Raw genomic sequence first — 45,946 nt, 5'->3', positions numbered from 1 at the left:
GCGTCGAACAACAAGCCCCGCCAGTATCGGCAATTAATCAACTCCCGGCAGCATCGCCCGCGCCTTTAGCAGAACCGCTGTACTTACAAATGACCGTGCGATCGGGGACGGAAATTCGCCACCCTGGTACGGTCGTGATCTTGGGCGATCTTAACCCAGGTGGAAACGTCATTGCCGATGGAGACATTTTAGTCTGGGGGCGATTGCGGGGAGTTGCCCACGCAGGAGCCAGCGGTAATACTAAATGCCTAATTGTTGCCCTGCAAATGGAACCAACGCAGTTACGAATAGCCGATTCTGTAGCTAGAGCGCCAACAACGATACCAGATCGGTTTTATCCTGAAGTTGCCTACGTTACACCCGAAGGCATCCGCATCACAAAAGCCGCTGATTTTTCTAAGTCCCAGTTTATATCTAAGCCATGACTCGCATCATCGTCACAACATCTGGAAAAGGAGGGGTGGGTAAGACTACCTTCACAGCCAACATTGGCATGGCACTAGCCCGCATGGGGCGCACGGTTGTCCTAGTCGATGCGGATTTCGGGCTGCGTAATTTAGACTTACTACTAGGTCTAGAAAACAGGATAGTCTACACTGCCGTTGAAGTTGTAACTGGAGAATGTCGTTTAGAACAAGCCCTGGTTAAAGATAAACGCGAACCAAAATTGGTATTGCTACCAGCCGCCCAAAATCGTACCAAAGAGGCAGTGACCCCAGAACAGATGAAACAACTGGTGGGGACTTTAACCAAAAACTACGAATATATTGTTATAGACAGCCCAGCCGGAATTGAAACGGGCTTTAAAAATGCGATCGTGGCAGCGCAAGAAGCAATCATTGTCACTACACCAGAAATCGCCGCAGTCCGCGATGCCGATCGCGTAGTCGGTCTATTGGAGGCGAACGGAGTCAAGCAGATTCAGTTAATTGTCAACCGCCTGCGCCCCGCGATGGTGCAAATGAATGATATGATGTCAGTGCAGGACGTGCAGGAACTTTTGGGCATTCCCCTATTAGGCGTAGTCCCAGAAGACGAGCGCGTGATCGTTTCAACTAATAGAGGCGAACCCCTGGTTTTAGCTGAAGACCCTACCCTAGCTGGTAAGGCATTTGATAATATTGCCCGCCGATTAGAAGGCGAAAAAATCGAATTTCTCGATCTCCATCCCGTGCATGAGGGTTTTCTTTCTCGTCTGCGCAAATTGTTGTGGACGAAACTAATTTAAGCCCCAATTTAACAACCTGCAACCTGCATCCAGATGCCATGTTTAGCGATCTTTTAGATAAAATTTTTTCTAATAATCCGAACGATAACAACAGTCGTTCTCAAGTCAAGCAACGGCTGCAATTAGTAATTTCCCACGATCGCAGCGATTTGAGTCCGCAAACAATCGAAAAAATGCGGCGGGAAATATTAGAGGTGGTTGGTCGGTACGTCGAACTGGATGTAGAAGGGATGGAGTTTTCTTTAGAAAACAACCAAAGAGCTACGGCTCTAATTGCTAATTTACCAATTCGGCGAGTGAAAACAGACGAATGAAACGTGGTAATTGGTAATTGGTAGTTGGTAATTGGTAGTTGGTAATTAGTAGTTGACGATTGATAGCTCTTGCTCCTCTACCCCTCTGCTCCCTGCTCCCTACTCCCTGATAACTAATAACTGATAACTGATAACTGATCGGTGGTACTCTGGAAGATGGCAAGTTTATGTCTGTCTGTAAAGATGGCAAACTCGCATCCGTCTGAATGATGGCAAGTTTGTAGATAAACTGTCCGACCGGATCTAAAACATAGCTGAAATCGAACTTAGGCGAGAGAATGGTCACCACCGCAGAAAAAACAGGTATTGGATACATTACACAAATCATTGGTCCTGTTGTAGACGTAAAATTCCCAGAAGGCAAACTGCCAGCGATCTACAACGCTCTGACTATCAAAAGCACCAATGAAGCTGGACAAGAAGTTTCTGTCACCTGTGAAGTGCAGCAACTTATGGGCGATCAACAGGTGCGTACAGTTTCCATGAGTTCCACCGATGGTCTAGTTCGCGGGATGGAAGCGGTTGATACAGGCGCTCCCATTTCCGTACCAGTAGGTAAGGCTACCTTGGGTCGAATTTTCAACGTCTTGGGCGAACCCGTAGATAACAGAGGACCTGTTAACACAGAAGAAAAATTCCCCATCCACCGCGAAGCACCCAAACTCGTAGATTTGGAAACCAAACCTTCCGTGTTTGAAACGGGGATCAAAGTGGTTGACCTACTCACACCCTATCGACGTGGTGGCAAGATCGGTCTGTTCGGTGGTGCTGGTGTCGGCAAAACCGTAATCATGATGGAGTTGATCAATAACATTGCAACTCAACACGGCGGTGTGTCTGTATTCGGTGGCGTGGGCGAACGCACCCGCGAAGGAAACGACCTTTACAATGAAATGATCGAATCTGGGGTAATCAATAAAGATGACCTCAACGAGTCGAAAATCGCTCTGGTTTACGGTCAAATGAACGAACCACCTGGAGCCAGAATGCGGGTGGGACTATCAGCGTTGACAATGGCTGAGTATTTCCGCGATGTCAACAAGCAAGACGTATTGCTGTTTATCGACAACATCTTCCGTTTCGTCCAAGCGGGTTCGGAAGTATCTGCACTACTAGGACGGATGCCTTCAGCGGTAGGATACCAACCCACTCTGGGTACGGACGTAGGCGAACTGCAAGAGCGGATCACTTCGACTACAGAAGGTTCTATTACCTCCATTCAAGCCGTTTACGTTCCAGCGGACGACTTGACCGACCCCGCACCAGCAACGACCTTCGCTCACCTAGACGGTACTACCGTATTGTCTCGTGGTTTGGCGGCTAAGGGAATTTATCCAGCTGTAGATCCACTAGGTTCTACTTCCACCATGTTGCAACCCAATATCGTCGGTGACGATCACTACGGTACAGCTCGCGCCGTTCAAGCGACCCTCCAGCGTTACAAAGAACTGCAAGACATCATCGCCATTCTGGGGTTGGATGAATTGTCGGAAGAAGACAGACTGACAGTCGCACGGGCGCGGAAGATCGAGCGCTTCCTCTCGCAGCCGTTCTTTGTAGCTGAAGTCTTCACTGGTTCTCCTGGTAAGTACGTGAAGCTAGAAGAAACAATTAAAGGCTTCAAGTCAATTCTGTCTGGAGAATTAGACAGCCTGCCAGAACAGGCTTTCTACATGGTAGGCAGCATTGAAGAAGCAGTTGCCAAAGCAGAAAAAATGAAAGGTTAGTGGCTAGTGGCTAGTGGCTGGTGGCTAGAAAAAGACTAACCACTAACCACTGCTCGCTACTCCTGTACGGGCGCACAGCTGTGCTCCCCTACTCACTATTCACTACTCACTACTCACTTTTCTATGACATTGACAGTTCGCGTAATTTCTCCAGACAAGACTGTTTGGGATGCTCCAGCTGAAGAAGTGATTTTACCCAGTACCACTGGACAACTAGGTATTCTCAGCGGACATGCTCCCTTATTAACTGCCCTCGATACTGCCGTGATGCGCGTACGTCCTGACAAAGGGCAAAGTTGGGTGGCGATCGCCCTTATGGGTGGATTTGCCGAAGTCGAGAGCGATGAGGTGACAATTCTTGTCAACGGTGCAGAACGTGGCGACAAAATCGAGATGGAAGCCGCCCGCGCTGCATACAACGAAGCCCAAACTAAGCTCAACCAAGTTCAAGGCGCTTCTCGTCAAGAACAGATCCAAGCTACTCAAGCGTTTAAACGCGCTCGGGCTAGGTTTCAAGCCGCAGGTGGTATGGTTACAGTTTAGCCAATACTCTTTTGGCAATCTTCTCGCAATCGTGAAAAACTCTTTCAGCGTCCATACTGAAAGAGTTTTTGTTTTTTGAGCGATCGCGTGGACTGCTTCAAGATTATTCTGCCTGAGCTGTGGGAAAAGCTCCAGGACGCACAGCCAAATTGAGAGTTCGTCCCTGACGGCGCAATTCTAGGCGTATATCCTTACCAATGGTGCTATTTTCTACTGCCTGTCGGATCGCGTCAGCTTCCGCAACCGATTGACCGTTAAGCTTGTGAATCACGTCGCCAACCCGTAACCCAGCTTTGTCAGCGGGAGATTCAGGTACAACTCTGACGACCAAGACACCTCGATCTTCATTCACATTGAGCCAGCTGTTGGGGTCATTTTCTATCTCTTTTTTGACTTCTGGGGTCAGCGTCAGCATTTGAATGCCCAGAAAAGCGTGTTCTACCTTACCGCGAGCCACTAGCTGGTCGGCAATGCGTTGAGCGGTTTGGATGGGGATAGCAAAGCCTAGTCCTTGAGCGCCGCCAATAATAGCAGTATTCATCCCAATGACTTCACCCTGCTGATTCAACAACGGTCCCCCAGAGTTGCCAGGGTTAATCGCGGCATCGGTTTGAATAAAGCTAACACGCTTATCGGGAATGCCAACATCGCTACTGGAGCGACCTGTAGCACTGACGATCCCTGTAGTAACAGTATTGTCAAGACCGAGGGGGTTGCCGATCGCGATCGCCCATTGACCAGGTTGTAGCTGCTGTGAGTTACCAAACTGAACAGTTGGTAGTTGCTGTGCCTGAATCTGGACTACAGCAACATCTGTAACTGGATCTGCTCCTAACACCTTTCCTTCAAACGAGCGTCCATCCCTGAGCCGCACTGTCACTGTATCTGCACCATCAATTACATGAGCGTTGGTGAGAATCCGTCCGTTGGGACTAATAATAAAGCCAGAGCCAGCCCCGCGTACAGTTCGCCTACCTGGTTGCATTGGCGATTGAGAACCAAAAAAGTCGCGAAAGAAGGGGTCGTTCAAGGTATCGGGTAAGCGATTGGTGACAGTTCTAGCAGCGTCAATTCGCACGACAGCTGGACCCACCCTGTCCACTACAGCAGTCACAAAGTTGGTGTTGGTATTGGGGGGTAAGCTGGCTTGTACAGCTTCAGTTGGGGCAGCAACCGCCGGAGCATAAGGTAGCTGCCACCAAGAGAAATTGCGGGCGATCGCATAAATACCTAAAATGGCAGCGGCAGTTCCTAGTAATAATAAAGCGAAGCGAGTAACTGGCTGTTGAACTAAATTTTTCTTTGTTTGATGGTGAATAGCATGGTTGGATTGAAGATGGGATTTAGTTTGCTCTAAATTCCGATCGACATCGCGTTGTTTGAGGGACATTTTTGTTACCTTTGATAGCGGTTTTCAATTGGGTAAAATACAGCTTCGTAGGGGCGCATAGCCGTGCGCCCCTACCCCGATCGCGCACGCAATCGAAAATTGCTATGAAAATAGATTTTTATGACTAAAGATATGGGTGTGGAGTTGTTTTGGTAGATAGAGTCATACAGCTACTTCAAGAACACATCGCCCGTTTTTTCAATTCTCATCGCTACTCTATCCGCCTTGAAGTCAGTCGATTCATCAAAAGCAATTTCTAGCAGTCCAGGTTGGGACGATACTTGCGGTTGAACCTGAAGCAGTCCTTTATCCTCGCGTCGGAAGGTCACAGCTACAGGTATAGGCAAAGCTTGTAGGATGACATTTTCTCGCCCCACAAGCGTGCGTTGGTCGGTATGTCCGACGATCTGATAGGAAATCGCTGCGTTAGTATGGTTTGTCAGTTTAATATTGACTTTCCCATCCACGGGGACAACCGTAGCACTTGCTGGTTGGCTTTCTGGCAGAGGCGGTGTAATCGGCTGAGAAAGAGGTTGAGTAATACTATCCCGCCTGCGGTTGTAAGGCGGTTCGTTAAAAATACTGGGTTTGTTAGTTGGGGTTGTGGGTGCGGCTGCTACTATCGGTATTGTCCATAGGCTTATCCATATGCCACTAAAAATCGTTCCGATCCAAACTCTATAGTTTCGTAGGTATTGAGTCATATTTCTCTGTTGAAAGCGATCGCAGTTTTTGGCAAATCAAAATTGCCTGTACTTTCAACTTATGAGGAAAAATTAAGAAAATCATGAGAATCGCAGTTGCGATCGCGAAACCAGAACTTTTCGGTTAGTGCTGCAAAGATATTGATAGCGGTTTTCAATTGGATGCAATACACGTTTGGTAGGGGCGCACAGCTGTGCGCCCCTACCAATGTCATCCATACAATCGAGAATTGCTATGAAGTGCAAAAGTGTCCCTGAAGAGCGCAAAGTGTCGCGGATTGTGGGAATCGAGATTTGAATCTTCCGGTCTGCAATGCCTAATGCTAACTCTTAGCATTGAAAAATCTTATAGTTTAAGTTTTGGTTCTCATTGTTTTCTTAATCTCAGTCTGTATTCTAAAAATAGAGGCGGACAACACAAGCGCGATTGCCAAGTTTGCCTAGCTCGAACGATTGATTAACTAAGATTTTAATAAAAGTGGAGTTAAATTGTGATGTTAAGCAAAGTTAGACCTGAGACAACTTCATTTGAGTCGATTGCATATACAGCCGAAGAAACTTCTATCGATTGGATGCAGATTGACTGTTATCCACACGCTACACGGGGAGTTTTGTATGGTCTGCTTTTCGCGATTGTTTTCTGGGGAAGCATAATTGGCATGTTGATGCTAGTTTTCTAAACCAGATCGCTTCAACTTGTTGCATCTGCCGTGTATTCATCTGTCAGCATTAATTGCCAGCGAGAATCTCCTTCCAACTCCAAGACATACTTATGGTATTGCAACAAACTGGCACGGTGTCCGACGCTAACCGTTGTAGTTTTCATCGCTTTGAGTTGTTGGTAAAGGCGTTTTTCGTTCCCCAAATCCAACGCACTTGTCGCTTCATCTAAGATCGCGTAGGTAGGCTGAGCCAGCAACAGCCGCGCAAAAGCAAGTCGCTGTTGCTCTCCTAGAGACAACACGTTTGCCCAGTCTAGTTGGGCATCAAATCCTCCCACTCTCTCTGGTAAATCTGTCAGGTTGACTTGCTCTAATACTTGACGCAACTGCTGCTCGTCGATATGGAGATCGGTGTGAGGATAGAGCAACTGGCTGCGCAGGGAACCTAGCACCATGTAAGGACGTTGGGGTAAAAACAGCATTTCTTTGAGCTGCGGACGGGTGAGATGACCTGTACCTGCATTCCATAACCCCGCGATCGCTCGTAAAATCGAACTTTTACCGCTACCGCTATGTCCGACTAAAACTATTCCTTCTCCTGACTCCAAGCTTAGGGACAAATCTTCAACTAAAGTTCTTTGATAGTTGGGAGTCAATAGGGTGATGCGCTGTAGGGATAGTGAGGCGGCTTCTGTCACGTCGATTGTAGGCAATCCAGGTTGCGGTTGAGATGACGTTTCCAAAGCATCGGTGAGGTCGCTGAGACGATCGACTCCGGCTGCAAAGGCTGTCAAATTTTCAAACTGAGCCACGACAACAGATAAAGCATCAAAAATTTGTCCAAACGCGATCGCAGCTTGGGTAAACGTACCAAATTCTGTATTTCCGGCAAAGTAAATTGGTGCTACCACTAAATAAGGCAATGCCGAAACAAAATAGTTGTAACTTGTCGTAAAAAAACTGAGATTTCGCTGCCAACTGATTAGCAAGTCAAAGTTACGAATTGCTCTGAGAAAGCGCTGTTGCAAACCGATAGATTCTTCGGCTTCTCCTTGATAAAAGGCGATCGATTCTGCATTGTCGCGAACGTGGATCAAACCATAACGAAAATCAGCTTCTTTTTTGAGCTGATTAAAGTTAATACTAATTAGCCTGCGTCCGATCCAAACAGTAATAATTGTGCCGATAATTGCATAAGCTAAAAGTGTAATTGATAGAGATACAGAAATGGACAACAAAACCCCAGTAAAAGAAATTAAAGTAATAACTGATGTTAGAATCAACAATAGAAAAGTTAGACTAGTGCGAGTAAATGCTCTAACGTCTTCGGAAATTCGTTGGTCTGGGTTATCAATTTCTTCATTAAAATTGAGAAGATAATAAGCACGATTTTGCAAATATTTATTCAGAAAACGATTGGTTAACCATTCCCGCCAGTACAGCCCTAATTTATCTCGAAGATAAGCAAATATGACAACAATTGGCGTACCAATAACTAATAAGCCAGCATAAATAGCAATAAACCGCCAAAAAGTTGATGTGTCTCTAGTTTGAGGAAAATTTGATAAGGCTGTGTTGATATTTCTAAAAATAAAACTAATGCTGACATTAATTGCATTAACAGCAAATGACAATACGAGTAATAAAATTAGCAATCCTCTGGCTTTCCACTTCTGTTCGGAAAACCAGTAGGGTTTGGCGATCGCCCAAAATTTGCCCCACAATTGACGATTCAATCGATTCTGTCTGTTTGTTGTCATGCTCGTCATCAAATAAAGGTTAAATGAATCAAAGAAGATAACCTCAAATTATCGAGATAAATTAAGAAATTGATGAGAAACACATTTTCAGTTGTTAGTTATCATTTGTCGCTTGCAGGCAAATTTACCGTGAAAGTCGTTTCTTGTCCAGGGTTACTTTCAACAACGATCGCGCCACCATGTAAACGGACGATTTCAGAAGCGATCGCTAACCCTAACCCAGCGCCATTTTTACTACCATGTGCAGACTCGGCGCGGTAAAATCGCTCAAATAAATGTGGCAAATGTTCGGGAGGAATACTCGCTCCCGTGTTGCTTACAGCCACTTCTACCATTTTCTCCTCGCTGTCTCGCTCTTTGACCCACAGACGTATAATTCCTCCTGCTGGGGTGTATTTAACAGCATTATCTAGCAAATTGAGAAATAGGTTGGTTAAACAATCAGGATCGCCTTGAACTTGTAATTCAGCAGGTAGATGATTCGCGATCGCAATCTGCTGCTGTTCTGCTAGGGGTTGTATTTGCTCTACAATTACCTCTAGTAGACTGCTTAAATCTACCGATAGCAAATTAAATGGAAACTGACCGCGATCGATCCTGGCAAGTAAGAGTAAGCCATTACTCAAGCGAATCAAGCGGTCTACCTCTTGTTCTAAGTCTTGCAGTGTTTTATCGTATTCAGCAACGGTACGCAAGCGAGTGCGGGTGACACCGATGCGTCCCTTAATTACAGCTAAAGGCGTGCGTAACTCATGAGCAGCATTAGCAGTAAATTGCTGTTCCCGCTCAAAGGCTGCTTGCAAGCGGTCTAACATTTGGTCAAATGTGGTTGCTAGTTGTCCCACTTCATCTGCTGCACCCCAGTAGTTGACGCGCCGATTTAGATCGTCTGTAGCTGCGATCGCCTGTGCGGTGCGGTTAATCTTTTTAATCGGACGCAAGGCTCGATTCGAGAGAAATAGCCCTCCCGATGCAGCTAAGAGCAGTACCAAGGGTAAACTGAATAAAACCTCCATTGGGAGTTCTTCGGAAATTTCTTCTAATGTCTCTAGGGACTGTGCTACTTGCAGCCATCCCACTATTTGACCGTTACGCACTACTGGCTGGTCGATCGTCCGCCATTCTACTTCATTGCGCGATCGGGTAGCGAATCCTTTCTCGGTCGGGACTTTTGCTGGCAGTTCTCGGTATCTACCAAAACCGTCTACTACTTTGCCATCTGGAGTAATCAAGCGAATTGCAAACCCCACTTGGCGCAAACGCCGCGATGCATTGCGCTGAATTGGCTTGTTTTGAAATGCTAGGGAATCATCTTCATCAGCTAAATAACCTAAAAACTGAGAAGCAACAATTTGCAGGGCAGTATCTACTTTAGAAATTAGCTTGCGCTCTAGCCGAAAATATAAATAGCCAGTCAAGCCACTGAGAGTCAGTCCTAACAGTAGGACATACCAGACAGTTAACTTCACCCGCAAGGGAATGCGATCGATCCACTTGAGACTAACCATTGCTTTGTTCGGCACTCAGACGATAGCCGACACCGCGCACCGTATGCAGGAGGGGGCGATCGAAACCGTTGTCTATCTTGCGCCGCAAATAGCCAATGTAAACATCGACAACGTTGGAGTCTCCATAGAAGTCAAAATTCCAAATCCGCTCGGTAATTTGGCTACGAGTTAGCACTTGGCGAGGATGGCGCATCAAATATTCTAGTAAGCTAAACTCGCGGGGGCTAAGCTCGATCGACTTTCCAGCGCGGCGGACTTCCCGATTCGCCACATCCATTTCTAAGTCGGCGACTTGCAGTATTGTATCTAGTTGTAAAGGAGGGCGGCGCAATAAGGCACGCAGACGCGCCAGCAGTTCGGGAAAGGCAAAGGGTTTGAATAGATAGTCATCTGCGCCTGCATCTAACCCTTTAACTCTATCTTCCACAGTATCGCGAGCAGTTAAAAGCAACACGGGGGTTTTGATGCGCGATCGCATTTGGCGCAATACTTGTAAACCGTCCAATTGTGGCAGCATGATGTCTAGTACGATAACGTCATACTCGGCTGCGAGGGCATAATCGAGTCCCGCTTGACCGTCGCTGGCTACATCTACAGCATAACCAGCTTCGTTTAATCCCTGCCGAATGAATTGAGCAATACCAGGTTCATCTTCTATCACTAGGACGCGCATGAGCCAAACAATTTTGGATTTTGGATTTACGATTTTGGATTTACCTCTGATACGCTTTTACGCGATCGGTTGTTGCGATCCGGCTCAAAACCAAAAAAGTCATATTTATAAAATTTCATCGCAATTCTCGATTGCCTGCGTGATACAGGTAGGGGCGCACAACTGTGCGCCCCTACAGATGTATATTTTACCCAATTGAAAACTGCTATTAGGTTATATCTACGATCAAGCGCTACCTGTAAAAGTAACTTCAGGAAATTTTGACTGAGCTTCGCCTAGCGGTCGCCGCCTGCCTTCCTCTTGCCAGTAGTTGATTACTTCCGTGGATTTATTGAGTAACTCCACGCGCTCTTGCTCCGTGATCCAGCTTTTTGATTCTAATTCCTTTTTCAATTCCTCCCAAGCATCATTGCGAGGCCAGAAAAAGTATTTGGTTAAGGGGCTTGTGCCTTTGCCCACGACCTGATCGACTGCTAAAGCAACGTTTTCTTCTAACCACAAAACTTTTAAGATAAACTTTGTCAATCCAACCTCCGCTCGTTCCGATTCGGCAAAACTACAAATAGGTGCAATCTATTACTATACCTTAATATCTAAATAAAATGAATCTTGGATCTTACATTCGGTCAACTCAGTACAGAGAGATAAAAAGCCGCTCTCAACCAAACACCGACATTTTAACTTTTGACTTTTGACTTTTTCTACTTGGGAGACAATAACTTGACTCAGCAAACTAGGGCGATCGCAGTGTTTGATATTGATGGTGTCGTGCGCGATGTGAGCGCTTCCTATCGACGGGCGATCGCGGATACTGTAGAGTATTTTACGGCAGGTGCTTATCGTCCCACCCAGGCTGATATTGACCGCTTGAAGTCGGAAGGAATTTGGAATAACGATTGGGAAGCATCCCAGGAGTTAGTTTATCGCCACTTTGAAACAAGGGGAAAGGGGCGATCGCAGCTCGATCTAGACTATCCTACTCTAGTCGCCTATTTTCAATCTCTTTATCAAGGTACAGACCCGCAAAACTGGACGGGTTATATTTGCGATGAAACATTGCTGGTGCAACCTACGTATCTCGAACAATTGAGTGCGGCTGGTATTCCTTGGGGTTTTTTCAGTGGTGCGACTCGCGACGAGGCGAAATACGTCTTAGAACGTCTTGGTGTAGTATCTCCAGCCTTAATTGCAATGGAAGATGCACCAGGTAAACCCGATCCGACAGGATTGCTAGCTGTCGTGCATCAGTTAGAAGTCCAGCATCAGCTACCAGCAACAACCCCAGTTTTGTATGCAGGAGACACGGTAGCGGATATGTATACCGTCATCAAAGCCGCAGCACTTCAACCTCAACGTCAATGGATTGGAGTGGGTATTTTACCCCCTCACGTTCAAGCTACCAGCGATCGCTGCCACAATTATACGGAAACTCTCAAATCTGCGGGTGCGGCGATCGTTTTTGGCAATGTTGAGGAACTCACGCCAGCACAAATTCAGGCATTGCTACCAGTTTGAGTCATGATTTAGTGCAAGAAGGCAGGAGGCAGAAAGCAGAAGGTAGAAGAAAATAATGCTGACTAGGCGTAATAAGACGATCGCATTATTCAACTGTAAAGATTCTTTTGCTATATTGCACTAGTCTGTATTACCTTTGCGTGCGAAGTTTTTGGATATCTTTGAAGAGTGCCGACTTAAATTCGTATCCCAGTAGTTGCTTAAGTTTAGGTGTTGCACGGTCTACAACCTCTTGTTGCAAACCAGAGCGAGCTAATTCTGCTTCTGCTGTACTTAAGAGATCGGGAATCACAACATAACCTTTACCGTTGATGATTTCTTCTACCAGACTTGCAACTGTCATATCAACTTTCTCCCGATCGCATTGTAATTTGGTTAAATGGGATTTACATTTTAACTAACATCAGCAAGGACAGGTTGACCTGTAGATATAGCTTGTTCGATAATGTCGGCAGCGCGAGTCACGCCACCAGATCTTTGAATTGCCTGTTGCAGTTTTATTGCATTTTGTTTGTAAGAATTTTCTGTCAGGACTTTTTGGACTGCTGCGCTTAAATTAGGCACGCTCAAGCGAGACAATGGGACAAATTCCCCTACTCCAGTCCAAGCTATACGCGCTGCTACTCCTGGTTGGTCGTTTGTCACTGGAATTGCTACTAGTGGTACGCCGTTACTTAAAGATTCTAAAGTTGTATTTAACCCTGCATGAGTAATTGTTAAACTCGCTTTTTTCAACAAATCTAACTGAGGTGCATATTTAACAATTAAAGGATTTCCAGGTAAGTTATGTAACGACTCTGGCTCGGCAGAATCCCCTAGAGAAATTACTAATTGAGCGTCCAATCCATGACATGCTTCTGCTATGTAGCGGAACACATACTGCAACCGATTTTGTAGGGTTCCCATCGAAGCATAAATCAAAGGTTTTCCGGTTAACTTTTCAAATGGAAAATCAACAGGTTTTCTGCCACTAGAACTGTGATAAGGTCCGGTAAAGTGAAACCAAGGTGGTAGATTACTACGGGAATATTCTAACTGAGCAGGTTGCTGGCTAATAATTGCTAGTTTTGAGTATAGTTCGTCAGATTTAGAGTAAGGCGGTAACTGCCACTGCTGGCGGTACTCGCTTACTACTTGCCGAATCGGCTGTGTGACGCGGCTCATCACAACATAACCTGCACGATTGCGCAAACGCGCCCATCCTGTAGGATTATATCTCCAGGTGCTGAAACATGGGGGAATGCTGTCTTCGTAGTTCAGTACTAAAGCACTACACACGTTCACATAGGGAAGATCGAGAAATTGCGCTAAAGTCCCTCCTGGCGATGCGGTCACTTGGTCAATTATTAATGCTTCTACACCAGCTTTTTTAATGACTCCTGGGGCATCTCGTAGTAGCCAATTCGCCGATTGTCTCAGTACATTTCCAGTCTGGCGCAGTGCTGTCAATCCATTCAGTTTCCCTAAATCGGCAAATAATCGTGCCATCGTTCCCTGAGGACAATCAGACTCAGCGATCGCTAAAAAATTCAACCCAGCCGATAATACTTTAGGTTGACCGTCAAGTATTCCAATCCAACTTACCTCATGACCCCGCGATTGCAGTTCGCAGCCCAAAGGTAACACTGTATTGAGATGTCCGGTTTCTGCGGGGCAGAGGATGCCAAAATGAGTCATAAGCTACTGCGTAGGTAAGTTACTTAGCATCAGCTGAGTTGTTAAGCAATGCGATCGCATCACCAACAACTCCCTTTGTATTTAACTCCAACCCACAACAGTCTTATTACTTCAATTGTGACAATTTTTTAACAGCCGCCGATTCACTGAGGCTAATTCATGCCTCAAATAGCAAAAGACGCGGAATTTCGCGTCTTTTGCTATGTTAATTTATTTTGATTGGCAGCTATACAGTCGAGAAAATGCCCCGAGCTAATGCTACAAGCATTGTCCCCCTGCTATCTCGCACTAACTTACTGTCCGTCTCCACCAGTAATTTTATTAATGGTATTAGCCGTACCTTCAACTGCATCAGCTACACCCTGGACTGCCTTAGATACAACACTACCCTCCTGCATCTGTTGAGCTTGAGGTGATTTCATCGTACCGTGAAGTTTTGGATCGGGTTGAGGAAGATTTGGTTCTGGTCCTATTGGCTGCGGATTTGCTACATACTCAAACTGACCTTTACCGTCGATTGAAGCACCTTTCGCCCAACGACCTTGAGCGCTTTCTTCTCCCTCAGAGTGATTCCAGAACTGATAAGCGTTCTCTTTCTTCCCATATTCATACGCGATCTTGGGAACAACTGTTTCCTCAAATCCTTCGCTTTTCAGATCTTCAATTGCTGCTAACCACTGGTTTTGATGCATGGTGTCGCGGGCAATATTGAAACTGAGCATGTCTCTTACACCTGGGTCGTCTGTCATTTCGTACAACCGTACAGCCTGTAGAAGACCCTGAGATTCGGCGTGAAGATTAGAGCGAAAGTCTGCCAACAAGTTGCCACTAGCAACGATAAAGCGTCCGTTCCAAGGAAAACCTACGCTATCCGCTGGCATTGCCCCCCCACCCGAAACAGTGGCGTGTTGAGGATTCATTGCTGCTGCCATAATCACATCTCGCGGACGAACGCCACCCATGACCGCACCAACGACTGGATCTTTTGCCCCATCTTCTTGCATATTGACTGGTGCTTTATCCAACAAATGAGCAACCATCGTTGCTAGCATTTCAACGTGACCGATTTCCTCAGTTCCAATGTCTAACAGCATATCGCGGTACTTAGCGGGTCCTCGGCAGTTCCAGCCTTGGAATAGGTACTGCATCATCACGGTCATTTCGCCAAAAGAACCGCCAATTAGTTCTTGCAGCTTTTTTGCATAGGCAGCATCGGGTTTTGCTGGTGGAGTGAAATACTGTAGCTGCTTCTTGTGATAAAACATGAAGATCTCCTGAAAAAATTTTACTGATCGACGCGATCGGTTGTAGTGCGATCTATATTTTGACTGGCGAAATTTTGTTGCTAGAATTTTGTTGCATTACCCTATCTAGGTAACTACTGACTCACTTTTTTTTCCTCAACCTACAGACAGAATGACGGAATTCAACTGAAAGAGATAGGTATTATTATTTAGGTTTAGTTGCTCTATTCTTTTTTGAAAACTAGAATATTTTTAATCGAAAAAAGTTTCCTTGCAGGGTGGGTGCTATCCACTCTAAATTTCAATTTCACATATTAAGTAAGACTGCTATGCTTTAAAGATAGTGTTAAAATTCATCTGCCGATACAGCAATCTGGCGATCGAATAGAATTTACGGCAGCGAACTCAAGAAAATAAACTGAGACTACTGTAAGATACGCTCTATTAAATAATGCAGCCGCTACTATTTGATAGCGGCTGAAAGCTTTATTCCTTACTAACAAATCTTATTCATCTCTTCCGTGAACCTGTGATGGAGGACTAGTAGCTTCGACAGCAGTAAAAGGTTCCAAAATTTTATAAGTATGAGATGCACCTTTAGGTACAACCCAAGAATCTCCAGGTTCTAGTAATACCATTTGACCTTCAAGATGTAACTCTGCCTTACCGCTAATTACATAGCCAACGGTTTCATAGTCTCTTGTCGTGGGAGCTTTAGCTTCTGCTGGTTGTTCGTTTTCCCACAAACGCATCGAAAGAGACTTACCCGAAGCTAAATACTTCTGTCCCTGCTTACCATGAGGGGAACTACTAGAATCTACCTTTTTAACACTGGTATCGCTCATATTTTCATCTCCCATAGAATTTGCGATTGCACTGCCTGCTCTTTTCCATCCCATCTCGATTTCTGCTTTAGCGCATCATCCTTAATTGGTAATTGGTTGTTATAAGTGGCTAGTGGCTGGTGGCTGGAATCTTTTCTAGCTTAAATTTAACAGTTCGATATTTGGCAAAGTCGATCGGTTAGTGGCTAGTGGCTGGAATCTTTTCTAGTCACCAGTCACCAGTCGCTCGTCACTCTCTACTGTCAACTGATATCGTGCGACCTGTGCGTGCTGCTTCGTAAATTGCTAACATCAATCTCACATCCTGTAAGCCTTCTTCACCAGGAGTTTTCGGTTGCCGATCTTGCATGACCGATTCAGAAAGATGATCCATCTCTAAGGCAAATTGATTTTGTTCCTGAATCTGGCGTTCTTCTTGTACCTTCTCCCGTTTTACAGTTAATTGATGCCGATAATAATCTGTAGCAGGGTCGAGTTCGAGCGTACCATTACTACCAAATACCTGAAAGCGTTTGGTACTGGAGTAGCCATAACTAGAAGTACAGTTGGCTAGCACGCCGCTAGGGAAACGCAAAATGAAGTTAACGTTCTCCTCCACTTCCTTGAAGCGAGGATCGTTGGGAGTGCTGTAGGTCATAGCACAGACTTCTGTAGGTTCTTCGCCTGTAATGTAACGCGCAGCCTGTAAGCTGTAGATCCCAATATCAAATAGCGAACCACCACCAGCCAGTTTCTTATTCATCCGCCAGATATCCGCTGGGTCTTTGGGGTCGAGGTTGCGCCCGTGGTCGGCGACGATCGCCTTGAGTTGACCGAGTTGTTTTTTCTGCGCGATCGCGATCGCCTCTAAGTTGAAAGGTTCGTATTGGGCGCGATAGGCTATCATCAACTTGCGGTTTGCTTGATTACAAGCAGCAATCATCGCCTGACACTCTTCTACCGTATTTGCCATCGGCTTTTCACATAAAATATGCTTTCCTGCTTGTGCGCCACGGATAGTATATTCAGCGTGTAAACCGTTGGGTAGAACTATATAGATAATGTCTACTTCTGGATTATTCCGAAGGGAATCGTAATTTTCGTAATTGTAAATATTTTTAGGATTGACATTATATTGCCGCGCATAATTTTCAGCTTTAGCGCGATCGCCACTCACAAGCGCCACTAATTTTGACTGCTTGCACTGCGAAAATGAAGGAATAATTTGTTGCGTAGCAAATTTACCCAACCCGACAACAGCCCAACCGAGTTTCTTTTCGTCGGGTATTGGTGGTTCTTTAGCTGGTTTATAAGCAGGCTGGGCGATCGCAGGTGAATTCCGCGTTACCAACCCCGCCATTCCTACACCCAAAATTCCCATCCCAGAACCAATTATTTGCCTGCGCGTGAGGAGATTTTTGACTGCATTCAACATATATTTTTTTGCCCTGTAATTGTTAGTAGGGGCGCACAGCTGTGCGCCCCTACAGATTGTTATCGCAACAGCACTGGTTTCGCATTAATGCGGGTACGAAACAGACTGTATGGTTTTTCGCGCAAATCTTTCTTCTGATGGAACTGGGGCTGACGGTGAAGTTGATTGGCAATGAAATAGAGGTAGCCGTCATTGGCGACAGACAGCGTATCAGCCCATAAAACGCGAGGATCGTGAACTACAGTTTCATACATCCCATCAGGCGATCGCCGCAAAATTGCATTATGCTCGTAGTTGGTTAGATAAACTCGATTTTGGGCATCCGACTCTAAGCCATCAGATGCACCGCCTTTATCGCCCAAATCTTGTACAGTCGCTGCTACTTCTTTGTCGCTTAATTTCTCATCGACTAAAGCATCAACGCTGACACTATATAGCCTTCTTCCAGCTAAAGTACAGTAAAATAACTGTTTCCCATCGGCACTGATTGCAATTCCATCCGCACCAATTGTAATTGGGCTGGGTGGCTTGTCTGGCGGACGGTTCATCAACGGTTGTCCCTCCACCACTGGGAGAAAATTCGGTTCTGCTTTCGTAGAAGGATGGTCGTTCAGCCGCCGCCAACTTTTACCAGAATCTAAATCGACAACAATAATGGCATTAGCACCGTTACCGGAAGAATCGGTAATAAAAGCCATCCCTGCTTTACCGCGCCGTAAATCGAAGCGGATATCGTTCAAATAGGTAGTCGGTAGCGCTACATCTTGGGGAAACAAGATAGTCTTAAAAATTCGATTTTGTTTCAGATTTATCCCGATTAATTTCGGTCCCCCATAAGAAGTAGGTGCAAACTGAATGCTGCCAGTATCCAAGATCCACAAACGGTCTAAAGGATCGACAACCACACTTTGAACAGAAACGAGTGACTTCGATTGGTCTTTTTGAGGGCGATTGAATTTGGCGTTGGGATAAGCTACGACTTTACCCCTGACTATCTCCGCTACCGTATAATCTACTTTGTCTCCCCAGCGAGGGAAGTTAACAAAAATTCTCCCCCTTTGAGACACTGTTACTCCGGTCGGCATAGCACCGTTAAACGAAGCTACCGATTCAATCTTGCCCACAGTCTTTTCCTGCGGTAAGGCATAAGCCGGAGGAACAAAAGCAAGAAACAATAAACTCGATAAAAGCAGACAGAAGAATTTTTGTCGCAAGCTGTGCCAAAACATAGTTTTTTCTTTGGTAGTTACTGGTTGGTAATTGGCAAGTCGCAACTACCAATTACTCATGACCAATTACCTATTACCAATTTCAAGGCTTCAACACAACTTTGATACAATTATCTTTTTTATGCTTGAAGATGTCGTAGGCGTGGGGTGCTTGTTCTAAGGGAAGAGTATGAGTGATGATGAACGTCGGATCTATATCACCGTTTTGAATGTGTTCTAGTAGTGGTTTTAAGTACCGATGGACGTGGGTTTGTCCCATCTTGAATGTCAAACCTTTGTTCATTGCCGCACCCATTGGGATTTTATCGAGGAAACCACCATACGCCCCTGCGATCGAGACATGACCTGCTTTCCCGCAAGCAACGATCGCATTACGTAAGGCTGTAGGTCGGTCTGTTTCCAATCGCACGACTTGTTTTGCTTTATCGAACAGGTTCATAAAATCAGTACCGTGCGCCTCTAGTCCTACGGCATCAATTACCGCATCGGGGCCGCGCCCGCCAGTCATTTCTTTTAACGCTTCCCCGACATCCACTTTTTCGTAGTTAAGTACGTCGGCTTTGCCCTGTTCCTTAGCCATTTGCAAGCGTTCGGGGATGCGATCGATCGCGATGACTTTTTCCGCACCCAGCAGATACGCACTCTTAATCGCGAACTGTCCTACCGGACCACAACCCCAGACAGCAACGATATTACCAGGCTTAATATGACAATTCTCTGCTGCCATGTAGCCAGTGGGAAAGATATCGGTTAAGAATAATACTTGCTCGTCTGTCAGCCCATCAGGAATCTTAAATAACCCGACATCGGCAAATGGGACTCGCGCGTACTCCGCTTGTCCGCCAGCATAACCGCCGAAGATATGAGAGTAGCCAAATAGACCAGCTGGTGAATGTCCCATCAGTTTCTCTGCCATCCAACCGTTGGGGTTAGAATTATCGCACAACGACCACAGATCGCGATTGCAGAAAAAGCAGTTTCCGCAAGAAATTGTAAAAGGAACGACGACGCGATCGCCTACTTTTACATTCTTAACCGCACTCCCAACCTCAACCACTTCTCCCATAAATTCGTGACCGAGGATATCCCCTTTCTCCATAGTGGGGATAAAGCCATTATAAAGGTGCAAATCCGAACCGCAGATTGCTGTTGACGTAATTTTGACAATTGCATCGCGGGGATTTGCAATTTTAGGATCGGGGACTGTATCTACCTTGACATTCTTTTCCCCGTGCCAGCAAACTGCTTTCATAATTAATTAGTGAGTAGGAAGTAGTTTTTTGTTTGTCCTTTGTCATTCGTCGTAAGTCAATTGGTAATACGTTTCTTACTTACAACTTACGACTTACGACTTAATTCATATTTTGCTGATAAGAACCTTGCTCTTTTCCAGTGACGGGCTTAACTGTTTTTTCCACGTTTTTTTGAGCGGAATTCAAAACTTCTTTCGTACCAGGATCGAGTGGCTCATCTAAATTGAGCTTTTCTCGAACATTTTCAGCAGTTTCTTTGAGGCTTTCCTTAGCCTTTTCAAGCGGATTTCCTCGATTCATTTCAGTTCCAGGCTGCTTTGCTTGATATGCTCTAGCTTCAGGTGTTACTGTTTCAGCTCTAGCAGACAAATTACTGTTATAGCCAAATTGCAGTATGGAAACAGTCAGCCCTACCAAAAAAACAATTGTTACCTGACGAAAAAGGGAAATTAATTTCTTCATTGTCATCCTCTACTTTTACTTTTCAAGTGTTAATTATAATTACCAATTACCCATTACCAATTACCCATCTACGGTTTCAGTACAACTTTGATACAGTTGTCTTTCTTTTGTTGGAAAATGTCGTAGCCGTGGGCAGCTTGTTCTAGCGGTAATTGATGCGTGACCACGCGGGAGGGATCGAATTTCTCTTCCAGAATCATCTTGAGCAACAAATGCATATATTTTTGTCCGTGCATTTGTCCCATTCTGAAAGTTAAAGCTTTATTGAAAGCTGCACCAAAAGGCATCTTATCTACAAAGCCACCGTAGACACCCATAATTGAAAGAGTTCCACCTTTACGACAAGATAGAATCATTTGTCGCAAAACATGCGGACGGTCGGTTTCTAGCTTTAATTTCTGCTTAGTCTGGTCGTAAAAGTCTTCAAAGCCAACTCCGTGCGCTTCCAAGCCTACAGCATCAATACAAGCGTCGGGACCCATACCCCCCGTCATTTCTCTCAAAGCTTCGCCTGCATCTACTTCTTCATAGTTAATTACTTCTGCTTTAGCGAAATTTTTGGCTAATTCCAAGCGTTCGGGGAAGCGATCGATCGCAATCACTTTTTCTGCACCCATCATGTAGGCGCTAATCATGGCAAATTGCCCGACTGCACCGCAGCCCCACACTGCTACTGTATCCCCAGGTTGAATGTCACATAACTCAGCTCCCATGTAACCTGTAGGAATGGCATCAGAGATAAATAGTAACTTTTCGTCTGGTATGTCCTTAGGGACTTTGACCACATCTACATCGGCAAATGGGACGCGGACATACTCTGCTTGCGCCCCAGCATATCCACCGAAAGCATGGGAGTATCCGTAAATCGCTGAGGTGATATTGCCAAACAACTTCTCTTCAACCCAACCGTTAGGGTTAGAGTTATCGCACAGCGACCACATATCGTGCTGGCAATAGTAGCAACCACCACAACCGATTGTAGAAGGAACGACGACGCGATCGCCGACTTTTAAGTTGTTAATTCCTCTACCAACTTCGACCACTTCCCCCATAAATTCGTGACCGATAATGTCACCTGGTTGCACGGTAGGAATGTAGCCGCCGTAAATGTGCAAGTCAGAACCGCAAATTGCAGTAGAGGTAATCTTTAAAATCACATCGCGAGGATTAAGAATTTTCGGATCGGGTACGGATTCCACCCGCACATCATTTGCGCCGTGCCAGCAAACTGCTTTCATACTCACTTTTAGTTGTTGGTTGTTGGTTGATAGCTGATGGTTGATGGTTGACTATCAACCGCCTTTTGGTTGTCCTTCTGTGGTAGCAATTTCACCTGCTTCCATGAGCATTTTGAAGCGGCGCAGGTCGTCACCAATTTGTTGTTCCGGTTCCTCACCAAAGAGTTTGGCGATCGCCGATGCTAAGACTCCGCCTGGTGGCGCGTATTCAATGACTACTTTTACTTCTGTACCGCGATTTCCTGGTGCTGGCTTAAATCTGACAAAACCAGAATTGTCTACATCTGCCCCTTCTACCGAAGTCCAGGAAATAAATTCGTTTTCGCGGTCTTCGATGATTTCTGCATCCCATTCAACACTTGCATTTAAAGGTGCATTTGCTACCCAATGCGATCGCTTATTATCTTGCACCGTCACAGATTTAAGGTGCTTCATGAATGTCGGCAAATATTCAAAATTATGCCAGTAACGATACAGCTCATCAGCAGGCTTATTTATCGTTACCGTCTTTTCTACCTTAATTGCTTGGTTTAAACCCAATGCTTGTTGCATATCACCCTTTTCCGTTGCTGCTTTATATGCCAATCCACCACCTGCGATCGCCAACAAAGCACCCCGTAGCGATCGCTGTTGTAACCCCATCAGCACCATCGCACCACCACCAATCAGTGATGCCCAGCGCCCAATCTCGTTACTATCTCCCTGTCCTTGCTGATTCTCTACCGTCGAAGCCACCTTCTCTGTCTCCCTTTTCTGAATAGATATCCCCTCTTAAAAGTGGAGATTGCCGGGATCTCTTAGCCCCCCTTTTTAAGGGGGGTTGGGGGGATCTTCCTACATAGTTACCGCCGCCCCAGTCGTCGGCTTCCCAGGCTGTGTCGTTCCTACACGCAAGCGATAGAGTTCTGCCATATGGCGTTCGTACAGGGCTCCATCTTGCTCGATCTGCTTAAATAAGGCTGTTGATACGGGATCTGTAAATTGAACAAACAGATTGTGCGCATCTACCACACCTGTCTGAATATCTCCCAAAGCCCGTCGCATTAAATCGCGATCGTCGCTACCTTGTAAAGCAGTTTTCACTTTGGCATACTTATCAGCCACATTTGCCGTCAGTGATGGTTTCTCGCCTAAAGCTGACAGTCGTGCTTCTAGCCGCTCGATGTGTTGCTGCTTATTAGCAACAATCTCTAGCAACAATGCCTTAAATTGAGGGTCAGATGCTTTCTCTATATACTGCCCAAACGCCTCTTGAGCGTACTTTTCACCAGCTAAAGCAGTATTTAGCCCTTTGACAATTTCTCCTTTAGTAGAACCACCCCAAGCATCAGCTAGTTTCCACCATTCGGCATTGACATCTCGCACATCTGGTAAAGCAACTTCTTTGCCACCGTAACCTAGACGGCTGAGGATAGCTGTGGTGAAGATTGCCAAGTCTCCGGGCTGACGGGAAGTGATTAAATTACCATCAATTACCAGTGGCTCATCAACATAATTTGCACCCGCATTGATCATGTCCTTGCGCACGGCAATAAATCCTGTAGCTTGCTTGCCTTTCAGCAAATCGCCCTCAATTAAAACTTGTGGTCCATGACAGACAGCAGCAACTAATTTTCCTTGTTGCATTGCTTCTTGGACAAAGCGCACGGTGTTGGGGTTGACACGCATTTTGTCGGGAGCCATCCCACCCGGAATAACCACGGCATCAAAGTCTGATGCCATTGCTTCAGTTGTCGTGCCGTCTGCCGATTGCGAAACTTTACCTTGCTTACCTTTATATGTTTCGTTGGTTCGAGAACCGAGAACTACAGTTTCAATTCCCGCCATTTTCAAGGCTTGATAAGGAATTTTGAATTCCGCATCTTCCACACCATTCTCAATCAGAATGGCGACTCTTTTTTTACCGAGATTACCGTTAGCTTGTGTCATAATATTCCTCCTACTTTGTAGGTTTTATTGAGAATTGAAAATAGCGATCGCTACTAAGCAGCAGATGCTCCTAGATTCGAGCCTGTGGCAAATAAGTCGATATAATCCTCAGAAAAATTCGCTTTGAAATCGGTAAATTCTCCAGGTGTCACTGCATTCTGCAACACTGCAAATACAGCCCGAACGTGGTTAGCTGCGACAGTTGGCTCTACTTGTTCTTTGGCACTGACGCGCTTTATAAACTCTTCCATTGAGAAAGGCTGACCGTCTTCACCCTCTCTTCCACGCAAATATTCGCCTAATTGTTGCGGTAATTGCGAAGCTAAATCTTTGGCTTCATTACCGACAATCCTTTCTCTAATAGTTTCTAAAGTTGCTTGTGTCGCCCGTTGTGCATCTTCACGGGAATCCATCTGTGCTACTGTCTGAACGTGTTTGATGAACTCGTCGTACTTCACTCTGTATGTCCTTAAACTCAGCGATACTTCTTTGCTCCAGTACCAAGCCTATGCAGCCGTACCCCAAATCCTCTTCCTCCAAAGGGTATGGATTATGTTCTTTTCTGGGGATATAACTCTGGGAATAGGTGCAATTTGATATAAAACGCTATCTTGGAGTGGAGCTATCAGTGACTAGCGAATAGTTGCCAACAACCATTAACCAACAACTGAATGACTCTGAACTTATGGGCGATCGCAACGATAAAAATATTCAAGACTTATCCGAAGAAATTACTGAATCTTTTGGTACTGGCGTTCACGATGACCCAAGGACGAACACTGGTAGAGAAGCAGGAGAATACACTAATACTAGTCCAGAATTGACTGGCGGAGATGTCGATGCATCGTGGCAAACAGCAGCAGAAGAAGGAGATGAGGCTGTAGGTGGTACTGTTGCTACTCCCGACCAAGATGTAACTGAAGAGATTGAAGCAGCTGTTGGTCTGGAAATGGACGATCGCAGTTTTTTACGCACTCAAGATATTCTAGAAGACCGCGACGATCGCCGTTGGGAATTAGATCCCAAATCTTCTGATGACTACCAAGAACGGCACGATTGAAGTAACATTCGCTTCAATTGCTACTTCAGCAAATGCTTTGTCAGCAAGGCGCTTGTTGCCACGCTCATGCAAAGAATTAGGGTGGGCAATGCCCACCAGAATATACAAGTTTTTTTCTAGCTGGTTAGCATTGAAACCTAGAACCCGCCGCTGTAGCGCTCCTCTGCCCAAGGTTCGCCTCGACGATGATAGCCGTTCCGTTCCCAGAAGCCTAATTCATCTTGTTCTAAAAACTCTAGACCATTGATCCACTTGGCGCTTTTCCAAGCATAAAGGTGAGGTACGACTAACCGCATCGGTCCACCATGTTCGGCAGGAAGAGGTTCGTCAAATACAGTGTGGGCAAAAAAGTTTTCTTCCCGCAGAAAGTCTTCTAAAGGAATATTTGTCGTGTAGCCGCCATAGCAATGTTCCATCACATAAGCAGCTTTAGGATCGATTTCAATCAGTTGCATGAAGTCTGTCACCTTCACGCCAGTCCATTTGACATCCAATTTAGACCAGCGAGTGACGCAATGAAAATCCGCAGTAAAATCATGCTGCGGTAGCGCCATAAAATCTTCCCAAGTCAGAGTCTTCGGTTGTGCCAGACCCCAAACCTTAAATTGCCATTGTTCTCGATTAACCCGAGGAGTATCGCCATAGGTTAGTACGGGAAACCCCTTGGTTAAGTATTGACCAGGAGGGACGCGATCGCTTTGTTCTGCTCCTGGTTTCTGAAAAAATTTTCCTACCATGCGGTGTAGACGTATAGGTTATTGTTGCATTCAAAGGTTAAAAACCTTTACTTAGATCTTTAGCGCAACTCACCGATCTCTAACAACACTTCTAGGCAGATCCACGAGCGATAGATGCCTAAGCGCACCACAACCTATGATTCCGTATCTTCTTCCTCTTCTTCAGGATTGGGATAGACAAACTTAGAGCGTCCGCTGAGAATAGACTTACCTAACGACAGGGCTTTTTGTGCTTCTATTGCAGCTTTTCCTCTCCAAGTAGCTCGGCGCTTATCTCTTTTAGACTTAGATGTTTTCTTCTTTGGAACAGCCATGACGACACAGACTTAATTTTTCACAACCTTTCCATTGTAAGCCAAATATTTATTGAGTGGTAATGGGTAATGGGTAGTTGGTAGTTGGTAGTTGCTCCCTCTACCTCTCTGCTCCCTGCTCTCTGCTCTCTGCTCCCTGATAGCTGACCTCAAGGTTGTGTCGTCGGCGTAGTGGTTCCAAAAGGTGAAGTCGTGGGAGTAGAACTCGTTCCTGGTACGGGTGAGGTTGATGGGGTCAGGGGTTGACTGGGTGTGATTCCCGAAGGAATAGCAGGTGCTGCTGGAGTCAAACCCGTGTCAGAAGATGAAGCAGGAGTTGTTGTAGACGGACTGGTTGATGTATCTGGTGATGAATCGGGAAATGCAGTTGGTTGGTTTGTCGGCGTGTTTGATGAATTGGGGGTTATGGAATTGGGAGTTGTGTCTGGCAACGACTGAGGGACTAAGCCCGTACCTGGTTGTGTTTGACCGTCAGGTGTATTAGTTGAGTTTGTCGTACCTGGCTGACTAAAAGGAGTGGTGTTAGTAGGCTGTTCCGATGTAGATGGAATCAAGCGTCCTGGCTGGGAGAACGTTCCTTGTCCGCTACCTCTTGTGTTGCTAGAATTCGAGTTGGTTGGCGTTCTCGATGAGGAGGGAGTTGGATTCGGAAACGATCTTCGAGGTGCGCTATCGGCATCGTTTGTTGCTACATCACGCTCGTCAAATCGAAGTAGCGATCGCGCTTGGTCGAAATATTTAATTCCTTGCCGGGGATCGGGGTCAATTCCTTCAGTGCGATTTGCTGTCAGCGAGAGTATAGGTGCAATTTGCCCACGATCGCGGATAACTACCGTAACGGTGATATCTGTAGCTTGTCGATTGGTTGCTAAATTCTGTGTTGCTGCTGTTCTAGCCGCTGTTATAGCCCGACTGCGTAATGCTTCGTAGGTTTCGTCGGGGCGACGGTCGAGTGTCACGTCAGCATTGACTGTTTGGGTGCGGGCAATTTGTGGTACTTGATGCTCTATTACCAGCCAGAAACTGCTTGCTAGCCCCAGGGAACTGAATGAAACAACAGCAATTTTAGTCGCTTTGGCTGCTAGATCCAACCATTGGTGAAAGAAGTATCTCCCCATAGTCGCTTAACACTTATAATTTGGTAATTATATTGAGCGCCGATAGCCGCGATCTCCTTCTTTTTAGGTTGTTGCAGCTCAGCCTCAGTATAACTCCATGTCAAGCGATCGTCACATCAGTCGTAGTGCGTGAATTTCATGGCGACTTGCGAAAGAGCGATTTATGACTTGATAGTTGCTCCCTGCTCGCTTTCTTCACTGATAACTGTTAACTGATAACTGTTAACAGTAAGGGGTTACGTCTTCACCACATTCGTCGGCTAGGTAGCATAAGGCGCGGAAACGCAAGCCTACAACTTCTTCATATAGCGGGTTGAGCTTGCACATTGGTGGAATGTGGAACAGCTTGCGACCGAATAGAACGACATCCCGTTCAAACGGACACTGGGAAGGAATAAGTTGACATAAACGATGTGCTAACTGAGGATTGCGAACTTCGACGCTATCCAGCCAGCGGCGCAGAGGTAACAACAAGTCTAATTTGCGCTGTTTGGGTTGCTGTAACGGACTAGCTGCAATGGGTATTTCTGGAGACTGTTGAGTTTGGTCGATCCAGATCCAACTGGCTAGGGCAATATCTTGGGATGTATATGGGGAAGCATTCATGATTCACTCCTCGTACTGTATGAAGCAACTTGAGCTTGCTATAGAACACATACAATGTCTCAACGATCTTTACCGGAATAATGTTTCCTAAATCAATTAAAAATTTTTGAAGGATTTTCTCTCAATTCAGGAACCTATTTATCACTACCCCACGTTAACTAACGATTTGGCAGAACTGGTAGGTTACTAGAGAGATTTTTCTGAAATTTGACCTATATAAAACTTTAGTGAAGTTTAGCGAATTTGACTGGAAGTGCATGTAGAACAAACATTCAAGCGATGCACGAATCACATCTACATCAATTTCGTATTCAAAAATACAAATTTATTCTTTGTAGTTTCAAACACAATTTTTGTTCTACCTCTCTAATAGGAATCGCTTTGATTCTGCCTAAAATTCCTGCGTGATGTATGAGCAACAATACGGAAATTTTTAAAATAATAAAGAAATAATTAAAAGCAGCTTCCGTATATTTACCGATGTTTGACGATTTGTCAAGCTAATTTCGTTAGATTTTCTTTATAGTTGATGGAGAGTTGATAGTTGATAGTTGATGGTTGTTAGTCACTCTATAAGTGATGTGACATGTCATAGCAATTCTCGATTGTGTGGATGACATTGGTAGGGGCGCACAACTGTGCGCCCCTACCAGACGTATATTGCATCCAATTGAAAAGCGCTATCAGACTTCTACACCAATCGCTGACAACATAAAATCCCCCGTAATCGCCTTTTGAAGGCGCATCGGAGGGATTTTACGTATTGAGCCATTTAGATAGAAACCCTATCTGTCACTGACAACCGGTTACTGGTTGCTGGTCGCTATTCACGAGGCGACTGGTGCAGCAGCAGTGCGTCGCCGTCTTCTACCGTCAGCTGCCTTGACAGGTTCTTCAGGGATAGGCATGAGTAGAGTGACAGTGGGTTGACATTGTAACTCGCGCCGAATTGCCCGTTGTAAGTCTTTTTCTAGCTGTACCTGCAATCCCGTCCAATCAATATCAACTTCTTGTCCGTCAAAGGAGCGACCGAAATCCGTCCAGCGATCGCTTAATATTTGCTCGATCTGTTCTTGTACCCACTTTTGCAGCAAATCGCGGTTAATCGTGGTGACTACGCCTCGCAAGTGAATATCCGGCTTGGTCATTAGCTTCCCATTCCAATCGATCGCGACGGCAATAGTAACAATGCCATCTGCTGCCATTTGCTGGCGTTCTTGCAAGACTTTACCGCTGACAATACCAGAACCAGAGGTATCTACCAGTTCGATCCCCGCTGGCACTTTCCCGACTACCTTAATTTCCTCTGTTGATAGTCCTACTACGTCACCATTTTGGATGATGACCATATTCTCAGCCGGAATCCCCATGCTTTGTGCTGTTTGAGAGTGCTTCACTAGCATCCGATGTTCGCCATGCACGGGTAAGAAAAACTTGGGACGAGTTAAGGCAATCATCAGTTTTTGGTCTTCTTGGCAACCATGTCCAGAAACGTGAATGCCCTGTTCCCGACCGTAGATGACTTTAGCACCTTGCATCATCAAGCGATCGATCGTGTTGACTACGGCGATCGTATTACCTGGGATCGGGTTAGCGGAAAATACGACTGTATCTCCCTCGCGGATTTTGAGATGGGGATGTGCGCCGCGAGAAATTCTTGTCATGGCTGACATCGGTTCGCCTTGAGAACCAGTAGTTAGAATCAAAACATTTTCGTCAGGAAGTTGGCGAATGGCGTGTAGCGGCTGCAACAAGTTATCTGGACATTTGATGTAGCCTAGATTTCGAGCATGAGCAATTACGTTTAACATCGATCGCCCGACGACTGAGACGACACGATTGTGTTTTTGCGCCAATTCCAGAATCATGTTGATCCGGTGTACGGAGGAAGCAAAGGTGGTGACGAGGACTCTGCCCTTAGCTTGCATAAAAATACGGTCTAAGTTGGGATAGACCGATCGTTCTGAAGGCGTATGTCCTGGGACTTCGGAATTAGTGGAGTCGCTAATTAAGCACAATACACCTTTTTCTCCATGTTCTGCCAGCCGTTGGATGTCGTAATGTTCGCCATCAACTGGAGTATGGTCGAATTTAAAATCCCCCGTGTGGATAATTACGCCGAGGGGGGTGTGAATGGCGACGGTGAAGCTATCAGCGATTGAGTGGGTGTTGCGGATAAATTCAACAATAAAAGAGGAACCAATACGGACGAGTTCGCGGGGACGTACCGATCTTAACTCCGTGCGATCGCGGACTCCTGCTTCTTCTAGTTTCCCCTCTAGCATTGCCATCGCCAAGCGGGGACCGTAAATAACCGGAATATCAAATTGCTTTAAATGAAAGGCGATGCCACCAATATGATCTTCATGACCGTGGGTGACGATCATGCCCTTAATCTTATGCCGATTTTCGCGTAAGTACGTAACATCTGGTAGAACGATGTTTACGCCATGCATTTCATCTGTAGGAAATGCCAACCCTGCATCGAGGAGAAAAATTTCATCGTTGTATTCAAAAACGCAAGTGTTTTTGCCAATTTCGTGCAAACCGCCAAGGGGAATAATTTTGACGGCGGCTGTCGTTCCGTTGTTACTCATTTGTATCCTTAATTTACAGTTGTTTTTTTAGATTCACGTTTGTTGTTTGAGTTAGATAAAACAAAGTCAGGTGGTTTTGCGATAGATAAGAGTTGTCAATAGGGGCAATTATTTTCAATCCGAGCGATCGCGATAACGACTTGGAAGTATCTTGCACGAATTATTCAGTTGTCTGAAAGCTCTATACCTATATCAGGTTTAACTCTGCTAGTACTAGCTTGAGTTTCTGTGCTAATCCATTTTGGTCGTCTTCTAACGGTAGACGAGTTGAACCTACATCCCAGCCTTGAAGTCTGAGGGCTGCTTTTACGGGAATGGGATTTGTTGACAGGAACAGACTTTTGAATAGAGGGAGTAGTTGGAGGTGAATTTGAGTTGCCGTTTGAACTTGTCCTGCGGCAAAGGCTTGAATCATTTGTTGTAGCTGCTTGCCAACTAAATGACTTGCCACGCTAATGACACCATATCCACCGATCGCCAATAAAGGTAATGTGAGGGAATCGTCACCAGAGTAGATTTTAAATTCTGGCGGTGTCATGCGACTAATTTCACTAGCTTGGTCGAGGCTACCCGTCGCTTCTTTAATTCCGACAATGTTATCTATTGCTGACAACCGAGCCACTGTTTGCGGCAAGAGATTTTGACCCGTGCGACCGGGAATATTATATAACACCATTGGCAGATCGGGACATGCTTGTGCGATCGCCTGAAAATGGCTAAATAACCCTGCTTGTGGAGGCTTATTATAGTAGGGGACTACTTGTAAAGAACCATGTACTCCTATTTTAGCTGCTTTTTGGGTAGCCGCGATCGCTTCTTGAGTAGAATTAGAACCCGTTCCCGCAATGACTAGCGCCTTACCTGCAACAGCTTTAATTACGACTTGGAATAGCTGGTACTCCTCGTCCCAACTCAAAGTGGGAGACTCTCCTGTCGTACCACAAACCACCAAAGTGTCACTTCCTTGTGTCACCAAATGCGCTGCTAGTTGCTCCGCAACTGCATAATTTACGCTACCGTCTGCTTGAAATGGCGTGACCATTGCGGTCACCACTCTGCCAAAATCTACCACGCTTGACTCCTAATTTTTAGCTGTCGGCATTCTTTGCCAAAGCGCTCAGCTGTAAGAACTGTAAAAAATCTGCTTGCACTCAACCTGCCTACACTGCTGCTACTTCGGAGGGCTGAAGTAAGTTTTTGGCTACCAATAATTCGGCAATTTGCACGGCATTCAATGCCGCACCTTTACGGATTTGGTCGCCACACAGCCATAGTTCTAAGCCTCGGGGATGGGAAATGTCTTGGCGAATGCGACCTACGAGTACTTCATCGCGACCGGAGGCATCAATGGGCATGGGAAAATAGTTAGCAGCGAAGTCTTCGACTACACGCACGCCAGGAGCTTGTGACAAAATTTCCTTTGCTTCGGCGACGCTTAAAGACTGCTCGAATTCTAGATTAATCGCTTCTGAATGCGCTCTGAGTACGGGAACCCGCACGCAGGTTGCCGTAATTTGCAACTGAGGTTCGGCAAAAATCTTGCGGGTTTCGTTCACCATTTTCATTTCTTCCTCACAGTACCCTTGGTCATTGAGCGGAGTGTTGTGAGGGAAGAGATTAAACGCCAGAGGGTAAGGAAAGACCTCAGTTATGGGGGTGTTGCCTGCTAAAATCGCTTGAGCTTGAGCTTTAACTTCTTCCATTGCCCTAGCACCAGCACCGCTAGCTGATTGATAGGTCGCGGCAACAATCCGTTTTACTGGACTGACTTGATGGAGGGGATAAACAGCAACGTTCATCAAAATAGTGGTGCAGTTGGGATTGGCAATAATCCCTTTATGGGTAGCTGCTGCTTGGGGATTTACTTCTGGAACGACGAGGGGAACGTCTGGGTGCATCCGAAAGGCGCTGGAGTTGTCGATAAAAACAGCCCCTGCTGCTACGGCTTTGGTAGCGTATGCCTTAGAAGTGGAACCACCAGCTGAAGCTAGGACAATATCTATGTTGTCGAAGGAGCGATCGCTTACTGGCTCTACCGGAATATTTTCTCCTGCAAATGTCACGATCGTACCAGCACTACGAGGCGATGCGAGTAGCCGCAATTGGGCGACAGGAAAGTGGCGTTCTTCTAGTAAACTTAGTAATTCTGTCCCAACAGCTCCCGTTGCCCCCAAGATGGCAACTGAATAGGATTTGCTCAAAATTTCTGCCTCCTAATATTGCAATAAACTGAAACGAGTTTTTTTAAAAGTTTGGGGTTATACTTTAAAGTTTTAAAAAATTCAAATTCGCCTTGGCGATCGCGACCCATTAGCGTTTGGATTCAATGATGATGAACTGAATAATTGTGTTGTTAGAACGAAAAAGATAAAAAGTCTATCTATAGATTTAAGGATTCACTATTCTGCCTCTTGTCTGCCGTTTTCTATCTCCCTACTTAAGTAATTTTAACAATTCAGTTAACCTTCGGCTTTCGCCGATCGCTGGCGACTTGGGGCGGATGGTCGCAAAAAGTTCCAATGATTTTAACAATTATCATCACATATAAGCTGGCATATTATCAGAAAATTGAGGAGAATGCATTCAGTTCATAACAGGTGTTCCAGCAGTATAGTCTATAGATGACTAGTTACGTCTAGCAACTAGACCTCAAAGCAGTTATTTGTCCGAGCAAGTCGAGAGCCAAGCAAACAGAAAAGCTAAAACGCTTTAGAAGTCGTCCTCCCTCAAGGCAAGCAATGTCGGTCACAGCCGCTAATTTATGGCATTAGGCGATCGGAGTAGGACTAGTGCTAGTGTGGTACTTCAGCAGGTAAAAAACAATCAGTTACATATCCTCTATCAAAATGAAAGTCACCCAGGAAAAGCTTCCCGCCAGTCAAATTGGTCTGGAAATAGAAATTCCCGCCGACAAGTCTCAACAGAGTTACGAGCAGGTAATTCAAAACTTCACCCGCGCCGCCAACATTCCTGGGTTCCGTAAAGGTAAAGTGCCGCGCCAAATCTTATTGCAACGGCTAGGGACAACGCGGATCAAGGCAGCAGCGTTAGAAGAGTTAATTCAAAGTGGCATTACGGAAGCCATTAAGCAAGCAGAAATAGAAGCGATCGGTCAACCTCAGTTGCGTTCCTCTTTTGAGGATTTAATTGGTGCGTTCGAGCCAGGAAAACCCTTGACATTCTCCGCTGCGGTGGATGTACTGCCGGAAATTGAGCTGAAGCAGTACAGCGGCTTACAAGTTAAGGCAGAAGAAGTCAAGTATGACCCAGAAAAGGTAGAAAAAGTTTTAGAAGAAAATCGTCAGGAACGAGCTACCTTAATTCCTGTAGAAGGGCGGGCGGCGCAAATGGGAGATGTAGTCATTATAGACTTCAAGGGCTATCTCGTACCGGAGGCAGAAGGCGAAGAACCACAGGAGATCGAAGGAGCCTCAGCCACGGATTTTGAAACAGAGCTATCACCAGGAAGATTTATTGAAGGCTTTGTAGATGGCATTGTCGGTATGAGTCCAGGGGAAACAAAGGAAATATCGGCGCAGTTTCCCGAAGGATATCCTCAGCAAGAAATAGCAGGCAAGCCAGCAAAGTTTACGGTAACCGTGAAAGAGTTAAAAGAGAAAGAGTTGCCGGAGCTGAATGACGATTTTGCTCAAGAAATTAGTGAATTTGAGACTTTAGCAGAACTGCGCTCGACGCTAGAAACTCGGTTTCGCGAAGAAGCAGAAAAGAAAACTAAGACAAATAAGCAACAGGCATTGTTGGACGATCTGATCGAGCATCTAGAAGCCGATTTACCGGAGACGATGATCGAGCAAGAAGTCGATTCGGTGTTGACGCAAACGGCGATGCAGCTCCAAAGACAAGGAATTGATGTCAAGAAACTGTTTACTAAAGATACAGTGCCGCAGCTAAGACAGCGATCGCGTCCAGAAGCGATCGATCGATTGAAGCGATCGCTAGCTCTACAGGAAGTCGCGAAAAAAGAATCGATTGAAGTCGAGCCAGCTGCCGTGGAAGCACGGGTCAAAGAGCTAATGGCTGAATACTCCGGTCAAGATATCGATCGAGACAGGCTCAAAGAAGTCGTCCAAGAAGAACTGCTAACAGACAAGATTTTTGTTTGGCTAGAAGAACATTCCGCGATCGAACTCGTACCAGAAGGCTCTTTACAGGACGATGAAGAGGATGAAATTGATGATGCGGAAATTATAGAAGAATCGACCCAGCCAGAAGCGTCAGAAGCGACTATAACAGTAGAAGCAACTGAAGCTGAGTGATTGGGGAGTCGGGAGTCGGGAAGCGGGTGGAGGCGGAGGTATCCTCCGCATCGGAGCCGCGTAGTCGGGAGTGGAATGTAAGAAAATTTTGACTTTTGACTTTTGATTTTTAACTTTTCCCTTACCCCTTACCCCTTACTCCTAACCCCTAGTTCATGAGGCATAATAGTCAACAGATAGCAAAGCCACTGGTGAAAAGTGCGATCGCCTTCAGCGCCAGTTAAATCCACTGCATCTGGCTCTACTTCTGGAACAATTATCTATGCTTGTATCTCAGTCCTCATACTATCCACTCATTAGCAGCCACAAACATCTAGAGCTAAACTCTATGATGGCTCCTAGCAACATCGTGCCAATGGTAGTGGAGCAATCAGGCATGGGAGAACGTGCCTTTGATATTTACTCTAGATTGCTCAGAGAGCGGATTGTTTTTTTGGGCACTCCAGTCGATGATGCTGTTGCTGATTCGATCGTGGCTCAGTTGTTATTCTTAGAAGCTGAAGACCCAGAAAAAGATATCCATCTTTACATTAATTCTCCAGGCGGCTCTGTTACGGCTGGTATGGCGATTTATGACACAATGCAGCAGATTCGCTCTGATGTTGCTACTATTTGTTTTGGATTAGCAGCTAGTATGGGAGCGTTTTTGCTCGCAGCCGGAGCAGCCGGAAAACGGATGTCTCTACCCAGCGCGCGAATCATGATCCATCAACCCCTCGGTGGCGCTCAAGGACAAGCAGTTGACATTGAGATCCAAGCCAAAGAGATCCTCTACCACAAGCGGCGATTAAATGAAATCCTCGCCTACCACACAGGTAAACCCTTGGAGAGAATCGAAGCCGATACGGAACGCGACTTTTTCATGTCGGCAGCAGAGGCAAAAGATTACGGGTTGATCGACCAAACGATCTCTAAGCAAAATCTCCCCAAAGCGGGCGAAGCAGTCACATCAGTGAAGTAAGAGGCTTCTTATGTCTAAGTACGACTCCCATTTAAAGTGTTCATTTTGCGGCAAATCGCAAGAGCAGGTACGGAAATTGATTGCCGGACCGGGAGTCTACATCTGCGATGAATGTGTAGATTTGTGCAATGAAATTCTGGATGAGGAGTTATTAGACTCAACTGCTGCTGCACCCCAACAGCCTCGTCCAGAACCACCACCAAAGCGGCGCAGTCGAACTGGGGGGATCTCGCTCAACCAAATTCCCAAACCCCGCGAGATTAAAGCACATCTCGACGAACACGTTATCGGTCAAGATGAGGCGAAAAAAGTTTTATCGGTAGCAGTTTACAACCACTACAAACGCCTGAGCTTAGTGCAGTCGAAAAATAGTAGCGGCAAAGCTGGTGCAGAAGATATCGTAGAGTTACAAAAATCTAATATTTTGTTAATTGGTCCGACTGGTTGCGGCAAAACTCTACTGGCGCAAACTTTAGCGCAGATTCTTGACGTACCCTTTGCGGTTGCCGATGCCACAACGCTTACAGAGGCGGGTTACGTTGGCGAGGATGTAGAAAACATCTTACTCAGATTATTGCAAGTTGCTGATTTAGATGTAGAGGAAGCCCAAAGAGGCATTATCTACATCGACGAGATCGATAAAATTGCCCGCAAGAGTGAGAACCCCTCAATTACCAGGGACGTTTCGGGAGAGGGCGTACAACAAGCGCTGCTAAAAATGCTGGAAGGCACGGTGGCAAACGTTCCACCCCAAGGGGGGAGAAAACATCCTTACCAGGACTGCATCCAAATCGATACTAGCAACATTCTATTTATCTGCGGTGGGGCTTTTGTCGGGTTAGAAAAAGTTGTAGAGCAGAGAATTGGCAAAAAGTCAATAGGTTTCATTCAGCCAGGAGAAGGGCTATCGCGAGAAAAGCGGACGGCAGATATTCTCGTCCACTTAGAGCCAGACGATCTGGTAAAATTTGGCATGATTCCCGAATTTATCGGGCGCGTGCCAATGGTAGCTGTGGTCGAACCATTGGATGAAGAAGCGTTAGTGGCAATTCTGACTCAGCCTAAGAGCGCGTTAGTCAAGCAGTATCAAAAACTGCTGAAGATGGATAACGTCCAACTAGAGTTCAAACCTGAAGCCCTGCGGGCGATCGCTCAAGAAGCCTATCGTCGCAAGACTGGGGCGCGGGCGCTGCGAGGAATTGTAGAAGAACTCATGTTGGAGTTGATGTACGAGTTGCCATCGCGCAAAGATCTAACTCGTTGTGCGGTGACGCGGGAAATGGTAGAGAAACGCTCTACCGCCGAACTGCTGCTGCATCCGTCTTCCTTGCCCAAACCGGAATCGGCTTGATGGTCGTTGGTCAACCGTCATTTGTCATTTGCCTCAAGTTGCTAACAAATGACAAATGACAAATGACAAAGGACAAAAATTATAGATGCCTTATATTTCAGTTCGTGGCGTTGAGCATTACTACGAGTGGATTCGGACACCGGAAGCCAAACAAGATAAGCCTGTAATGGTATTTCTGCATGGCTGGGCTGGTTCAGCTCGTTATTGGCGCAGTACGGCACAAGCACTTTCAGAACAGTTCGATTGCTTGTTATATGACATGCGGGGATTTGGGCGATCGCGCGGGAAACCTGCCCTATCTGCTGCTAACGTTGATGTAGCTGAGGCAGAGTCACCGCAAGCACAAGCTGAGGCGATCGCTGAGTTAAGCTACGAGCTAGAAGAGTACGCCGAAGATCTTGCAGGATTGCTGGATCGGCTGAAATTACCTCGGGTATACCTTAACGCTCATTCGATGGGAGCGTCGGTAGCAACATTTTTTCTCAATCGCTATCCAGCACGGGTAGAAAAAGCGATTCTTACTTGTAGCGGCATCTTTGAGTATGACGAGAAGGCTTTTGCTGCCTTTCATAAATTTGGCGGTTACGTTGTCAAGTTTCGTCCCCAGTGGTTGAAGAAAATACCATTTGTCGATCGCATGTTTATGGCGCGGTTTCTGCATCGTTCGATTCCTGCTACCGAACGCCAAGCTTTTCTAGAAGATTTTTTGGTAGCGGATTACGAAGCAGCTTTGGGAACGATTTTTACTTCCGTCAGCAAGACAGCAGCAGAAGTGATGCCCCAGGAGTTTACCCGTCTGAAAGTGCCGACGTTATTAATTTCTGGGGAGTATGACAAGATTATTCCAGCGGCGATGGGGAAACAGGCAGCTGCATTGAGCGATCGCGTGGAGTTTGTGACGATCCCCAATACGGCTCACTTTCCCATGCTGGAAGATCCTCAGAGTTACCTTCAGCAAGTACGGGAATTTTTGGCGCTTCCTGTGTCTGTGTAAAACAGGCAGAAGGCAGGACGGGTAGGGGCGCACAGCTGTGCGCCCCTACCTTTATCCTAAAAAAGGATCGCCGTAAGTTTCGCTGAAGCAAACGCGATCGCTTTTGAAACGCCCGCCGTATTGTTTGAAGGGTTCGGCGGCGTAGCCGAGGGCGACTAAACAGCAAACATCGACATGGGGTGGAATATGAAAGGCTTCCTTGACTTGTGCTGTAGAAAAGCCTTCCATCGGGCAACTATCAACACCAAAGCTTTTAGCAACTAACATTAGATGGGCGACAGCTAGCATGGTGTGGGGGTTTGTCCACGCTTCCATCGACTCGAAACTAGGATGGTTTTCAAAGAAAGGTGGAATTTGCGATCGCATGTAATTTGCGTAGTCATCGTTCATCGCCCCCACTTCAGAACCCAAGGCGATGACGGCTTCAATATTTTCCATTTCCGCACTGGCGCGATCGCCACAGCAAATTAGTACGACTGGGGCTTCCCCTACTTGACGCTGATTGAAGGCACAAGCTTTCAGTTTGTCGCGATTTTGTTGTTCTCGCACGACGATAAATCGCCAAGGCTGGAGATTAAAGCCAGAGGGAGCGCGTAATCCTATCTGAAAAATTGCTTCTAGAATTGCTTCGGGAATTGGATTGGAACGAAACGCTCTAGCTGCACGGCGCTGCTCGATAGCTTCTTTCAAACCAGTGGAAGGATGAATGTCTACAGTCATTTTATTTACTAAATGCTGAGTATTAATCTAATATTTTAAGTATAAATGATTTAAGTTTAAACAGTTATTGCCGCTCGGGGATAGCAACTAACAACCATCAACCATCAACCATTTCTTAATCAATCCCTAACTCGCGTTTGAGAGAATCAATTGAGTCAGTGGCAATATAATTTTCGCAACAAACAAGTTGGGGTGGGCGAATAATGTTTTCTCTCGCAGCTTGAACGGCGGCTCTAACAGCAGCATAACTGGCGCGATCGCTAATAATTAAGTGGGCGCTTTTGACAATGCCATTAAGCTTATAGCTATCTCCTGGCTGAGCTGTCCGTACTAACAATTCGCTCCCTCGCAGGCTATAAATAATCACTTCCGCACCTCTTAACAAACCAGAGCTGAGGCTGACAATCCCCACACAATTACCTTTAGGTAATTTTTTCAAAGTTTGAATTTCTTGACTGTAATCGTAGACATCTACAGGGATGACGCGCACTCCTTTAGGTGAGGCGATCGCTTCTGCAACACCAATAAAATAGCGGCTCGTCACCACCGTACCAGAAGGTGTTTGTTCTAGAATTGCTGCTAATTCCTCAATCGGAACTAGCTGAACACTTACACCTAATGCTTTTTGCAATTCATCCACCATCAGCTTACCCACGCCGATATCATCACTTGGAACCGTCACCAAGACTTGAGCGCTACTGCGCAATCGCCAATCAATTTCAGCGATAAATACTTCCCGTGCTTCGTTGAGCGAACAGCCTAACTTGAGTAATTCCTCTAAACTGCGTCGGACAATCTTTTCTGCTGCGGGATACTTTTCTATCACGGGGGAAGACGAGCGGGGGCTGCTATTATGAGCTTGAGCGCGGACGTAGATGCCCGAACCTGCCAAACTTTCGACTAAACCATCTTCCTCCAGCTGACGATAAACTTTACTAATAGTGTTGCGATGCAAACCAGTCTGGATTGCTAATGCTCTCGTACTGGGTAAACGCTGTCCAGGTGGAAACTGCCTAGAGGCGATCGCATAAAGAATTTGATTGTAAAGTTGAGTAGAAGCAGGAATATCGCTATCTGGCTGAATGTGAAATTGAACCATTTTTTTTAGTTATTGGTTATTGGTTGTTGGTAATGGGTAATGGGTAATGGGTAATTGGTAGTTGGTAAGTGATGAATTCTCTCTGGTCACTGATAACTGATAACTGATAACTGACAACTGAATCTATACCATCATGACAGATAAAGAAATTCAGACAAATCACGTCAAAATTTCAACTGGAGATTTGGATATTGATGCTTATCTAGCAGCACCAACAGTAGATGGGACGTATCCTGGGATTGTGGTGTTGCAGGAAGTATTTGGGGTCAACTCTCACATACGGGATGTGACGGAGAGAATCGCTAAACTGGGATACGTGGCGATCGCTCCCGCGTTATTTCAACGCCTCGCACCAGGTTTTGAGACTGGTTATACTCCAGAAGAATTGGAGGTGGGGAGAAAATATGCTTGGGAGCAAACCAAAGCGTCAGAACTGTTGAGCGATATTCAAGCCGCGATCGCCTACTTGAAAGCTTTACCCCAAGTTAAACCAGATGCGATCGGTTGCATCGGCTTTTGTTTTGGGGGTCACGTCGCATATCTAGCTGCCACTTTACCAGATATTAAAGCGACTGCGGCTTTTTATGGTGCTGGCATTCCTACCCGTACTCCTGATGGTGGTTCTCCTACCCTAACTCGCACCTCCGAGATTTCCGGCACAATTTATGCTTTTTTTGGCTTGGAGGATGGGAGTATTCCTACCGAGCATATAAACCAAATTGAAGCCGAGCTGACGAAATACCACATATCTCATAAAATCTTTCGCTATCATGGAGCAGGTCACGGCTTCTTCTGCGATCGCCGCGCAAGCTATAATCCAGAAGCCAGCATTGATGCCTGGGAGCAAGTGAAACAACTGTTTGAAACTTTGTGAGGAGTCAGAAGTCAGGAGTTAGGAGTCAGAAGAATACAAATCTTAATTACTCCCTTGTCTCCCTTGTCCCCCTTGTCTCCCTTGTCCTCCCACTCTCGACTCCCTTTTTGTATTCCTATGAAATCTGATTCGACCCCATCTGTATCTAGCTCATCGTTCTCGATGGAGGATTTTGCTAAAGCACTGGAACAACATGACTATCAGTTCCAGAAAGGGCAAACAGTACGCGGTAAAGTTTTTCAATACGACAGCAACGGCGCTTATGTCGATATTGGTGGTAAATCCGCTGCTTTCCTCCCAGCAGATCAAGCTTCCCTACAACAGGTTACGGATTTGTCTACCGTACTACCTTTGCAAGAGGAACTAGAGTTTCTGATTATCCGCGACCAAGATGCAGATGGACAGGTCACTTTATCGCGTCGTCAGTTAGAAATTCAGCACATTTGGGAGCGCATCGAGCAGATGCAAGAGAATCGCCAGACAGTGCAGGTACGAGTGACAGGAGCAAATAAGGGTGGCGTGACAGTTGACGTGCTGGGTTTGAGGGGATTTATTCCGCGATCGCATTTAGTTGAAAAAGAAAACATGGAATTGCTCAAGGGTCAAACCTTGACAGCTAGTTTTCTGGAAGTCGATTACGACAATAAAAAACTCGTCCTTTCCAATCGCTTAGCGACTCGCGCCAGTAGCTTCAGCCAATTGGAAATTGGTCAACTTGCTACGGGTAAAGTTTCCAGCATTCAACCTTTTGGCGTGTTTGTCGATCTTAATGGAGTCAGCGGTTTACTCCATATCAAACAGGTAAGCCAAAATTATACCGCCTCTTTACCCGCCTTGTTTAAAATTGGGCAGGAAATTAAAGCGGTGATTATCGATTTGGATGAAGGTAGAGGCAGAATTTCCCTTTCCACAAAAGTCTTAGAAAACTATCCAGGGGAAATCCAAGAGAAGATGGACGAAGTGATGACAAATGCTGAAGCAAGGGCAAATAAGGCGAGGAAATTAGTCAGCGAAGAATGACATAAATGTAGAGAGGTTACATGTAACCTCTCTACATTTACAAATTATGAATAAACTCCTGCCATCTGCCGCCCAATTAAAGCATCTCCAGATTGAACATCAAACCAGTGCAGGTGTTGAGGTGGTAGGGTAAGAGCAATTTCTTCCTCTTCGTTCCAGCGACGGTCTGTGGGTAGCAACGCCCGCACAATCTGCGTTGGGGCGCTGTGACTTTCGACCCGCGTATTGACCAAATAGTTCATTCCCAAGTTTTCTACTACATTGACTCGTCCTCGGACAAAGCTAGTATCGCCAGGTCGAGCAATGCCAACGTTTTCAGGACGGATACCCAAAATAATTTCTGGTGGTACGGTGGGCAAGTCAGGTAGGGGAATTTGGAAATCTCCCAGCATTGCCGATCTACCTTTACAGGGTAGGGTAAGCAAATTCATTTGGGGACTGCCAACAAATCCTGCTACAAATCGATTTGCCGGATGATTGTAAATGCGATCGGGCGAGTCGAGTTGCTGTAAGTACCCATCATTGAGCAAAGCTACCTTAGAAGAAAGCGTCATTGCTTCAGTTTGGTCGTGGGTGACGTAGACTACAGGGGCTTTTTGGGCTGCAAATATGCGCTTGAGATCGGCGCGGACTCGTTCCCGCAATAACGCATCGAGGTTACTTAGGGGTTCGTCTAACAAGAATACCTGAGCTTGACGTACCAGCGCCCGACCGACAGCTACCCGTTGTCTTTGTCCGCCAGATAGCTGTCCTGGTTTGCGGTTCATTAACTCATCCAGTCCCAATAGTCTGCTAACTTCCGCTACCCGTTGTTCGATGTCGGCGCGAGAAACTTTTTTCAGCTTCAGTCCAGAAGCGAGGTTTTCGCTTACCGTCATGTGCGGGTAGAGAGCATAGCTTTGAAACACCATCGCCATATTGCGATCGCCTGGTCGTTTGGAGGTGATATCTTCCCCACCCAAAAAGATGCGTCCGCGAGTTGGGGCATCTAACCCTGCAATCATCCGCAACACTGTAGACTTACCACAGCCACTAGGACCGAGTAACGTCAAAAATTCTCCATCATCCACAGTCAAACTCACATCTTTAACTGGGACAACTTTAGGAGCATAAGTTTTATTTAAATTTCTAAGTTCGAGTTTAGCCATTTTTTAAAGTGAATAATGAGTAGTGGCGAGTGTTTAATTTTGACTTTTGACTTTTGACTTTTGACTTTTAATCATCCCTTAACAGCGCCAGCAGTCAGACCTTGAACGATCTTGCGCTGGAAGAAGAGTACGAGGAGAATTAAAGGTAGAGTGCCTAAAATGGTTGCAGCAGCGATGGGTCCGTAAGGAATTTCAAATACCGAAGCCCCACTCAATTGAGCGGTTGCTACGGGTATGGTTTTCATGGATTCTCGCGAAATAAATGTTAGAGCAAAAATGAACTCATTCCAAGCAGCAATAAAAGTCAGAATTCCTGTCGTCACTAAAGCGGGAAGAGTCATGGGTAATAGAATCTTCCATAGTAATTGAAATGTGTTGTATCCATCTACTCGCGCTGAATCTTCCAAATCTTTAGGTAGTTGTTGGAAAAAACTGCGCATTACCAAAATTGTTAGGGGTAAATTAATCGCCGTGTATGGAATTATTAGCGCTAAAAAGTTGTTGGCTAAATTGGTTACTTGAACGATTTCCAACAGTCCTAGAAATAGTAATACCGTGGGAAATAAGGTAACGATTAGGACGATCGCGAGAATAACTTCCTTACCCACTAATCGCAACCGTGCCAAAACATAAGCTGCTGGTGCGCCAAAAGCTAGACACAGTAGGGTAGAGGTAATAGAAACAAAGGCACTATTTAAAATGTAAAGTCCAAATGGACGACGGGTAAATAGAGATGCGTAATGCTCGAAGGTGAAGCGAGTGGGAAAGTAAACTGTAGGAACGGCTGAGATGTCTTCGTTAACTTTTACGGAAGTTAATACCTGCCACAGCACGGGGGCGAGAAAGAATATGACAACTAAAGCTACTGCAATTGGTAGCCAAATGGCTCGCCAATTTATCCCGGCTTTGGCTTGCGATCGCGATTGTGCAATTGCCATAATTAACGTACTCCTGCGGCATTAGCCCGCGCTCTGGTTAAGAGTAAGGATGCGATCGCTACAGCAATGACTAAAATCAAAAATGTCACGACAATCAACGCCGAACCGTAGCCGAAATCTAAATAACGCATCACTGTACTGTAGATATAAATTGAAACCGTTTCTGTTGCCCCACCAGGACCACCGCCAGTCATAACTTGAATTAAGTCGAAGATAGCGAAAGCTTGAGCAAAACGGAACAACAAAGAAACAATTATTTGCGGCATTAACAAGGGGACAGTAATCTTCCAAAAACTCTGCCACGGAGTCGCACCATCTAAAGAATGCGCTTCGTACAAGTCGCCAGGAATCGACTGCAACCCAGCCAGCAACAGTAAAGCAATAAATGGTGTTGTCTTCCACACGTCGGCTAAAATGACCGCAATCATTGCCAGCGTCGGATTTCCCAGCCAACTAATCCCTGTTTCAATTAATCCCAGGCGGCGTAATATATCGTTAACTACACCATACTGGTCGTTAAAAATCCACGCCCACGCAACCCCCATAACTGCTGTTGGCAAAGCCCAAGGAATTAAGGTAATTGTCCGCACAATTCCCCGTCCTTTAAAGGCTTGGTTAAGTACCAAAGCGACACCAATACCTAAAATTAATTCTGACAACACAGAAGCGGTTGTAAAAACGGTGGTATTCCACAAGCTTTGCCAAAATCGCCCGTCGCTAACCATCCGCCCGTAATTACTCAAACCAGAAAACACTAGTTCTAACTCAGTTCCCAAGTTTTGAGTAAAGACGCTCAGCCAAAACGCTCGTAAAATTGGATAGGCATACACTACCAACATGACAATTAATGCTGGTAAGAGTAAGATCCATCCAGTTTTCTGTTCTCTTTTTTGTACGACATCGAGTTTCATAGTTTTGTCATTGGTCATTGGTCATTTGTCATACCCTTCGGGAAGGGCTTCGCCCTACGTCATTTGTCATTAGTACTTATTATTTTTGACTTTTGACTTTTAACTTTTGACTTTTTCTAGGCTTGATTTCGACCTAATAAAGTGCGGGTTTCGTTAGCAGCCGCTTCCATTGCTTGTTCGGGACTCATACGGTTAGAAAGGGCAGCACTGAGGTAACGTTGCAAAATATCAGAAGCTTGCGCGTATTGGGGAATTGCCGGACGCAGAACTGCTTTTTCGGCAATTTCTAACAACTCTGGAAAGTAAGGATATTTTGCCACAACGTCTGGGTCGGTAAATAATTCCTTCCGGCTGGGTACGTATCCCGACCCTAAGATAAATCGCTTTTGCGCTTCCCGACTCATGAAGTATTGCAGGGCTTTCCAAGCCTCTTCTTTATGAGTCGAGTTACTCGAAATACCAAAACCCCAGCCTCCTAAACAAGCACCGCTTGTTTCTCCAGGGGCGTGAACCATTGGTTTAATAGCTACTCGATTTCTGAGTTGAGAACCTTCTTCATTTACTAAAGGTAAGACATAAGGCCAGTTTCTTAAAAAGGCAACTTGACCGCTTTGAAATAGGCGGCGAGTGTCTTCTTCTATGTATGTTGTTACCCCTGGTGGAGAAATACCTTTTTCAATCGTACTGCGGAGAAACTGGACTGCTTGAATTGCCTCTGGTTTGTCTAGCCCAACTTCCTGTGTATCTGAATTTACCCAGAATCCACCGTAACCTTCAAGAACTTCAACGAACATTGCTGACAGCCCTTCATATTGCCGTCCTTGCCAGACATAACCCCAATCGACTTTATCTTGTTTTTGTAAAGTTTGGGATGTTTGAATTAAATCTTGAAAGGTTTCTGGCGGTTTTAATCCTGCTGCTTTGAGCAAATCTTCGCGGTAATAAAATATACCAACGTCAGAGCGGATTGGGATACGATAAAATCCGTCTCTGTATCTCCCTGCTTCTATATCTTGGACTGTAAATGCTTTTAATTCCTCTGGACTTACCCGATTTTGCAAGTCTAACAACCACCCAGCCGCCGCAAATTTTGGTGTCCAAACAATATCTAAAAGTACTAAGTCGTAAGGAGATTCACCTAAGAGAAAAGCTGAAGAGTAAAGATCTTCAACTAAATTAGCCGCATTCGGTCCTTCAATGACGTTGATGCGAATTCCTGGATTTTCTTTCTCAAAGTCTTGAAACATTCCTGCTCGCAGATCTTTGACATCGGGTGCAAGAATTAAGGTATTCAAGACAACTGGTTGCTGTGCGATCGCTATCCATGCTGTCAGGATAATACTAAGGGACAGCACGAAGAGCAGCATCCATCGATACCACTTTTTCAGTTTTTGATGGAGAGTATGCAGTTTATTTTTTGACTGACGATCCATTGTGATGTTAAGAGTTCGATCGATGTGAATTGAAATGTTATTGAATTGAAAATTGATCGTTGGGTTAATTAAAATCGCGATCGCCGATCGCATCCGCTTTTAGACTGAGTATATTCAAGCACTCAATCTAGTAGAAATTTTGCTATTGGTGTTGAAGTAAATCAACAACTATGTTGTACTAAACCAACATGAAACGATTTTACCAGTTTATTCTTGCTTAGATTGAGTCTGACTTCAATCCCGTTCTAACTCGCAATTTTTTAGTTAAAATTACTTATGGTATTAGCGGTAATGATGCCGTAATTTATAAAATAATCTAATTATAATTAAGACTACACCTCTCCTAAGATATATGCAGGCGATCGCAATAAACTGTCTCAGGGCGTATGCTTCTTACTCGAATAAAGTGATAGTCTTCCCGCTGATGAGTATTTACTTTTCACTTCAACCCTATTTAGAGTTAAATTCTGTAA

General features: G+C 45.5%; 47 protein-coding genes. 14 read left to right on the top strand and 33 right to left on the bottom strand.

All coding sequences use genetic code 11. The features are described from left to right. The 3 genes from C7Y66_RS12675 to minE form a co-directional block, all read left to right on the top strand. Positions 1–425: septum site-determining protein MinC (locus C7Y66_RS12675; RefSeq protein ID WP_304529356.1), on the top strand; the 425-nt coding region annotated here is incomplete at its 5' end. After that, positions 422–1,228, top strand: a complete 807-nt coding sequence (minD, locus tag C7Y66_RS12670; protein WP_106545844.1) for a septum site-determining protein MinD — start codon at positions 422–424, stop codon at positions 1,226–1,228. The genes C7Y66_RS12675 and minD, both read left to right, overlap by 4 nt. A gap of 38 nt (positions 1,229–1,266) precedes the next feature. Further along, positions 1,267–1,542 carry a cell division topological specificity factor MinE gene (gene minE / locus C7Y66_RS12665; protein ID WP_041462942.1) on the top strand — a complete coding sequence of 92 codons (276 nt, stop codon included), beginning with the start codon at positions 1,267–1,269 and terminating at the stop codon, positions 1,540–1,542. Here minE and C7Y66_RS30515 read toward each other — a convergent pair. After that, a complete protein-coding gene (locus C7Y66_RS30515; RefSeq protein ID WP_146149780.1) occupies positions 1,505–1,828 on the bottom strand; it encodes a hypothetical protein in 324 nt (107 codons plus the stop codon). The genes minE and C7Y66_RS30515 overlap by 38 nt on opposite strands. Between C7Y66_RS30515 and atpD the strand changes: the two genes are divergently transcribed. Together atpD and atpC are read left to right on the top strand one after the other, a co-directional pair. Next, positions 1,821–3,269, top strand: coding sequence for a F0F1 ATP synthase subunit beta (gene atpD, locus C7Y66_RS12660; RefSeq protein WP_015153841.1), 1,449 nt, complete (start codon positions 1,821–1,823; stop codon positions 3,267–3,269). The two genes, C7Y66_RS30515 and atpD, sit on opposite strands and share 8 nt — an antisense overlap. A 123-nt stretch (positions 3,270–3,392) precedes the next feature. Continuing rightward, positions 3,393–3,812 (top strand): ATP synthase F1 subunit epsilon, encoded by a 420-nt coding sequence (atpC, locus tag C7Y66_RS12655; protein ID WP_106545843.1) that lies wholly within the window; start codon positions 3,393–3,395, stop codon positions 3,810–3,812. Positions 3,813–3,915: 103 nt separating this feature from the next. Here the strand turns inward: atpC and C7Y66_RS12650 are convergent, their stop codons facing one another. The 6 genes from C7Y66_RS12650 to C7Y66_RS12625 form a co-directional block, all read right to left on the bottom strand. Then, entirely contained in the window at positions 3,916–5,202 is a 1,287-nt protein-coding gene (locus tag C7Y66_RS12650; RefSeq protein ID WP_106545842.1) for an HhoA/HhoB/HtrA family serine endopeptidase, read from the bottom strand. A gap of 170 nt (positions 5,203–5,372) precedes the next feature. Further along, positions 5,373–5,906 (bottom strand): hypothetical protein, encoded by a 534-nt coding sequence (locus C7Y66_RS12645; protein WP_106545841.1) that lies wholly within the window; start codon positions 5,904–5,906, stop codon positions 5,373–5,375. An 81-nt stretch (positions 5,907–5,987) separates the two neighbouring features. Next, positions 5,988–6,152 (bottom strand): hypothetical protein, encoded by a 165-nt coding sequence (locus C7Y66_RS31050; RefSeq protein ID WP_158265912.1) that lies wholly within the window; start codon positions 6,150–6,152, stop codon positions 5,988–5,990. A gap of 445 nt (positions 6,153–6,597) precedes the next feature. After that, the gene (locus C7Y66_RS12635; RefSeq protein ID WP_106545848.1) at positions 6,598–8,328 is read right to left on the bottom strand and encodes an ABC transporter ATP-binding protein/permease; all 1,731 of its coding nucleotides are present in this window, start codon (positions 8,326–8,328) and stop codon (positions 6,598–6,600) included. 101 nt (positions 8,329–8,429) lie between these two features. Further along, positions 8,430–9,836 (bottom strand): ATP-binding protein, encoded by a 1,407-nt coding sequence (locus tag C7Y66_RS12630; RefSeq protein WP_106545839.1) that lies wholly within the window; start codon positions 9,834–9,836, stop codon positions 8,430–8,432. Next, positions 9,829–10,509, bottom strand: a complete 681-nt coding sequence (locus C7Y66_RS12625; RefSeq protein WP_106545838.1) for a response regulator transcription factor — start codon at positions 10,507–10,509, stop codon at positions 9,829–9,831. The genes C7Y66_RS12630 and C7Y66_RS12625 overlap by 8 nt, the downstream gene beginning before the upstream one ends. Here C7Y66_RS12625 and C7Y66_RS12620 point away from each other — a divergent pair. After that, positions 10,508–10,708, top strand: coding sequence for a hypothetical protein (locus C7Y66_RS12620; protein WP_106545837.1), 201 nt, complete (start codon positions 10,508–10,510; stop codon positions 10,706–10,708). The genes C7Y66_RS12625 and C7Y66_RS12620 overlap by 2 nt on opposite strands. Before the next feature lie 26 nt (positions 10,709–10,734). On the opposite strand, the gene C7Y66_RS12615 is transcribed toward C7Y66_RS12620, so the two are convergent. Next, positions 10,735–11,073, bottom strand: coding sequence for a 30S ribosomal protein PSRP-3 (locus C7Y66_RS12615; protein ID WP_071925429.1), 339 nt, complete (start codon positions 11,071–11,073; stop codon positions 10,735–10,737). Positions 11,074–11,229: 156 nt separating this feature from the next. On the opposite strand from C7Y66_RS12615, the gene C7Y66_RS12610 reads away from it, so the two are divergent. Further along, positions 11,230–12,024: a TIGR01548 family HAD-type hydrolase gene (locus C7Y66_RS12610; RefSeq protein ID WP_106545847.1), complete on the top strand. Its 795-nt coding sequence runs from the start codon at positions 11,230–11,232 to the stop codon at positions 12,022–12,024. Between the two features lie 130 nt (positions 12,025–12,154). Here the strand turns inward: C7Y66_RS12610 and C7Y66_RS12605 are convergent, their stop codons facing one another. The 12 genes from C7Y66_RS12605 to C7Y66_RS12550 all read right to left on the bottom strand — a co-directional run bounded on the left by C7Y66_RS12605 (position 12,155) and on the right by C7Y66_RS12550 (position 23,773). Then, the gene (locus C7Y66_RS12605) at positions 12,155–12,367 is read right to left on the bottom strand and encodes a hypothetical protein (RefSeq protein WP_106545836.1); all 213 of its coding nucleotides are present in this window, start codon (positions 12,365–12,367) and stop codon (positions 12,155–12,157) included. A gap of 50 nt (positions 12,368–12,417) precedes the next feature. Continuing rightward, positions 12,418–13,701, bottom strand: coding sequence for a glycosyltransferase (locus C7Y66_RS12600; protein WP_106545835.1), 1,284 nt, complete (start codon positions 13,699–13,701; stop codon positions 12,418–12,420). Between the two features lie 293 nt (positions 13,702–13,994). Beyond that, positions 13,995–14,966, bottom strand: coding sequence for a manganese catalase family protein (locus C7Y66_RS12595; protein ID WP_015153848.1), 972 nt, complete (start codon positions 14,964–14,966; stop codon positions 13,995–13,997). Between the two features lie 485 nt (positions 14,967–15,451). Continuing rightward, positions 15,452–15,790: a cupin domain-containing protein gene (locus C7Y66_RS12590; protein WP_106545846.1), complete on the bottom strand. Its 339-nt coding sequence runs from the start codon at positions 15,788–15,790 to the stop codon at positions 15,452–15,454. A 229-nt stretch (positions 15,791–16,019) separates the two neighbouring features. Then, the gene (locus C7Y66_RS12585) at positions 16,020–17,204 is read right to left on the bottom strand and encodes a Gfo/Idh/MocA family protein (protein ID WP_106545834.1); all 1,185 of its coding nucleotides are present in this window, start codon (positions 17,202–17,204) and stop codon (positions 16,020–16,022) included. A 59-nt stretch (positions 17,205–17,263) separates the two neighbouring features. Next, entirely contained in the window at positions 17,264–18,433 is a 1,170-nt protein-coding gene (locus tag C7Y66_RS12580) for an L-dopachrome tautomerase-related protein (RefSeq protein ID WP_106545833.1), read from the bottom strand. Between the two features lie 82 nt (positions 18,434–18,515). Next, positions 18,516–19,685, bottom strand: coding sequence for a zinc-dependent alcohol dehydrogenase (locus tag C7Y66_RS12575; protein ID WP_106545832.1), 1,170 nt, complete (start codon positions 19,683–19,685; stop codon positions 18,516–18,518). A gap of 100 nt (positions 19,686–19,785) precedes the next feature. Beyond that, entirely contained in the window at positions 19,786–20,148 is a 363-nt protein-coding gene (locus C7Y66_RS12570) for a hypothetical protein (protein WP_106545831.1), read from the bottom strand. A gap of 68 nt (positions 20,149–20,216) precedes the next feature. Continuing rightward, on the bottom strand, positions 20,217–21,386 hold the full coding sequence (locus C7Y66_RS12565; RefSeq protein WP_015153854.1) for a zinc-dependent alcohol dehydrogenase: 1,170 nt from the start codon (positions 21,384–21,386) through the stop codon (positions 20,217–20,219). 54 nt (positions 21,387–21,440) lie between these two features. Continuing rightward, positions 21,441–22,121 (bottom strand): SRPBCC family protein, encoded by a 681-nt coding sequence (locus C7Y66_RS12560; RefSeq protein WP_106545830.1) that lies wholly within the window; start codon positions 22,119–22,121, stop codon positions 21,441–21,443. Between the two features lie 99 nt (positions 22,122–22,220). After that, entirely contained in the window at positions 22,221–23,315 is a 1,095-nt protein-coding gene (locus C7Y66_RS12555) for a DJ-1/PfpI/YhbO family deglycase/protease (protein WP_106545829.1), read from the bottom strand. Positions 23,316–23,368: 53 nt separating this feature from the next. Continuing rightward, positions 23,369–23,773: a DUF2267 domain-containing protein gene (locus C7Y66_RS12550; protein ID WP_106545828.1), complete on the bottom strand. Its 405-nt coding sequence runs from the start codon at positions 23,771–23,773 to the stop codon at positions 23,369–23,371. Positions 23,774–24,000: 227 nt separating this feature from the next. On the opposite strand from C7Y66_RS12550, the gene C7Y66_RS12545 reads away from it, so the two are divergent. Continuing rightward, positions 24,001–24,375: a DUF6335 family protein gene (locus C7Y66_RS12545; RefSeq protein WP_106545827.1), complete on the top strand. Its 375-nt coding sequence runs from the start codon at positions 24,001–24,003 to the stop codon at positions 24,373–24,375. A 137-nt stretch (positions 24,376–24,512) separates the two neighbouring features. Here the strand turns inward: C7Y66_RS12545 and C7Y66_RS12540 are convergent, their stop codons facing one another. From C7Y66_RS12540 to C7Y66_RS12510, 7 genes are all read right to left on the bottom strand, one after another. Further along, entirely contained in the window at positions 24,513–25,112 is a 600-nt protein-coding gene (locus C7Y66_RS12540; RefSeq protein ID WP_015153859.1) for a sulfite oxidase-like oxidoreductase, read from the bottom strand. A gap of 134 nt (positions 25,113–25,246) precedes the next feature. Then, a complete protein-coding gene (gene rpmF / locus C7Y66_RS12535) occupies positions 25,247–25,426 on the bottom strand; it encodes a 50S ribosomal protein L32 (protein ID WP_015153860.1) in 180 nt (59 codons plus the stop codon). Between the two features lie 149 nt (positions 25,427–25,575). Then, positions 25,576–26,544, bottom strand: a complete 969-nt coding sequence (locus C7Y66_RS12530) for a hypothetical protein (protein ID WP_106545826.1) — start codon at positions 26,542–26,544, stop codon at positions 25,576–25,578. Between the two features lie 222 nt (positions 26,545–26,766). Further along, a complete protein-coding gene (locus C7Y66_RS12525; protein ID WP_106167527.1) occupies positions 26,767–27,150 on the bottom strand; it encodes a Mo-dependent nitrogenase C-terminal domain-containing protein in 384 nt (127 codons plus the stop codon). 827 nt (positions 27,151–27,977) lie between these two features. After that, entirely contained in the window at positions 27,978–29,747 is a 1,770-nt protein-coding gene (locus tag C7Y66_RS12520; RefSeq protein ID WP_106545825.1) for a ribonuclease J, read from the bottom strand. A 187-nt stretch (positions 29,748–29,934) separates the two neighbouring features. Then, positions 29,935–30,819, bottom strand: a complete 885-nt coding sequence (dapA, locus tag C7Y66_RS12515) for a 4-hydroxy-tetrahydrodipicolinate synthase (protein ID WP_106545824.1) — start codon at positions 30,817–30,819, stop codon at positions 29,935–29,937. 88 nt (positions 30,820–30,907) lie between these two features. Then, on the bottom strand, positions 30,908–31,948 hold the full coding sequence (locus C7Y66_RS12510) for an aspartate-semialdehyde dehydrogenase (RefSeq protein ID WP_106545823.1): 1,041 nt from the start codon (positions 31,946–31,948) through the stop codon (positions 30,908–30,910). A gap of 645 nt (positions 31,949–32,593) precedes the next feature. Here C7Y66_RS12510 and tig point away from each other — a divergent pair. The 4 genes from tig (at position 32,594) to C7Y66_RS12490 (ending at position 37,330) form a co-directional block, all read left to right on the top strand. Further along, positions 32,594–34,024, top strand: coding sequence for a trigger factor (gene tig / locus C7Y66_RS12505; protein ID WP_015153866.1), 1,431 nt, complete (start codon positions 32,594–32,596; stop codon positions 34,022–34,024). Between the two features lie 262 nt (positions 34,025–34,286). Beyond that, positions 34,287–34,985: an ATP-dependent Clp endopeptidase proteolytic subunit ClpP gene (gene clpP, locus C7Y66_RS12500; RefSeq protein ID WP_041462410.1), complete on the top strand. Its 699-nt coding sequence runs from the start codon at positions 34,287–34,289 to the stop codon at positions 34,983–34,985. A gap of 10 nt (positions 34,986–34,995) precedes the next feature. Further along, a complete protein-coding gene (gene clpX / locus C7Y66_RS12495; protein WP_015153868.1) occupies positions 34,996–36,336 on the top strand; it encodes an ATP-dependent protease ATP-binding subunit ClpX in 1,341 nt (446 codons plus the stop codon). A gap of 85 nt (positions 36,337–36,421) precedes the next feature. Continuing rightward, positions 36,422–37,330, top strand: a complete 909-nt coding sequence (locus C7Y66_RS12490; protein ID WP_106545822.1) for an alpha/beta fold hydrolase — start codon at positions 36,422–36,424, stop codon at positions 37,328–37,330. Positions 37,331–37,381: 51 nt separating this feature from the next. Here C7Y66_RS12490 and C7Y66_RS12485 read toward each other — a convergent pair whose 3' ends face one another. Both C7Y66_RS12485 and C7Y66_RS12480 read right to left on the bottom strand, forming a co-directional pair. Next, positions 37,382–38,050, bottom strand: a complete 669-nt coding sequence (locus C7Y66_RS12485) for a nitroreductase family protein (RefSeq protein WP_106545821.1) — start codon at positions 38,048–38,050, stop codon at positions 37,382–37,384. A 115-nt stretch (positions 38,051–38,165) separates the two neighbouring features. Next, entirely contained in the window at positions 38,166–39,149 is a 984-nt protein-coding gene (locus tag C7Y66_RS12480) for a GntR family transcriptional regulator (RefSeq protein WP_106545820.1), read from the bottom strand. 133 nt (positions 39,150–39,282) lie between these two features. Between C7Y66_RS12480 and C7Y66_RS12475 the strand changes: the two genes are divergently transcribed. Together C7Y66_RS12475 and C7Y66_RS12470 are read left to right on the top strand one after the other, a co-directional pair. Then, on the top strand, positions 39,283–40,023 hold the full coding sequence (locus C7Y66_RS12475) for a dienelactone hydrolase family protein (protein ID WP_106545819.1): 741 nt from the start codon (positions 39,283–39,285) through the stop codon (positions 40,021–40,023). 117 nt (positions 40,024–40,140) lie between these two features. Next, on the top strand, positions 40,141–41,043 hold the full coding sequence (locus C7Y66_RS12470) for a S1 RNA-binding domain-containing protein (RefSeq protein WP_106545818.1): 903 nt from the start codon (positions 40,141–40,143) through the stop codon (positions 41,041–41,043). A gap of 44 nt (positions 41,044–41,087) precedes the next feature. Here C7Y66_RS12470 and C7Y66_RS12465 read toward each other — a convergent pair whose 3' ends face one another. The 4 genes from C7Y66_RS12465 to C7Y66_RS12450 all read right to left on the bottom strand — a co-directional run bounded on the left by C7Y66_RS12465 (position 41,088) and on the right by C7Y66_RS12450 (position 45,473). Next, positions 41,088–42,191 (bottom strand): ABC transporter ATP-binding protein, encoded by a 1,104-nt coding sequence (locus C7Y66_RS12465; RefSeq protein ID WP_106545817.1) that lies wholly within the window; start codon positions 42,189–42,191, stop codon positions 41,088–41,090. 71 nt (positions 42,192–42,262) lie between these two features. Beyond that, a complete protein-coding gene (locus C7Y66_RS12460) occupies positions 42,263–43,129 on the bottom strand; it encodes a carbohydrate ABC transporter permease (protein ID WP_015153875.1) in 867 nt (288 codons plus the stop codon). Between the two features lie 2 nt (positions 43,130–43,131). Beyond that, complete coding sequence (locus tag C7Y66_RS12455; protein WP_106545816.1) at positions 43,132–44,058, bottom strand: carbohydrate ABC transporter permease; 927 nt, start codon at positions 44,056–44,058, stop codon at positions 43,132–43,134. Positions 44,059–44,156: 98 nt separating this feature from the next. Next, a complete protein-coding gene (locus C7Y66_RS12450) occupies positions 44,157–45,473 on the bottom strand; it encodes an ABC transporter substrate-binding protein (RefSeq protein WP_233222652.1) in 1,317 nt (438 codons plus the stop codon). Between the last annotated feature and the right edge of the window lie 473 nt (positions 45,474–45,946).

The organism is Chroococcidiopsis sp. CCALA 051, from assembly GCF_003015105.1.
Classification (GTDB): Bacteria; Cyanobacteriota; Cyanobacteriia; order Cyanobacteriales; family Chroococcidiopsidaceae; genus Chroococcidiopsis; species Chroococcidiopsis thermalis.
The sequence above is the reverse complement of the archived record's forward strand: the minus strand, read 5'-3'. Positions and strand labels throughout refer to the sequence as shown.

Excerpts from the sequence above, each read along its gene's own strand:
- tig (WP_015153866.1), top strand. The coding sequence starts at position 32,594 with ATGAAAGTCACCCAGGAAAAGCTTCCCGCCAGTCAAATTGGTCTGGAA.
- C7Y66_RS12480 (WP_106545820.1), bottom strand. The coding sequence starts at position 39,149 with ATGGTTCAATTTCACATTCAGCCAGATAGCGATATTCCTGCTTCTACT.
- minD (WP_106545844.1), top strand. The coding sequence starts at position 422 with ATGACTCGCATCATCGTCACAACATCTGGAAAAGGAGGGGTGGGTAAG.
- C7Y66_RS12590 (WP_106545846.1), bottom strand. The coding sequence starts at position 15,790 with ATGAGCGATACCAGTGTTAAAAAGGTAGATTCTAGTAGTTCCCCTCAT.
- C7Y66_RS12630 (WP_106545839.1), bottom strand. The coding sequence starts at position 9,836 with ATGGTTAGTCTCAAGTGGATCGATCGCATTCCCTTGCGGGTGAAGTTA.
- atpC (WP_106545843.1), top strand. The coding sequence starts at position 3,393 with ATGACATTGACAGTTCGCGTAATTTCTCCAGACAAGACTGTTTGGGAT.
- C7Y66_RS12465 (WP_106545817.1), bottom strand. The coding sequence starts at position 42,191 with ATGGCTAAACTCGAACTTAGAAATTTAAATAAAACTTATGCTCCTAAA.
- atpD (WP_015153841.1), top strand. The coding sequence starts at position 1,821 with ATGGTCACCACCGCAGAAAAAACAGGTATTGGATACATTACACAAATC.
- C7Y66_RS12605 (WP_106545836.1), bottom strand. The coding sequence starts at position 12,367 with ATGACAGTTGCAAGTCTGGTAGAAGAAATCATCAACGGTAAAGGTTAT.
- C7Y66_RS12595 (WP_015153848.1), bottom strand. The coding sequence starts at position 14,966 with ATGTTTTATCACAAGAAGCAGCTACAGTATTTCACTCCACCAGCAAAA.
- C7Y66_RS12585 (WP_106545834.1), bottom strand. The coding sequence starts at position 17,204 with ATGTTGAATGCAGTCAAAAATCTCCTCACGCGCAGGCAAATAATTGGT.
- C7Y66_RS12555 (WP_106545829.1), bottom strand. The coding sequence starts at position 23,315 with ATGACACAAGCTAACGGTAATCTCGGTAAAAAAAGAGTCGCCATTCTG.
- C7Y66_RS12525 (WP_106167527.1), bottom strand. The coding sequence starts at position 27,150 with ATGAATGCTTCCCCATATACATCCCAAGATATTGCCCTAGCCAGTTGG.
- C7Y66_RS12520 (WP_106545825.1), bottom strand. The coding sequence starts at position 29,747 with ATGAGTAACAACGGAACGACAGCCGCCGTCAAAATTATTCCCCTTGGC.
- clpX (WP_015153868.1), top strand. The coding sequence starts at position 34,996 with ATGTCTAAGTACGACTCCCATTTAAAGTGTTCATTTTGCGGCAAATCG.
- C7Y66_RS12570 (WP_106545831.1), bottom strand. The coding sequence starts at position 20,148 with ATGAAGAAATTAATTTCCCTTTTTCGTCAGGTAACAATTGTTTTTTTG.
- C7Y66_RS12575 (WP_106545832.1), bottom strand. The coding sequence starts at position 19,685 with ATGAAAGCAGTTTGCTGGCACGGGGAAAAGAATGTCAAGGTAGATACA.
- minE (WP_041462942.1), top strand. The coding sequence starts at position 1,267 with ATGTTTAGCGATCTTTTAGATAAAATTTTTTCTAATAATCCGAACGAT.
- clpP (WP_041462410.1), top strand. The coding sequence starts at position 34,287 with ATGCTTGTATCTCAGTCCTCATACTATCCACTCATTAGCAGCCACAAA.
- C7Y66_RS12620 (WP_106545837.1), top strand. The coding sequence starts at position 10,508 with ATGAGCCAAACAATTTTGGATTTTGGATTTACGATTTTGGATTTACCT.
- C7Y66_RS12460 (WP_015153875.1), bottom strand. The coding sequence starts at position 43,129 with ATGGCAATTGCACAATCGCGATCGCAAGCCAAAGCCGGGATAAATTGG.
- C7Y66_RS12455 (WP_106545816.1), bottom strand. The coding sequence starts at position 44,058 with ATGACCAATGACAAAACTATGAAACTCGATGTCGTACAAAAAAGAGAA.
- C7Y66_RS12565 (WP_015153854.1), bottom strand. The coding sequence starts at position 21,386 with ATGAAAGCAGTTTGCTGGCACGGCGCAAATGATGTGCGGGTGGAATCC.
- C7Y66_RS12580 (WP_106545833.1), bottom strand. The coding sequence starts at position 18,433 with ATGTTTTGGCACAGCTTGCGACAAAAATTCTTCTGTCTGCTTTTATCG.
- C7Y66_RS12530 (WP_106545826.1), bottom strand. The coding sequence starts at position 26,544 with ATGGGGAGATACTTCTTTCACCAATGGTTGGATCTAGCAGCCAAAGCG.
- C7Y66_RS12485 (WP_106545821.1), bottom strand. The coding sequence starts at position 38,050 with ATGACTGTAGACATTCATCCTTCCACTGGTTTGAAAGAAGCTATCGAG.
- C7Y66_RS12600 (WP_106545835.1), bottom strand. The coding sequence starts at position 13,701 with ATGACTCATTTTGGCATCCTCTGCCCCGCAGAAACCGGACATCTCAAT.
- C7Y66_RS12470 (WP_106545818.1), top strand. The coding sequence starts at position 40,141 with ATGAAATCTGATTCGACCCCATCTGTATCTAGCTCATCGTTCTCGATG.
- C7Y66_RS12475 (WP_106545819.1), top strand. The coding sequence starts at position 39,283 with ATGACAGATAAAGAAATTCAGACAAATCACGTCAAAATTTCAACTGGA.
- C7Y66_RS12645 (WP_106545841.1), bottom strand. The coding sequence starts at position 5,906 with ATGACTCAATACCTACGAAACTATAGAGTTTGGATCGGAACGATTTTT.
- C7Y66_RS12490 (WP_106545822.1), top strand. The coding sequence starts at position 36,422 with ATGCCTTATATTTCAGTTCGTGGCGTTGAGCATTACTACGAGTGGATT.
- rpmF (WP_015153860.1), bottom strand. The coding sequence starts at position 25,426 with ATGGCTGTTCCAAAGAAGAAAACATCTAAGTCTAAAAGAGATAAGCGC.
- C7Y66_RS12540 (WP_015153859.1), bottom strand. The coding sequence starts at position 25,112 with ATGGTAGGAAAATTTTTTCAGAAACCAGGAGCAGAACAAAGCGATCGC.
- C7Y66_RS12650 (WP_106545842.1), bottom strand. The coding sequence starts at position 5,202 with ATGTCCCTCAAACAACGCGATGTCGATCGGAATTTAGAGCAAACTAAA.
- C7Y66_RS12450 (WP_233222652.1), bottom strand. The coding sequence starts at position 45,473 with ATGGATCGTCAGTCAAAAAATAAACTGCATACTCTCCATCAAAAACTG.
- C7Y66_RS12545 (WP_106545827.1), top strand. The coding sequence starts at position 24,001 with ATGGGCGATCGCAACGATAAAAATATTCAAGACTTATCCGAAGAAATT.
- C7Y66_RS12625 (WP_106545838.1), bottom strand. The coding sequence starts at position 10,509 with ATGCGCGTCCTAGTGATAGAAGATGAACCTGGTATTGCTCAATTCATT.
- C7Y66_RS12635 (WP_106545848.1), bottom strand. The coding sequence starts at position 8,328 with ATGACAACAAACAGACAGAATCGATTGAATCGTCAATTGTGGGGCAAA.